The 56,272-nt window shown below is 67.9% G+C and carries 57 protein-coding genes (2 of these 57 only partly in view); 34 read left to right on the plus strand and 23 right to left on the minus strand.

Translation table 11 applies throughout. The features are described from left to right. From NO876_RS10625 to NO876_RS10635, 3 genes are all read left to right on the plus strand, one after another. Positions 1-186: the 3' portion of a DUF7331 family protein gene (locus NO876_RS10625; RefSeq protein WP_256421739.1), read on the plus strand. Its footprint begins 3 nt before the window's first position; the window shows 186 of its 189 coding nt (coding positions 4-189); the start codon falls outside the window, past its left edge; its stop codon occupies positions 184-186. Positions 187-323: 137 nt separating this feature from the next. Then, positions 324-719 carry a DUF7322 domain-containing protein gene (locus tag NO876_RS10630; RefSeq protein ID WP_256421646.1) on the plus strand — a complete coding sequence of 132 codons (396 nt, stop codon included), beginning with the start codon at positions 324-326 and terminating at the stop codon, positions 717-719. A gap of 119 nt (positions 720-838) precedes the next feature. After that, positions 839-1,291: a DUF7346 family protein gene (locus NO876_RS10635; protein WP_256421647.1), complete on the plus strand. Its 453-nt coding sequence runs from the start codon at positions 839-841 to the stop codon at positions 1,289-1,291. Positions 1,292-1,315: 24 nt separating this feature from the next. Here the strand turns inward: NO876_RS10635 and pan1 are convergent, their stop codons facing one another. Then, positions 1,316-2,533: a proteasome-activating nucleotidase Pan1 gene (gene pan1, locus NO876_RS10640; protein WP_256421648.1), complete on the minus strand. Its 1,218-nt coding sequence runs from the start codon at positions 2,531-2,533 to the stop codon at positions 1,316-1,318. A 176-nt stretch (positions 2,534-2,709) separates the two neighbouring features. Here pan1 and NO876_RS10645 point away from each other — a divergent pair, with 176 nt between their 5' ends. The 5 genes from NO876_RS10645 (at position 2,710) to nth (ending at position 8,538) form a co-directional block, all read left to right on the plus strand. Continuing rightward, positions 2,710-2,973: a MarR family transcriptional regulator gene (locus tag NO876_RS10645; protein WP_256421649.1), complete on the plus strand. Its 264-nt coding sequence runs from the start codon at positions 2,710-2,712 to the stop codon at positions 2,971-2,973. A gap of 61 nt (positions 2,974-3,034) precedes the next feature. Continuing rightward, positions 3,035-3,433 carry a DUF7966 family protein gene (locus tag NO876_RS10650; protein ID WP_256421650.1) on the plus strand — a complete coding sequence of 133 codons (399 nt, stop codon included), beginning with the start codon at positions 3,035-3,037 and terminating at the stop codon, positions 3,431-3,433. A 102-nt stretch (positions 3,434-3,535) separates the two neighbouring features. After that, positions 3,536-5,050 carry a DNA double-strand break repair protein Mre11 gene (gene mre11, locus NO876_RS10655; RefSeq protein WP_256421651.1) on the plus strand — a complete coding sequence of 505 codons (1,515 nt, stop codon included), beginning with the start codon at positions 3,536-3,538 and terminating at the stop codon, positions 5,048-5,050. Beyond that, on the plus strand, positions 5,051-7,783 hold the full coding sequence (gene rad50, locus NO876_RS10660) for a DNA double-strand break repair ATPase Rad50 (RefSeq protein ID WP_256421652.1): 2,733 nt from the start codon (positions 5,051-5,053) through the stop codon (positions 7,781-7,783). 68 nt (positions 7,784-7,851) lie between these two features. Beyond that, positions 7,852-8,538: an endonuclease III gene (gene nth / locus NO876_RS10665; RefSeq protein ID WP_256421653.1), complete on the plus strand. Its 687-nt coding sequence runs from the start codon at positions 7,852-7,854 to the stop codon at positions 8,536-8,538. 47 nt (positions 8,539-8,585) lie between these two features. Here the strand turns inward: nth and NO876_RS10670 are convergent, their stop codons facing one another. Continuing rightward, positions 8,586-9,068, minus strand: a complete 483-nt coding sequence (locus NO876_RS10670; protein WP_256421654.1) for a DUF7321 family protein — start codon at positions 9,066-9,068, stop codon at positions 8,586-8,588. A 125-nt stretch (positions 9,069-9,193) separates the two neighbouring features. Here NO876_RS10670 and NO876_RS10675 point away from each other — a divergent pair, with 125 nt between their 5' ends. The 8 genes from NO876_RS10675 to NO876_RS10710 all read left to right on the plus strand — a co-directional run bounded on the left by NO876_RS10675 (position 9,194) and on the right by NO876_RS10710 (position 14,195). Beyond that, positions 9,194-10,072 carry a DUF7319 domain-containing protein gene (locus tag NO876_RS10675; RefSeq protein WP_256421655.1) on the plus strand — a complete coding sequence of 293 codons (879 nt, stop codon included), beginning with the start codon at positions 9,194-9,196 and terminating at the stop codon, positions 10,070-10,072. A 58-nt stretch (positions 10,073-10,130) separates the two neighbouring features. Beyond that, positions 10,131-10,790, plus strand: a complete 660-nt coding sequence (locus tag NO876_RS10680) for a plastocyanin/azurin family copper-binding protein (RefSeq protein WP_256421656.1) — start codon at positions 10,131-10,133, stop codon at positions 10,788-10,790. A gap of 2 nt (positions 10,791-10,792) precedes the next feature. Further along, on the plus strand, positions 10,793-11,179 hold the full coding sequence (locus NO876_RS10685; protein WP_256421657.1) for a DUF7318 family protein: 387 nt from the start codon (positions 10,793-10,795) through the stop codon (positions 11,177-11,179). Between the two features lie 2 nt (positions 11,180-11,181). Then, positions 11,182-11,976 carry a cytochrome b gene (locus NO876_RS10690; RefSeq protein WP_256421658.1) on the plus strand — a complete coding sequence of 265 codons (795 nt, stop codon included), beginning with the start codon at positions 11,182-11,184 and terminating at the stop codon, positions 11,974-11,976. Between the two features lie 4 nt (positions 11,977-11,980). Next, positions 11,981-12,748 (plus strand): cytochrome b family protein, encoded by a 768-nt coding sequence (locus NO876_RS10695; protein ID WP_256421659.1) that lies wholly within the window; start codon positions 11,981-11,983, stop codon positions 12,746-12,748. 177 nt (positions 12,749-12,925) lie between these two features. After that, positions 12,926-13,363 (plus strand): DUF7315 family membrane protein, encoded by a 438-nt coding sequence (locus NO876_RS10700; protein WP_390276501.1) that lies wholly within the window; start codon positions 12,926-12,928, stop codon positions 13,361-13,363. Next, positions 13,356-13,631: a DUF7314 family protein gene (locus tag NO876_RS10705; RefSeq protein WP_256421660.1), complete on the plus strand. Its 276-nt coding sequence runs from the start codon at positions 13,356-13,358 to the stop codon at positions 13,629-13,631. Before NO876_RS10700 ends, NO876_RS10705 begins: the two co-directional genes overlap by 8 nt. 117 nt (positions 13,632-13,748) lie before the next feature. Continuing rightward, on the plus strand, positions 13,749-14,195 hold the full coding sequence (locus NO876_RS10710; protein ID WP_256421661.1) for a DUF7313 family protein: 447 nt from the start codon (positions 13,749-13,751) through the stop codon (positions 14,193-14,195). Between the two features lie 62 nt (positions 14,196-14,257). Here the strand turns inward: NO876_RS10710 and NO876_RS18035 are convergent, their stop codons facing one another. The 6 genes from NO876_RS18035 to NO876_RS10740 all read right to left on the minus strand — a co-directional run bounded on the left by NO876_RS18035 (position 14,258) and on the right by NO876_RS10740 (position 21,431). Beyond that, complete coding sequence (locus NO876_RS18035) at positions 14,258-15,016, minus strand: NAD(+)/NADH kinase (RefSeq protein ID WP_256421662.1); 759 nt, start codon at positions 15,014-15,016, stop codon at positions 14,258-14,260. Between the two features lie 128 nt (positions 15,017-15,144). Beyond that, positions 15,145-16,059 (minus strand): alpha/beta fold hydrolase, encoded by a 915-nt coding sequence (locus NO876_RS10720; protein WP_256421663.1) that lies wholly within the window; start codon positions 16,057-16,059, stop codon positions 15,145-15,147. A 47-nt stretch (positions 16,060-16,106) separates the two neighbouring features. Further along, positions 16,107-17,459: a methylmalonyl Co-A mutase-associated GTPase MeaB gene (gene meaB / locus NO876_RS10725; protein ID WP_256421664.1), complete on the minus strand. Its 1,353-nt coding sequence runs from the start codon at positions 17,457-17,459 to the stop codon at positions 16,107-16,109. Further along, positions 17,459-17,890, minus strand: coding sequence for a cobalamin B12-binding domain-containing protein (locus NO876_RS10730; protein WP_256421665.1), 432 nt, complete (start codon positions 17,888-17,890; stop codon positions 17,459-17,461). The genes meaB and NO876_RS10730 overlap by 1 nt, the downstream gene beginning before the upstream one ends. Positions 17,891-17,941: 51 nt before the next feature. Next, entirely contained in the window at positions 17,942-19,426 is a 1,485-nt protein-coding gene (locus NO876_RS10735; protein WP_256421666.1) for a GAF domain-containing protein, read from the minus strand. Between the two features lie 190 nt (positions 19,427-19,616). Continuing rightward, positions 19,617-21,431: a S9 family peptidase gene (locus NO876_RS10740; protein ID WP_256421667.1), complete on the minus strand. Its 1,815-nt coding sequence runs from the start codon at positions 21,429-21,431 to the stop codon at positions 19,617-19,619. A gap of 127 nt (positions 21,432-21,558) precedes the next feature. On the opposite strand from NO876_RS10740, the gene NO876_RS10745 reads away from it, so the two are divergent. Genes NO876_RS10745 through NO876_RS10755 form a run of 3 tightly spaced genes read left to right on the plus strand, consistent with a single transcriptional unit; the run spans position 21,559 to position 24,602 of the window. Next, a complete protein-coding gene (locus NO876_RS10745) occupies positions 21,559-22,599 on the plus strand; it encodes a thiamine pyrophosphate-dependent dehydrogenase E1 component subunit alpha (protein ID WP_256421668.1) in 1,041 nt (346 codons plus the stop codon). Continuing rightward, positions 22,596-23,603 (plus strand): alpha-ketoacid dehydrogenase subunit beta, encoded by a 1,008-nt coding sequence (locus NO876_RS10750; protein ID WP_256421669.1) that lies wholly within the window; start codon positions 22,596-22,598, stop codon positions 23,601-23,603. The genes NO876_RS10745 and NO876_RS10750 overlap by 4 nt, the downstream gene beginning before the upstream one ends. Before the next feature lie 3 nt (positions 23,604-23,606). Next, on the plus strand, positions 23,607-24,602 hold the full coding sequence (locus NO876_RS10755; protein ID WP_256421670.1) for an NAD(+)/NADH kinase: 996 nt from the start codon (positions 23,607-23,609) through the stop codon (positions 24,600-24,602). A 61-nt stretch (positions 24,603-24,663) separates the two neighbouring features. Here the strand turns inward: NO876_RS10755 and NO876_RS10765 are convergent, their stop codons facing one another. Together NO876_RS10765 and NO876_RS10770 are read right to left on the minus strand one after the other, a co-directional pair. Continuing rightward, entirely contained in the window at positions 24,664-26,577 is a 1,914-nt protein-coding gene (locus NO876_RS10765; protein WP_345780746.1) for a 2-oxo acid dehydrogenase subunit E2, read from the minus strand. A gap of 118 nt (positions 26,578-26,695) precedes the next feature. Continuing rightward, positions 26,696-26,953, minus strand: coding sequence for an MTH865 family protein (locus NO876_RS10770; protein ID WP_256421671.1), 258 nt, complete (start codon positions 26,951-26,953; stop codon positions 26,696-26,698). Positions 26,954-27,073: 120 nt separating this feature from the next. Here NO876_RS10770 and NO876_RS10775 point away from each other — a divergent pair, with 120 nt between their 5' ends. Together NO876_RS10775 and NO876_RS10780 are read left to right on the plus strand one after the other, a co-directional pair. After that, positions 27,074-27,544, plus strand: a complete 471-nt coding sequence (locus NO876_RS10775) for a pyridoxamine 5'-phosphate oxidase family protein (RefSeq protein WP_256421672.1) — start codon at positions 27,074-27,076, stop codon at positions 27,542-27,544. Between the two features lie 86 nt (positions 27,545-27,630). Next, positions 27,631-28,182 carry a plastocyanin/azurin family copper-binding protein gene (locus NO876_RS10780; protein ID WP_256421673.1) on the plus strand — a complete coding sequence of 184 codons (552 nt, stop codon included), beginning with the start codon at positions 27,631-27,633 and terminating at the stop codon, positions 28,180-28,182. On the opposite strand, the gene NO876_RS10785 is transcribed toward NO876_RS10780, so the two are convergent. The 9 genes from NO876_RS10785 to NO876_RS10825 form a co-directional block, all read right to left on the minus strand. Next, the gene (locus NO876_RS10785) at positions 28,158-28,763 is read right to left on the minus strand and encodes a DUF7965 family protein (protein WP_256421674.1); all 606 of its coding nucleotides are present in this window, start codon (positions 28,761-28,763) and stop codon (positions 28,158-28,160) included. The genes NO876_RS10780 and NO876_RS10785 overlap by 25 nt on opposite strands. Then, a complete protein-coding gene (locus NO876_RS10790) occupies positions 28,756-29,184 on the minus strand; it encodes a CopD family protein (protein WP_256421675.1) in 429 nt (142 codons plus the stop codon). Before NO876_RS10790 ends, NO876_RS10785 begins: the two co-directional genes overlap by 8 nt. 55 nt (positions 29,185-29,239) lie before the next feature. Further along, positions 29,240-30,298, minus strand: coding sequence for a glycosyltransferase (locus NO876_RS10795; protein ID WP_256421676.1), 1,059 nt, complete (start codon positions 30,296-30,298; stop codon positions 29,240-29,242). 182 nt (positions 30,299-30,480) lie between these two features. Further along, complete coding sequence (locus NO876_RS10800; RefSeq protein WP_256421677.1) at positions 30,481-31,101, minus strand: DUF420 domain-containing protein; 621 nt, start codon at positions 31,099-31,101, stop codon at positions 30,481-30,483. 116 nt (positions 31,102-31,217) lie between these two features. Further along, on the minus strand, positions 31,218-32,264 hold the full coding sequence (locus NO876_RS10805) for an NAD(P)-dependent glycerol-1-phosphate dehydrogenase (RefSeq protein ID WP_256421678.1): 1,047 nt from the start codon (positions 32,262-32,264) through the stop codon (positions 31,218-31,220). Positions 32,265-32,359: 95 nt separating this feature from the next. Beyond that, on the minus strand, positions 32,360-33,058 hold the full coding sequence (locus tag NO876_RS10810; protein ID WP_256421679.1) for a LysE family translocator: 699 nt from the start codon (positions 33,056-33,058) through the stop codon (positions 32,360-32,362). Between the two features lie 78 nt (positions 33,059-33,136). Then, positions 33,137-33,847 carry a TMEM165/GDT1 family protein gene (locus NO876_RS10815; protein WP_256421680.1) on the minus strand — a complete coding sequence of 237 codons (711 nt, stop codon included), beginning with the start codon at positions 33,845-33,847 and terminating at the stop codon, positions 33,137-33,139. Beyond that, entirely contained in the window at positions 33,844-34,548 is a 705-nt protein-coding gene (locus NO876_RS10820; RefSeq protein WP_256421681.1) for a metal-dependent transcriptional regulator, read from the minus strand. The genes NO876_RS10815 and NO876_RS10820 overlap by 4 nt, the downstream gene beginning before the upstream one ends. A 104-nt stretch (positions 34,549-34,652) precedes the next feature. Further along, positions 34,653-35,825 carry a pyridoxal-phosphate dependent enzyme gene (locus tag NO876_RS10825; RefSeq protein WP_256421682.1) on the minus strand — a complete coding sequence of 391 codons (1,173 nt, stop codon included), beginning with the start codon at positions 35,823-35,825 and terminating at the stop codon, positions 34,653-34,655. Between the two features lie 110 nt (positions 35,826-35,935). On the opposite strand from NO876_RS10825, the gene NO876_RS10830 reads away from it, so the two are divergent. Next, positions 35,936-37,210: an NAD(P)/FAD-dependent oxidoreductase gene (locus tag NO876_RS10830; protein ID WP_256421683.1), complete on the plus strand. Its 1,275-nt coding sequence runs from the start codon at positions 35,936-35,938 to the stop codon at positions 37,208-37,210. Between the two features lie 51 nt (positions 37,211-37,261). Here the strand turns inward: NO876_RS10830 and NO876_RS10835 are convergent, their stop codons facing one another. Then, complete coding sequence (locus NO876_RS10835; RefSeq protein ID WP_256421684.1) at positions 37,262-37,957, minus strand: metallophosphoesterase; 696 nt, start codon at positions 37,955-37,957, stop codon at positions 37,262-37,264. Positions 37,958-38,244: 287 nt separating this feature from the next. After that, positions 38,245-38,850, minus strand: coding sequence for a J domain-containing protein (locus NO876_RS10840; RefSeq protein ID WP_256421685.1), 606 nt, complete (start codon positions 38,848-38,850; stop codon positions 38,245-38,247). Positions 38,851-38,989: 139 nt separating this feature from the next. Here NO876_RS10840 and ppsA point away from each other — a divergent pair, with 139 nt between their 5' ends. The 11 genes from ppsA (at position 38,990) to NO876_RS10895 (ending at position 54,354) form a co-directional block, all read left to right on the plus strand. Beyond that, the gene (gene ppsA, locus NO876_RS10845; protein WP_256421686.1) at positions 38,990-41,275 is read left to right on the plus strand and encodes a phosphoenolpyruvate synthase; all 2,286 of its coding nucleotides are present in this window, start codon (positions 38,990-38,992) and stop codon (positions 41,273-41,275) included. A 215-nt stretch (positions 41,276-41,490) separates the two neighbouring features. Beyond that, entirely contained in the window at positions 41,491-42,594 is a 1,104-nt protein-coding gene (gene mfnA / locus NO876_RS10850) for a tyrosine decarboxylase MfnA (protein ID WP_256421687.1), read from the plus strand. Positions 42,595-42,662: 68 nt separating this feature from the next. After that, positions 42,663-44,807 carry a methionine--tRNA ligase gene (gene metG / locus NO876_RS10855; RefSeq protein ID WP_256421688.1) on the plus strand — a complete coding sequence of 715 codons (2,145 nt, stop codon included), beginning with the start codon at positions 42,663-42,665 and terminating at the stop codon, positions 44,805-44,807. A 108-nt stretch (positions 44,808-44,915) separates the two neighbouring features. After that, positions 44,916-46,682, plus strand: coding sequence for a pyruvate kinase (gene pyk, locus NO876_RS10860; protein WP_256421689.1), 1,767 nt, complete (start codon positions 44,916-44,918; stop codon positions 46,680-46,682). A 50-nt stretch (positions 46,683-46,732) separates the two neighbouring features. After that, the gene (locus NO876_RS10865; protein WP_256421690.1) at positions 46,733-47,065 is read left to right on the plus strand and encodes a DUF7312 domain-containing protein; all 333 of its coding nucleotides are present in this window, start codon (positions 46,733-46,735) and stop codon (positions 47,063-47,065) included. A 300-nt stretch (positions 47,066-47,365) separates the two neighbouring features. Then, entirely contained in the window at positions 47,366-48,547 is a 1,182-nt protein-coding gene (locus NO876_RS10870; RefSeq protein WP_256421691.1) for a restriction endonuclease, read from the plus strand. Between the two features lie 85 nt (positions 48,548-48,632). Then, positions 48,633-50,357, plus strand: a complete 1,725-nt coding sequence (locus NO876_RS10875) for a histidine kinase N-terminal 7TM domain-containing protein (protein ID WP_256421692.1) — start codon at positions 48,633-48,635, stop codon at positions 50,355-50,357. Between the two features lie 34 nt (positions 50,358-50,391). Beyond that, positions 50,392-51,057: an NfeD family protein gene (locus NO876_RS10880; protein WP_256421693.1), complete on the plus strand. Its 666-nt coding sequence runs from the start codon at positions 50,392-50,394 to the stop codon at positions 51,055-51,057. Between the two features lie 76 nt (positions 51,058-51,133). Then, positions 51,134-52,306 (plus strand): outer membrane protein assembly factor BamB family protein, encoded by a 1,173-nt coding sequence (locus NO876_RS10885; RefSeq protein WP_256421694.1) that lies wholly within the window; start codon positions 51,134-51,136, stop codon positions 52,304-52,306. A 73-nt stretch (positions 52,307-52,379) separates the two neighbouring features. Then, a complete protein-coding gene (locus tag NO876_RS10890; RefSeq protein WP_256421695.1) occupies positions 52,380-53,612 on the plus strand; it encodes an SPFH domain-containing protein in 1,233 nt (410 codons plus the stop codon). Between the two features lie 121 nt (positions 53,613-53,733). Then, a complete protein-coding gene (locus NO876_RS10895) occupies positions 53,734-54,354 on the plus strand; it encodes a winged helix-turn-helix transcriptional regulator (protein ID WP_256421696.1) in 621 nt (206 codons plus the stop codon). A gap of 39 nt (positions 54,355-54,393) precedes the next feature. Here the strand turns inward: NO876_RS10895 and NO876_RS10900 are convergent, their stop codons facing one another. Both NO876_RS10900 and NO876_RS10905 read right to left on the minus strand, forming a co-directional pair. Then, positions 54,394-54,903: a hypothetical protein gene (locus NO876_RS10900; RefSeq protein WP_256421697.1), complete on the minus strand. Its 510-nt coding sequence runs from the start codon at positions 54,901-54,903 to the stop codon at positions 54,394-54,396. A 194-nt stretch (positions 54,904-55,097) separates the two neighbouring features. Next, entirely contained in the window at positions 55,098-55,343 is a 246-nt protein-coding gene (locus NO876_RS10905) for a DUF7123 family protein (RefSeq protein ID WP_256421698.1), read from the minus strand. A 198-nt stretch (positions 55,344-55,541) separates the two neighbouring features. On the opposite strand from NO876_RS10905, the gene NO876_RS10910 reads away from it, so the two are divergent. Next, positions 55,542-56,272 carry the start of a flippase-like domain-containing protein gene (locus tag NO876_RS10910; protein ID WP_256421699.1) on the plus strand. It continues 1,177 nt past the right edge of the window, so 731 of the gene's 1,908 nt are visible here — the first part of the coding sequence; the start codon lies at positions 55,542-55,544; the stop codon falls past the right edge of the window.

A 56,272-nucleotide genomic window follows, 5' to 3' on the forward strand; every position in this document is an offset into this window, starting at 1 on the left:
GTCGACCCTGCAGACTCCGAGCGGACGGATCGGTCGCCAGCCGCGCCGGCGCGGATGGGCGAAGCGAGCGGACTCGCGGAGGTCGAGTCCTACGACGTCGACGGCGGGATCGTGTTCTACGATCCGCAGAACCCGCTCGCGTGGGTCGAAGCCTCGCAGACGGTGACGCTCACAGAGCACTGCTGATACCGTCGAACGAACGCTCGACGGCCCGAGGTCGCGTTTTCGACGGTCCGAGGCCTCGTTTTCGACGGTCGCGAACGGACAGCGCCTGCGTCCCGCGGAACGAACCGTTTTTGCGGTCACCTCCCCTCGCTACGAGCGTGCCGAGCGACTTCGACGAGTGGCCCGACGAACCCGACGAACCCGACGAACCCGATGAGCCGGATCCCGAGGCGCGCTGGGGTTCGCCCGAGGAGGACCTCGTCTCGGTGCCCTCCGTCGAGATACCCGGCGAAGGTGAAGAGGAGGGTGCAGGCGTCGAGATCGACGGCGACCTCGCGAAGTTGTTCTGGGTCACGGTCGTGTACGCGAACGTCGCGCTCGCGGGGATCAGCATCGGCCTCCTGCTCGTCGCGTTCCGCGGGCAGTGGGGCTGGGGCGGCGGCGCGGTCGCGGTCGGTCTGTTCGCGCTCTACCGGACGTACGACCTCTATCGCACCTATCAGGAGGAGTTCGGCGGCGAGGGCGACGAGGGCGACGAGCCGGCCGACGAATGACTGTCGGCCTGTTCCGTCGAACAGGACCCGGCGAGCCGTCGCGACGACAGCGGGCCACGCCGGCGAGGTCCAGACCCACCAACGCAACCGATAAGCGCCCGTCGACCCACCTCCCGGCTATGCAGACCGTCCGCGACGCCGACGGCGAACGCTACTTGCTCGTGAAGCGCTCGACGGATTCGAGCCTGGTTCGCGATCCGGAGACCGGCGCGGAGCGCTACCTCCCGAACGGGGAGTTGCGGTTCGGGGCAGAGGAGGAATCGCCGCTGTCGGTCGCCGCCTCCGGCGTCCCCGAAGCGGTCCGCCGCGTCGTCTCCGCCGCACACGACGAGCGCTCGCTGGGGCTGCTCGTCGAACTCGCGGACAGAGGACCGATTTCGGTCGTTGAACTGCTCGATGCGTATGATCTGTGTGAATCCGATCTACACGGTCTGCTCGCGGAGTTTCGCGCGGCCGGACTCATCGACGAGGCGACGGTCCACGGCGAGCGCGGGTACGACGCGACCGAAGTGACGGAACGCGCGGTCGCGGCGCTGCGTGTTGGTGACGAAAGCGAAACCGGTTCGAGATAGTACGAAAAACGCGCAGAGAGCCGATCAGGCGAAGGCGCGGCTCGCAGTCCCCTCGTCGACGGTCTCTGCCTGGATCTTCTCCCAGGCCTCGACGAAGTCCGCCATCGAAATCTCGGTGCGGTCGTCGCGGATCGCGAACATCCCGGCCTCCGTACAGATCGCCTTGATGTCGGCGCCGGAGGCGTCGTCGGTCAGTTCGGCCAGTTGCTCGAAGTCGACGTCGTCGGCGACGTTCATGTCGCGGGTGTGGATCCGGAAGATGATCGCACGACCCTCGTGGCCGGGTTTGGGGACCTCGATGAGGCGGTCGAAGCGACCGGGGCGGAGGATCGCCTCGTCGAGCATGTCGAAGCGGTTCGTCGCGGCGATGATGCGGACGTCGCCGCGCTCGTCGAAGCCGTCCATCTCCGAGAGCAGTTGCATCATCGTCCGCTGGACCTCGGCGTCCCCGGAGGTCTTCGAGTCCGTCCGCTTGGAGGCGATGGCATCGATCTCGTCGATGAACAGGACCGCCGGCTCGTTCTCACGAGCGACCTCGAAGAGGTCGCGAACGAGCTTCGCGCCCTCCCCGATGAACTTGTGGACGAGTTCGGAACCGGCCATCTTGATGAAGGTGGCGTCGGTCTCGTTGGCGACGGCCTTCGCGAGCATCGTCTTGCCCGTCCCCGGCGGGCCGTAGAGCAGCACGCCCGACGGCGGCTGGATCCCGACCTGCTCGAACATCTCGGGTGACTCCAGCGGCATCTCGACGGTCTCGCGCACCTCCTGCATCTGTTCTTCGAGACCGCCGATGTCCTGGTAGGTGATGTCCGGGCTGTGGTCGACCTGCATCACCCGGGCGCGGACGTCGGTCTCGTTGTCGAGTCGCTTGACCACCGACAGCGAGTTGTTGACGGCGACGCGCGCGTCGGGTTCGAGTTCCTCGCGCATCTCGTCTGTCACCTCGGTGAGCGCCTCTTGGTTGTTCCCGTGCTGTTTGATCACGACGCCGTCGTCGGTGAGTTCCTGTACCGTCGCGACGAACAGCGGCGACTGCTTGAGCTTCTTGTTCTCGTGGGTCAGTCGCTCGAGCTTCTGCTGGTACTTGTTGTTCTCGGCGTTCGCGTCCAGAAGTTTGTCCCGCATCTCCTCGTTTTGGGACTCGAGAACATCCAGTCGCTCTCTGAGCGCTTGGATCTTCTCCTGCTGCGACGCCGCCTCCTTGTCGTACGGGAGCTCGACGTCGTCCACAGTGTCAGTCATCACCCTCCGTAGGTCGTGGCTTCATAAGAGACTTCGGGTGGGGGTCACGCTACCGATGGACGAATCCCCTGTTCGGATCGGACGGACCGGGCGCCTGCACCGGATTTTTGATTCTTTGTAGTAATATATCTATACAGCAAATATTATTACCCTACATCTCCCAGTGGGAGATACACATGAGCACTACCCAGGCATTCGCGCCCGAAGAGGAGTCGACCGACCGCTGGGACCCGGTCCGCGAGATGCCCCCGAGTGCGAAACTCGTCGCGAAGGTCCTCGACTACAACGAGACGCTGACACAGAGCCAACTCGCCGAGGAGACGCTCCTCCCGCCCCGGACCGTCCGGTACGCGATCTCCCGACTCGAAGACGCCGGCGTCGTCGACTCGCGGTTCTCGTTCACCGACGCCAGAAAGCGCCTGTACACCCTCGATCTGTAGCGGAACTCTCCGGCGGCTTCACGTCCGGAGCTTCAAGTACGATGGCGGGACCACTGTCGCCGTGACCGAGTGTCAGTCTCCCGCCCCCGAACCGTCCCCGGAATCAGTCCGTCGTTCGCTCCGATCGCTCGCCGAGGGCTCCGCGCCGCGTCGCTCATCGACCGCTCCCGCGAGCGCCGGCTCTGACCCCGGGCCTCTCGAAGAAGTCGTCGAAGACGCCGAGCGCGCCGTCTCGTGTGCGGTAGCCGCGGCGGCGTTTCTGCTCGACGTCGGCCTCAACGCGCTCGACGACGCGGTCACGGCGGCGGAGCGCTGCGGCCACGATCAGGTGGCACAGCGGGGACGTCGGTCGCGTGCGATCCTCCGCGACCTCGATGCCGCGTTATCTGGACGCGACCTCGACGCCGCATCAGCCGGACACGATTCTGAGGGTGCCGTGATCGGCACAGCCAAACGGTGAGCGGGCGATGCCGCCACGCCGCGCCCCTCGACCGCCGCGAGGCGACCACTTCCGCTCCGCTCGCGGAACGGTTTTAGGACGTTACGCTCAAGAACGGAGCAGATGACACGGGTGATCCACACCGGCGACACCCACCTCGGGTACCAGCAGTATCACTCGCCGGAGCGCCGCGAGGACTTCCTCGACGCGTTCGAGCAGGTGATCGACGACGCGGTCGAGGACGACGTCGACGCCGTCGTCCACGCGGGCGACCTGTTCCACGACCGGCGGCCGGAGCTCCGGGACCTCCTCGGGACGATCCGCGTCCTCCGCCGGCTCAGCGAGGCGAATATCCCGTTTCTGGCCGTCGTCGGCAACCACGAGTCGACCCGCGGCGGTCAGTGGCTCGACCTCTTCGAGAACCTCGGGTTGGGCGAACGCCTCGGCGCGGAGCCCCGAATCGTCGGCGACACGGCGTTCTACGGGCTCGACCACGTGCCGAAGTCCCGACGGGACGACCTCGACTACGACTTCGAGCCGCACGACGCCGCTCACGCCGCGCTCGTGAGCCACGGCCTGTTCACGCCGTTCGCCCACGCCGACTGGGAGACCGAGACCGTCTTGGAGTGCTCGACGGTCGACTTCGACGCGGTGCTCCTCGGCGACAACCATGCCCCGGGTATCGAGACCGTCGACGGGGCGTGGGTGACCTACTGCGGGTCGACAGAGCGCGCCAGCGCCGCCGAGGAGGACGCGCGCGGGTACAACCTCGTGACGTTCGGCGGTTCCGAGGGCGACGATGAGGACGACGACGACGCCGTCAGCGCCGACGGCGAACCCCACACCGTCGACATCCGACGACGGACCCTCGACACGCGACCGTTTGTCTTCGTCTCCGTCGAGTTAGCGGAGGGCGAGGGCGCAGCGCGGGTCCACGAACAACTCCGCCAGCGCGAGGTCGAAGACGCCGTCGTCGTCGTCGAGGTGACCGGCGAGGGCGATCCGGTGACGCCCGCGTCGATCGAGGAGTCGCTCACGGAGCGCGGCGCGCTCGTCGCGCGCGTCACCGACCGCCGCGAGCAGGAGACCGACGCGGAGTTCGACGTCTCCTTCGCCGACCCCGACGACGCCGTCGAGGAGCGCGTCCGCGAGCTCGGGCTCTCCTCGGCCGCCCTCGACGTCGACGAGACGATCCGCGCGAGCAAGACCGCCGACTCGAACGTCCGCGAGGTCGTCGAGGATCGGGTGTCGGACCTCCTCGACGCCGACCGCGACGCGTTCTCGCCCGCGTCGGATGCACCACCCGATGGCGGGGGTTCAGAGGTCGGAGACGACGCGGACCCGACGGCCGAGGGAGACGACGCGGACGCAGCGGACCCGACGACCGAGAGAGACGACGCGGACGCAGCGGACCCGACGACCGAGAGAGACGAGGCGGACGCCAGTTCCGACGCAGCGCATAAAACCGAGACCGACGAAGCCGCCGAGGCTGCGGCCGACGTGGACACCGACACAGAAGTCGAGACCGAGGAAGACGCGGAATCAGAGCGCGACGTCGATTCCGGAGAGACCGGGACGGAACCCGCCGCGTCGGGGTCGAAACCGAGCGACGGACAGGTCACGATGGAGGACTTCTAGATGCGGTTCGAGCGAATCCGACTGCGGAACTTCAAGCCGTACGCGGACGCGGACCTCGACCTCCGCGACGGCGTCACCGTCATCCACGGGCTGAACGGCAGCGGCAAGTCCTCGCTGCTCGAAGCCTGTTTCTTCGCCCTCTACGGCGCTCGCGCCCTCGACGAGACGCTCGACGACGTCGTGACGACCGGCGAGGACGAGGCCGAGGTGTCGCTGCAGTTCGTCCACGCGGGCGAGACGTATCACATCCGGCGGGAGCTCCGGCGCTCCGGAGACCGGATGAGCACGACGACCTGCACGCTCGAAGGCCCCGACGTCGCTGTCGACGGCGCGACCGACGTCCGTGAGTTCGTCACCGACCTCCTCCGAATGGACGCCGAGGCGTTCGTCAACTGCGCGTACGTCCGGCAGGGCGAGGTGAACAAGCTCATCAACGCGACGCCGGCGCAGCGACAGGACACCATCGACGACCTCCTCCAGTTGGGGAAGTTAGAGGAGTACCGCGAGCGGGCCAGCCAGGCGCGGCTCGGCGTCGAGGACGTCCGATCGGAGAAACGCGGCGCGCTGTCGAAGCTCGAATCTCAGATCGAGGCCAAGGAGGACGCGAACCTCCACGCGCGGTTGAACGACCTGGAGACGGAGCTCTCGGAGGTGGATTCGGAAATCGAGCGCTTCGAGGAGAACGAGGCGCGCGCCGAGGAGACGCTCGCCGACGCCGAGGAGGTCATCGCGACCTACGAGGAGACGAAGGCGAAACTCGACGGTCTCGACGACGACGTCGAGGAGCTGCGCGAGACGATCCGGGCCGACGAGTCGAAACGGGACGACCTCCGAGACGAGGTCGTCGACCTCCGTGACCGGGTCGACGCGCTCGAATCCGACCTCGCCGCGGCGGTCGCGGAGACCGACCTCGGCGACGTCGCGGGCGACGCCTCCGAGTCCGGGGCAACTATCGACACCGACGCCGTCGATGCCGATGCGATCGAGAACCGCCGCGAGTCGCTCGACGAGGAGGAGGACGCGGTCCGCGAGGAGTTACAGGAGGCGCGGCAGCGCGAGACAATGCTGTCGAATCAGGCCGAGAAGCTGGCCGAGCGCGCCGAGGAGTTCGAGGAGCGCGCGGCGGAGACACGGGAGCGCGCCGACGAGGCCGAATCGACAGCTGCGGACGCCGAGACCCGTGTCGAGGAGCGCACCGAGGAACTGGAAACGCTCGACGACGAGATCGAATCGCTCCGCGAGCGGTTCGACGACGCGCCCGTCGACGTCGGCGAGGCGGCCGGCCACCGCGAGTCGAGACAGGAGTCGCTGCGGGAGACGCGCGAACGGGTTGCGACCACGCAGGCGGAACTGGAATCGGTTCGAGACCGCCTCGAAGAGGCGAAATCGCTCCGCGAGGAGGGCAAGTGCCCGGAGTGCGGCCAGCCGGTCGAGGGATCGCCGCACGTCGACGCCATCGGCGAGCACGAGGCGGAACTCGAGACGCTCGAAGCCGACCTCGACGACCTCCGAGAGGCGGCCAACGAACTCGAAGCGGACCTGGAGACGGCCGAGTCGCTGGCCGAGGCGGAGACGCGACTGGGGAACCTCCGGGAGAGGCGCTCGCTGATCGAAAGTAGCATCGAGGACGCGCGCGAGACCGCCGGCGAACGCCGCGGGGAGGCCGAATCGCTCCGCGAGCAGGCGAACGAGCTCGACGAACAGGCCGCGGAAAAGCGCGGGGCCGCCGAGGCGCAATCGGAGGCGGCCGCAGACGCTGCAGAGCAGATCGCCTCGCTCGAAGCCGATCTCGACGCGATCGATTCGGTTCGCGAGCGCCTCGATCGAGTCGACAGGCTGCGCTCGGAGATCGACGAGACCGAGTCCGAGATCGATCGGCTCCGGGAGCGTCGACGCTCGATCGCCGAGCGAAACGAGGAGCGTCGGGAGTTCCTGCAGGAGAAGCGCGAGCGGCGCGAGGAACTCGCCGAGGCGGTCGACGAGGAGCGCATCGAGACGGCGAAGGAGAACAAGACGAAAGCCGAGGAGTACCTGGAGAACGTCGCCGCGAAACTCGCCGAACTCCGCGAGAGACGCGACGCCCTCCAGAACGACATCGGCGGCGTCAGAGGCGAACTCTCGGAACTGGAGTCGCTCCGTGCGGACAGAGCGCAACTCGCCGAGCGGGTCGACGCCCTCGACTCCTTGCACGAGGAGATATCGACGCTCGAATCGACGTACAGCTCCCTCCGCGCGGAACTCCGCCGTCGGAACGTCGAGACGCTCGAACGGATGCTCAACGAGACGTTCGACCTCGTCTACGGCAACGACGCCTACTCGCGCATCCGTCTCGACGACGAGTACGAACTGACGGTCTTCCAGAAGGACGGCACCGCGCTCGACCCCGAACAGCTCTCCGGCGGCGAGCGCGCGCTGTTCAACCTCTCGCTGCGGTGTGCGATCTACCGGCTTCTCGCGGAGGGGATCGAGGGGTCCGCGCCGATGCCGCCGCTCATCCTCGACGAGCCGACGGTCTTCCTGGATTCGGGACACGTCTCGCGGCTCGTCGACCTCGTCGAGGAGATGCGTCGCCTCGGCGTCGCGCAGATCCTCATCGTGAGCCACGACGACGATCTCGTCGCCGCCGCGGACGACCTGGTGACCGTCGAGAAGGACCCGACGAGCAACCGCTCGTCGGTCGACCGCGTCGCCGACGCGTCGCTCTCGGCCATCGAGTCGAGCGCCGACGACTGACCGCGTCCAGAGCCGTCGGTGAGATCCGCGGTCGACAGCGTCAACACCGACGGACACGACCTCCGCGTATGGGCACGCCGCGTTCCGATCGCGAAGCACAGGCTGCGGAGGTTCTCGACAGGCTGTACGAGGAGTACCCCGACTCGACGATCTCGCTTAACTTCTCGAACCGGCTGGAACTGCTCGTCGCGGTCGTCCTCTCCGCGCAGTGCACCGACGAGCGGGTCAACGAGGTGACCGAGGAACTGTTCGAGAAGTACCGGAGCGCGGAGGACTTCGCCGCGGCCGACGAGGCGGAACTCGCCGACGACATCTACGGGATCACGTTCCACAACAACAAGGCCGGATATCTGAAGTCGATCGGCGAGACGCTCCTCGAAGAGCACGAGGGCGAGGTGCCGGACACGATGGCCGAACTCACGGACCTGTCCGGCGTCGGTCGAAAGACCGCGAACGTCGTCCTCCAGCACGGCCACGACGTCGTCGAGGGCGTCGTCGTCGACACGCACGTCCAGCGGATCTCGCGACGACTCGGCATCGCCGAGGAGGAATCGCCGACGAAGATCGAACGCGAACTGATGGACCTCGTTCCCGAATCGGACTGGCAGCAGTTCACGCACCTGTTCATCAGCCACGGCCGAGCGGTGTGCACCGCGCGCAACCCCGACTGTGAAGCGTGTGTGCTCGAAGACATCTGTCCGTCCTCGAAACTCGACGGCGACGTCGACCTCGCGTCGGGCGAGACTTGGAACTAGCGGACAGCACTGACTGACGGCTGACGTTAGCCGACGGCCGAATCTCTCTATCCGAGCACGTACCGACCGAGATACTGATACAGGCCGAGGAGCCACGCGAGGAACCAGAAGATCACGTAGCCGAAAACCCCGACTCGGAGTCGCCCCCGCCAGGCGCTCATATCCGGATGGAGATCGTCGAGGTCGACGTCCTGCTCCGGGTTCTCGTAGAGGTCGGCGTCGCGTTTCACCTGGAGGATGCGGACGATGCCGGTCAGCGCGAGTACCAGGAGTGCGTACGCCTGCAATCCCAGGATCGCGTGGAGGACGGTCACGCCGCCGAGTTGATCGAGCAGCCGCGGGAGCATCCACGCGAGGACCGGGATCGTGTTGAGCACGAGTCCGGGGACGATGAACTTCAGGTGGTACACGAGGACGTCCCAACTGACCGTCTCGGCGTCGATCATAATCCACGCGCCGTAGAGGTAGAACGGCAGACTCGCCGTGACCATCAGCGCGGCGGCTGTCGCGATGGCCGAATCGGATACCATCGCCAGGGATTCGGACTCCCGGCGGGTAAAGTGTCCGACTTCCCCGCGGCGTCGCGTCGCGAATGCGGCGGCGACGCGATACCGAACCGTTACCCTAAGGAGTGTGCCACTCCAACACCCGGAAAATGACGGAGTCCTCGGAGGAGCCGAACGCGGTGGATCGCCGCGCGGACCCGGCCGACACCGACGACGCGGCCGACGCCGCCGAGTCGGCGAGCGATACGCCCCCATCCGCGTCGAGGACCGCGACTGACGCCCCCGACTCCGAGTCCGAGTCCGACGACCTCGAAGCGCTCCGCCGAGAGGTCGAAGAGACCTACGACTTCGACGACTTCGGTCCCGCGGACATGGCGGAGATGAGCCTCGAAGAGTGGGAAGCCGCCTTCGATCCCGGGACGTGGATCGTCGGCGAGGAACTCCTCGATCGGGTGGAACACGAACTAACGGCGCGGGTCGCGATCCGCGAGATCTTCGCCGTCGTCGAACGGGTGAGCGACGGGCAAGACTACGTCGTCGCCTACTCGGACGAGGGGTACGCGGTCGTGTACGCCGACGGGAGCGTCGAGGGCGAGGGCACCGTGCTGCGCGACGTCAAGCCGACCGTCGCGCTCTGCTCGATGGAGAGTTACGATCTGATGGAGTTCCCGGCGGACGCGTCGCTGCCGGAGCCCGAGGACATCGTCGAGGGCAGCGGCGAGTTCGGGAACCTGATGCTGCAGGTCGTCGCAGGGGCGCAGATCGTCGTCGGTCTCGGCCTGTTGATAGCCTGGATCGCGCTCCCGTCGCTCTCGACGGTCGTCGCCCCGATCGCGGCACTCGGCTTCCTCGTGATCGGCTTCTTCCTCTTCTTGGTCGTGGCGAACGCCCGACTCTCCGATCGGTTCCGGACCGAGGAATTCCGCAACCGGCTCCGGGCGCTCGACGCCGTCGACGCGCCCCGACCGGACGTCTCGGATCGGGAATCGACTGCGGGCGGTACCGCGGACGAGGAAGCCGACACGTAGCGTCCGCTGGAGGGGGAGTCGGTGGGTTTAAGCGCGTTCCATCCTGACGTCAGCCTGTATGAAGAGGCGGGACTTTCTGCGAGCAGCAAGCGTCCCTGCTGCTGCCACGACGGCCTCTGCCACCGCCGGACTCGGCGCCGCTCAGGAGACGGAGACGTCTGGCGGGACAGCCACCGGCACGGCAACTGGGACCGCGACCGGCACTGGGACTGGAACCGGGACGGAAGCCGACTCGGGCGGCGGAGGCGGCGAGACCGTCACGGTGACTGTCGGGCCGGGCGGCTCGCTCGTGTACGAACCGGGGACTGAGGAACCGCTACAGATCGCTCCGGGAACGACCGTCGAGTTCGTCTGGGACTCGGACAACCACAACATCGTCGTCGACAGCCAACCGGAGGACGCCGGCTGGGAGGGTCACGAACCGATCGAGAACACCGGGTTCACGTACTCGCACACCTTCGAGACGCTGGGGACCTACGAGTACTACTGTGACCCACACGTGAGCGCCGGGATGGAAGCGACGATCGAAGTCGTCGAGAACCCCGAACCAGCGGGCGGCGGGGGCGGCGGCGAGAAGGAACTGCACGACCTCGGCGTCCCGATCCACGCTCACTGGGTCGGTGCGGCGACGATCCTCGGGATCCTCGTGACGGTCATATTCACGTTTTACGTCCTGAAATACGGTGAATCACCGCACACCGGAACCGGGAGGAACTGACAATGTCATCGAGTGGCAGTACCTACGGCGACATCCACCGCTACGAACCGGCCCGCGAGAGCACCGCCGCGGCGATCGCGATCGTCCTGCTCACGATCATCGAGGTCGTCTTCGTGTTCCTGTTCACGTTCGGCCTCATTTCGGGGTGGGGACTGAGTGACACGGGGAACATGTACCTCGGCGCCGTGCTGGCCGTGATCTTCATCGACCTGGCGTTCATCCTCGCGCTGTACCGCAAGGAGTTCCTGCCGGACGTCGTCATCGTCAAGAAGCGACGTCGCAAGTGGGAGGACCTCTACATCCGCGAGGACGAGGTCGACGGCACGCCGTTCGCTGACGGCGCGTGGGACCACGTCAAGCGCGCGATCTACCCGTACTACAAGCGATAACAATGAGTCTCGAAAAGAAAGACGACTACGATCACAAGGGCTGGATGAAAGAGAAGGAGCTGACTCCCGTGGAGTCAGCCTTCCTCACGACGCTCATCTGGCTCGACAAGCGGCTCCGCATCGTCGACTACCTGGAGCTGATGGAGACCCTCTACTACCGGGTCAATCTCCAGATGCCGAAAAGTCACACCGAACAGTACAACCTCGACAACAAGTTCTGGTACTGGTACCCACTGTACACGCTGGGGCTGTTCTCGACGTTAGCGTACGTCGTCGCCGCGATAAGCGGCGCGTTGCTCGGGTTCTACTACTCCCCGGCGACGACGGGCGACCCGTCGACGGCGTACAACTCCATCGCGTTCATCATGCGCGACCTCCAGTTCGGGTTCATGCTCCGGTCGATCCACCGCTGGGCGGCGCAGGTGATGGTCGCGGCGGTGTTCCTGCACATGCTCCGGGTGTACTTCACCGGGGCGTACAAGGAGCCCCGCGAGTTGAACTGGCTCATCGGCATCGTCCTGATCAGCCTGACGATGGTGTTCGGATACACCGGCTACCTGCTGCCGTGGGACCAGCTCGCCTTCTGGGCGGGCCAGATCGGCGTCGAGATGTCGCTGTCGATCCCGCTCATCGGCGAGTGGATCGCCCAGCTCCTGTTCGGCGGCTTCTCGCTGAGCCAGGCGACGCTGCAACGGATGTACATCCTCCACGTGTTCCTGCTCCCGTTCGTGGTGACGGCGCTGATCGCCATCCACATCGGCATCGTCTGGGTGCAGGGCATCGCGGAACCCCACTAAACCAATGACCGACGAAGACACCACCACCGACGACGACGTCCGCGCCGACGGCAGCGGCATCGTCGCGCCGGACGACGAAACGCCGACGTGGCGCGAGCGCAAGGAGCGTACGCAGGGGCTCTCACAGCTCACGTACGAGTACTTCGAGCGCGCCCGTCGAGAAGACCAGGACCTCAGACAGGAGTCCGACTACGTCGAGCGCGACGTCCTCGCGTTCCCGACGTGGCCCCACGAGATCATTCGCAACCTCGCCATCGCGAGTTTCTTCGTGGGGATGCTGCTGTTCCTGTCGGCGACGCTCCCGCCCCACATCGGCGACCCCGCGAACCCCTCGAGCACGCCGGCGATCATCCTGCCGGACTGGTATCTCTACTGGTCGTTCGGCCTGCTCAAACTCGGCCCCCTCAACCCCGAGCTGTCGATTCTCGGCGGACAGAAGCTGATGGCCGACCGGACCTACGGCGTGCTTGCGAACCTCGTCGTCGTCGGCTTCGTCGCCATCGTGCCGTTCCTCAACAAGGGGAGCGCGCGCCGGCCCGTCGAGCAGCCGTTCTGGGCGGCCGTCGGCGTCGGTGGCGTCATCTTCGCGTTCACGATCAGCATCTACTCCGCGAAGAACCTCCTGCCGATGAACGTCCACCTCGCGTTCGACCTGACGTTCCTGCTGCCGATCGTCGGCGGGTTCATCACCTGGGCGGTCCTGAAGACGATGCGGGAGGGGTACATGTACGACCTCAACCGCAGGTACTACCGCTTGCGCCCGCCGAAGTAGACGGTAGTCGCCTGCGAACGTCCCGCGTTCCCGTTCCGCTTCTCGCGTTTCGACTCGATCACTCTTTCATTGCCGGTGTTCCGCGCCTAGGATTCCGGTGACCCGCCGTGCTCACACCGAACGGGCCCCCGCGTCAACACGGAAAAGTCCATGGTGCGTCGGATCGTACCCCCGACGATGACCGATACCGAGCCGACGACGGCAGGGACGTCGAACGAGCCGGACCCGGCCGCACCGGACGACTCCGCCGGGGAGGCGTCGGGCGAGACCGGCGACCGAGAGCGTCGCGGCCGCGACGTCGTCGTGCCGATGCGACTCTACAAGACCGTGACGGTGTTCTCGACGCTCATCGCCGTCGTGAGTGTCGTGTTCGGGTTCATGCTCCTCGACGCCGCGACGCTGAGCGTGAGCTTCCTCGGGAACTTCGTCCGCGGTGCGCTCGCCGCGGTCGGACTCGGCGTCGCCGACGGCATCTTGAGTACCGTCTTCGCCGTCGTCGGGCTCTCGATGATCGCTTTCGGTGCCGGCGTGTACGTGATCGGGACGCGCTTTCGCGCCCGCGGAATGGGAAAGTCTCAAGAGGACTCCGGCGAAGAATCAAGTAACGATGGCTGACGAGTTCGTCAAAGGACTGGGCATCTTCACGGGTGCGGGGCTCGCGTGGATGGTGCTCGCGGGGTGGTACCGAACGCCGAGCTTCGAGAGCGAGCAACAGCTCGTCTCTCCGGTGTCGCTGGGCGAGTCCGCGACGATGTTCGACACGCTCGGTGTCTTGCTGATGGACATGTTCTTCTGGTTCACGATCATCGGCGCGCTGACGTTCTGGGTCGGGATCCCCGTGATCCGGCAGGCCCGCGAGGCGATCGAAGAGCGCGCGCAGTAGCGATTTCACAGGCGCCCCCGGATTTTTCACCCCATCAGTGCCCGGTTCGGTCCGGAGCGTCCGCCGTCTCGCGGCGGATTGGAAAAACTCTAATGAGTCCTGTCCCCATCGTCGTGTATGCAACCGCTACAGTTCCTCGTTCCGCTCGACGCGCTGGAGGCACTCGCACCCGTGCTTCCGTTCGTCGTCCTCGGCTTCGTTGTCCTCAACATTCTGACGCGCCTGTTGCAGCATCGTAAACACGCGGCACAGGCGGACGACAGCGACGACGACGCGGTCCAGCGGTGGTTGCCGCATACCCTGACCACGCTGGGAATGGTGTTCGCGTCGTTCCTCTTTATGATCGTCGCGCCGCACGGCGGAATGGTGATGTCGGTGCTCGCGCTCTCGGTGTTCGTCTCGGACTTCTTCGAGTTCGAGTCCCGGCGCGTGGAGGCAAGCTCGAAGAGCAAGGACCTCGAACGACCGACCGCAGCCATCGGAGCTTCCGTGTTCGCACTGCTGTATGCGGGCTATCAGAGCTTCTTCTTCCTGATCGAGCCGCTCTGGAACTCCATCATCTGACCGAGCGGAGAACCCAATGTTTTGATCGGAGTCGAGGCACCGAAGACGGACGGGTGAGGGGGTCACCGACCGCCGATCGACTGCGGACGGACGAGCGAGAGTTCCCGGTCGATACCCACTTCGACCGGCGTGTGCGGCGGTACTGACTCGATGGCGACGCTGTCGTCGAGGCGGAGTACGACCTCCGCCTCGTCGCGCTCGACGGTGAGTCTGACCGGGGACCGAACCACCCAGTTGTCGGTGTGCATCGCGTAGGGAGACACCGGAACCGTCACGAGGCCCGTCTCGGGTGCGAGAAGCGGACCGCCCACGGCGCGAGCGTACCCCGCACTCCCGAGGGGTGTCGCGACGACGACGCCGTCAGACCGGACGCTCTCGGTCCATCCGTCGGGCGATTCGATACCGTACTCGGAGATGCGCGCGGGCGCGGACGTCATAAGCGTCACGTCGGCGAGAGCGGACCCTGCAGGCTCTCCGGCCACTCTGACGTCGACGATCGGGTGTGGCACGGTCTCGTATCGCCCCCGCACAGCGGCGTCGACGGCCGTCGCCACGTCCTCGGACGCCAGGTCGTACCGTCCGGTTTCCGTCTCGACGGGAACGATCGGCCGATCGATCGGGGCCGAGGCGAGTGTGAGCAGTGCGGATTCTCCCACGGCGAACACGACGTCGGGGTCGACGTCGACGCCGCGGGCGGTCGCGTCGACTCGGGTGACCGACACGCCGTCGCGTTCGGCGACCGCATCGACGACGGCGTCGCTCGTCGAGCCACGGCCGCGTACGAGGATGGAACGGCCGTTCGTCGGCGAACCCTCACTCACGGGTGTGCCACCCTCCGGCCCCGTCTCCGCTGATTCGGCTCGGCTTCGAGCATAGTCGGTCGGTGCGTGGGAGAGGAAAAAGACCCAGCGGTTCAGCGCGAGCGTCTCCTCGGTCGTGTCACTGACCCTCAGATCGCGTCCCGGATCACGTCGAGGGCCTGCTCGGGGAACTCCACGTGGGGGAGCAGCTTCGCGTCGTCGATCACGACGAGTCGGCAGTCGGACGCCGCCGCGAGGTCGCGCCCCCGTTTCAGCGGCGTGATGTCGGCCTCGCGACCCCACAGCAGCGTCACCGGCACATCCATCTGCGAAAGCGTCTCTTCGAGGTCGATGTCCGCGTTGAGAAAGCCGCTGACGAACGACGCGGGCGCGTAGCGGGCGTTCGGCTGGTGGGCGGTTCGCCACTCGTAGTCCATCCACGACTCGCTCACCCGGTCCATATCGTAGTAGCCGTGGTCGGCGTTGAAATACCGGATCGACGGCTTCGACGCGAGCAGGTTGAAGAGCGCCTCGCCGACGAGGGGCGACCGGAGGAGCTCGCGAGCGAGGAGGTTGCGGTCGGGACCGCCGCGCTCGGTCGGGCAGATGAGGACCACGGACGCGAGATCCAGGTCGTCCGCGACCGCCGTGAGGTACGCGCCGGTCAGCGAGGACGCAACCACGGACGGGCGGTCGAACTCGGAGGCGAAGTCGCGGACGAACTCCTCGTACAGCGTCGCGGAGTACCGAAGCGGCGGCCGCTCGGAGGTCCCGAACCCCGGGAGATCGGGGGCGACCACGTGGTAGTCGTCGGCGAGGTCCTCGAAGACCGCGCGGAACTCGCCGCTGGAGCCGGCGGCGTTGATCCCGTGCAGGAGGAGGAGATCCGGGTCGTCGGGGTCGCCGGCCTCCGTGTAGCGGACGTCGATTCCGTTCCACTCGAACGTCCGATGGGTCCCCGAAAGCGGCGGCTCCAGTTCGGGCGTTCGTCGTCGTAGTGCGGCGTTCGCGAGGGCGACGGCTCCGGTTCCGATCGCGAGTCCGGCGAGAGCGCGGCGGCGCATAATCGAATTAGGGTCGGGGGACGCTTCAGCCTGCTGGCACCGCCGGCTCACTTGCGGGTGGGCTCGTCGACGTGGGCACGTTCCGCATCGTCGGCGTCGGCACGTTCTGCACTGTCGGCGTCGGCACGTTCCGCGTTCTCACCGCTTTCGACGTTGCCCTCGACGCACTCCCGCACCGGCCCGACGATCGACGTGGCGACCGTGTACGGATCGGTCTCGCCGTCGAGGACGCGCCGTGCCAGCGACTCGATGCCGCCGCGTCGACGGACCTCCGCTTCCAACAGCTCGTTCCCGTCGCTGCGGACGAGCCGCCGGATCTCCTCGCCGATTCGGTCGAGCGCCCGCGTCTCGCCGTCACCGGACGTCCGGAGGTACGCGGCGTGTGCGTCCAACGCCTCGACGAGCTCGCCGATCCCCGACCCGGTGGTCGCGACGGTCTCGACGACCGGCGGCCGCCAGGGTTCGGGGGACGTCCCAGCGGCTGCTTCGCCGCCGCTACCGTTGGTCTCTCGCTCGCCGCTATCGTTGGGCTCTCGCTCGCCGCTATCGTCGGCTTCTCTATCGCCGCGATCCACCGTCTCCGTGCGGTGTGCGGACGACTCGTCACTCTGGGTTCCGGTGCCGTGGTGACCGCTGATCGACCCCGAACCCGGCCGGTCCCCCGCGATGCGTCGACCCCCGTCCCGACGCTGGATCATCTCCTCCAGTTCCGCGACGGTCCGCTCGACGCCGTCCATATCCGCCTTGTTGACGACGAAGACGTCGCCGATCTCTAATATCCCCGCCTTCAGCATCTGGACATCGTCGCCGCTGCCCGGTTGGACGAGCACCGCGACCGTGTCTGCGGTGCGGACGACGTCGACCTCGCTCTGGCCGGCCCCGACGGTCTCGACGACGATCACGTCCTTGCCGAAGGCGTCGAGCGCCGTGATGGCGTCCGTCGTCGCCGTCGACAGCCCGCCGAGCCGACCCCGCGTGCTCATCGAACGGACGAACACGTCCATGTCGCCGACGGTCGAGGCCATCCGGATCCGGTCGCCGAGGACCGACCCGCCGGAGTACGGCGAGGAGGGATCGACGGCGATGATCCCCACCGTGTCGCCGCGCTCGCGGTAGGCGCTCGCCAGTTTGTCCACGAGCGTGGACTTCCCCGCACCGGGGCTGCCCGTCACCCCGACGACCGCCGCGGAGCCCGCGTGGCCGTAGAGCCGCGAAACCAGGTCGCGGTGTCCCGGCTCCCGGTTCTCGATCCGCGTGATGACTCTGGCCAGCGCGCGGTGTTCCCCGGCGAGCAGCGACTCGACGAGGTCCTCGTTACGCGCGACCGTCGACGGATCGAGGGGCGGTTCCGCCGGCGGATCGAGCGGGCGCTCCGCCGGGTTGGCGTCGGATCGGTCCATCACCCGCGGCGCGGGGCGTTCTCCCGCACGAACTCGACTGTCTCCTCCATCGGCGTCCCGGGGCCGAAGACGGCCGCGACGCCCATCGAGTGGAGGTCATCGCGGTCCGCCTCGGGGACGATTCCGCCGACGATCAACAGCGTGTCGTCGAAGGCCCCGTACTCCTTCAGCCCCTCGACGACCTTCGGGACGAGCGTGTTGTGCGCACCCGAGAGAATCGACAGGCCGAGCACGTCGACGTCCTCCTGGACGGCCGCCTGTACCACCTCCTCCGGCGCGCGGTGCAGCCCGGAGTAGACCACCTCGAAGCCGGCGTCCCGGAACGCGCGGGCGATGACGTGTGCACCTCGGTCGTGGCCGTCGAGTCCCACCTTCGCGATGAGACACCGGACCGGACGGTGTCTGTGTGCTCCCTCGGCGTCGGCGCTCATAGCTGACGCTTGGGTACCCGTCCGTTTGGTTCTACCGCCGGCGGTCGGCGATCAGCCACGAGCGCTACCGTGATCGAGGGCGTCGAGAAGCTCCACCGTCTGATCGATGTAGATCCCGTAGGCGCACTCGGCGGTCCCCGGGGGCGACACCGGAACGACGCTGAGTGCGAACTCCCGTGCCGTGTCGTCGCCGCCCGTCCGGTCGACGGTTTCGGTCGTGACCGTCCCCGTATCGAGCGCGGATGCGTACTGTCGGCGTTCAGTATCGCTCCGCACCACGTCCGCGAGGGGCTCTCCCGGTTCGATTTCGCCGAACAGCTCGGCGTAGGCTCGGTTGACCTCCCGGACGGTCGTGGCGCGATCCCGCCGCTCGACGTGAATCGCCGGGACTGGCAGTTCCCCGAAGAACGCGTGGAGCCGATCCCGTTCCGTGCGGAGGGTCACCTCCCGTTCGATCCGTTCGAGCGCCTCGCGCGTGTATCCCGCGAGGATCTCGACGAACTCCCTGTCCCGTTCGTCGAACGCGTCGCGGTCGGCCGAGGCGACCTGGATCACCCCGTGTCCGCCGATCGGGACGCTCAATCCCGCGCGGAGGTCGTCGTCTTCGGGAATCGCGTCCGCGTCCGACTGTATGTTCTCGACGATCTCGGACTCGCCGCTCGCGAGCGTTCGACCCGCGATTCCGTCGGTAACGTCGGAAGTCTTTAGCTGCGATTGGGGCAGCGTCGCCGCCCGCGGAACGAGCCGTTCGCCCTCGACGAGGAGGACGACGCAGTAATCGAACGCCAGCGCGTCGGTCGTCGCCTCGAGGGTGCGTTCGACGACGGCGTCGACCGTCTCGCAGGCGGTGATATCCTCGGCGTAGTGGCTCAACGCGGTCAACCGCGCGTTCGACTCGCGGAGATCGTTTCGCGTGTGATCCCACTGCAGTTCGGCTCGAATCCGGTCGATCAGCTCTTCGATGGAGTCCTCACCGCCGACGGCGTTGTCGATGCGTCCGATCACCGGCGGTTCGCAGACGATGGTCGTGACCGCTCCCTCTTCGATGAGGGCTTCGATCAGTCGTCTGTCGTCGCCGAGGACGACGACGCAATCGAGGGTCGGCCCGAGTTCCGAGACGTACTCCGTCGCCGTCTCGCCGCAGCGGATCACCACCTCGGCGTCGAGTTCCTCGTCCAGTACGGCGAGGACTTCCTCGGGATCGCAGGATCGACCCGTTTCGTCCTCCTCGGCCGCGGTCGAGTCAGCGCGATCCGACGGTCCCGTCCGGTCGGTCCCGCCCGAGTGCTCCGCCCCCGAGGTCTCATCGACGTCGTCACCCGTCCCCTCGGGCTCGGATCCCGAACTCTCACCGCGAAGGAACGAACCACTGCGGTCCGTCATCTCGTCTCCGGAACGCTCGTCACGATCCCGGATCTCTCCCACGTCTGATTCGGCCGTTACGTCGTCCTCGCTACGGGAGTCTGCTGTCTCAAGACCGTCGGTCATCGCCGGAACGACGACCAGCACGCGTCCCCCGGCAGGATCTCCCGTCATACTTCTGTCCCCTCGAACGTCAGTACACTAATACGTTTGGTTCCTTGAGTATTCCCCTCAATCGGTCGTAGATACCGTGTGGTACCACCGAACGAGTTCGTCTCGCGGACGGAGTTCGCTGCCGTGCTCGAATGATAGTAACGTCGGAGGGCGGCGTGGGACTCCCCTCCGATGGCGATCGTCGGTGCCGTCACGCCGGTTCGTCGACGTGCTCGGCGAGGAACTCGACGATCGACTCGTACGCGCGGATCCGATTCTGGAGTTTCGTGAACCCGTGCCCCTCGTCCTCGAAGACGAGTTCGCGGACCGGGACGTGCTCGCTCGCCGCCTCGACGAGCTGGTGGGCCTCCGAGACGGGGACGCGGGGGTCGTTCTCCCCGTGGAGGACGAAAAGCGGTGCGCGGATGTCCCCGATGGTGTTGAGCGGCGAGATCGACTCCAGGAACTCGCGGTCGTCCTCCAGTGAGCCGTACTCGGCCTCGCGGAGTTCACGTCGCCACTCGCCGGTGTTCTCGAGGAAGGTCACGAAGTTCGCGATACCGACGATGTCGATCCCGGCGGCCCACAGGTCGGGGTACTCGGTCATCGCGGCGAGCACCATGAATCCGCCGTAGGAGCCGCCCATCGCGACGATTCGATCGGGATCGACCGCCGGATGGTCGTGGAGCCACTCGACGGCGGCCTCGACGTCCGCGACCGAGTCCATCCGCTTTTCGACGTCGTCGAGGTGGCCGTAGGCCTTCCCGTAGCCCGCGGAGCCGCGGACGTTCGGCTCGAAGACGGCGTAGCCGTTCGCGAGGAAGTACTGCGTGACCGCGCTGAACGAGGGTCGACGCTGCGACTCCGGCCCGCCGTGGATGTCGACGATCACCGGCGTCTCGCCGTGTCCCGTGTCGGTCTCCGGCAGCGAGAAGAGCGCCGGGATCTCGCGGCCGTCGAACGTCGGGTAGTGGACGAGTTCGGGCTCGACGAAGGAGTCCCGCGGGATCCCGGCGGTCGCCGCGCGCGTCCACCGCTCCGTCGCTCCGGTGTCGGCGTCGACGACGTAGACGTTCGCGGGGTCGCCCCGCCGCGTCACCGTGACGGCGAACCGCTCCCCGTCGGAGTCGAAGGCGACGCCGCCCGAAACGCCCTCGGGGAGGTCGGGCGTCGTCGCCCCCTCGATCGTGCCGCTGTCGACCAGGTCGCCGACTGTCAGTTCGGTGTAGCCGTCGACGTTCGTCGAGTAGGCGATCCGCCCGGACTCGTCGTCGACGGCGACGCCGTCGATCTCCCAGTCGGGATCTTCGACGGCGAGCGAGAACTCGCCGGTCTCGACGGCGACGCACCACAGGTCGAGCGTGTCGCTCTCGCGGTCGGAGACGAGGTAGACGTGCTCGCCCTCGGGCCCCCACTCGGCGCTCTGGAAGCGGACCGTGCTCTCGTGCGGGGTCAGCTCCGTCGTCTCACCGGTCTCGACGTCGAGGACGGCGACGTCCTGGTCGAAGTTCGAGTACGCCTCGGTCACGAGCAACCGCGAGTCGTCGGGCGACCAGCCGCCCAGCGTCAGCCAGCCGTCGCCCTCGGCGACGAGTTCGGCGTCCTCTCCGGTCGCGTCGCGGGCCTGTACGTAGACGTCGAAGACCGACTCGTCGCGGCGGTTGGCCGCGAAGGCGAACCGCTCGCCGTCGTGGCTCCACCCGCCCCACCGGTGCTTCGCGTCGAGCGAGCCCGTGAGGTTCGTGATCTCGCCGGTGGGGACGTCGTACCGGAACAGTTGCTGGCGCTCGTTGCCGCCCTCGTCCATCCCGAAGGCGAACTCCTCGCGCTCGGGCGACCACGACACGAACGTCACGCGCTCGTCGAAGAACGTGCGCTGTTCGGGCCACCCGCCGGGTTCGGCGACGGTCCAGACCTGCGGGACCCCCGTCGTGTCCATCAGGAACGCGACGCGGTCGTCGTCGGGAGAGAAGGAGGGACCGTAGGCGCTCCGGACGTTGAGGTAGCGCTCGATGTCGTGGGGCATACCCTCTTCTTCGCCGGATGCGGATGAAAGCGTTCGGGTAGTCTCGGTGGGATACAGCCTCGCTGCCCCCGTCGTATAAGGAAACGAGAGAAACATTCATTGTGTGAGATTGAGACTACCGTACTGTATGTCATCAATTTCGATTGAGGATACCGACGGGAGGAGAGAGATCCTCCGCCGGATGCTGACGATCAGGGAGTTCGACAGCACCGCGGGCGACCTCTTCGCCGACGGGGAGATCCCGGGGTTCGTTCACCTCTACATCGGCGAGGAGGCGGTCGCCGTCGGCGCCTGTGCCGCCTTAGACGAGGAGGACTACATCACGAGTACCCACCGCGGCCACGGTCACTGTATCGCGAAGGGGCTCGATCCGAATCGGATGATGGCCGAGCTGTTCGGTCGGCGCGACGGCTACTGCAACGGCAAGGGCGGATCGATGCACATCGCCGACGTCGAGGCGAACATGCTCGGCGCGAACGGCATCGTCGGGGCCGGGCCGCCGCTGGCGACCGGGGCCGCGCTGACGAGTCAGTTCAAGGGCGAGGATCGGATCGCGCTCGCGTTCTTGGGCGACGGGGCCGTCGCGCAGGGACAGGTCCACGAGGCGATCAACCTCGCGGCGACCTGGGACCTCCCGGCCGTCTTCCTCGTCGAGAACAACCACTTCGGCGAGGGGACGCCCGCCGACGAACAGCACAACATCGAGAACCTGAGCGAGACCGCCGAGTCGTACAACATCCCGGGATTCACCGTCGACGGGATGGACGTCACGGCCGTGAACGAGGCCGTCGCGGAGGCCCGCGAGCGAGCACGGAACGGCGAGGGTCCCACGCTCATCGAGGCCGACACGTACCGCTACCGCGGTCACTTCGAGGGCGATCCCGAACCCTACCGCGACGAGGAGGACGTCAAGCACTGGCAGGAGCGCGACCCGATCGACACGTTCGCCGAGCGACTCATCGACCGCGGCGACCTGACCGAGGCGGAACTCGAGGAGATGCGCTCGGAGATCGCCGCGGAGATCGAGGCGGCGGTGGAGTACGCTCGCGACGCGGACCTCCCCGACCCCTCGGAGGCCTACGACGACATGTTCGGCGAACCGGTACCAGAGATCGAGGAGTTCGCGAGCCGGCTCCGGGCCGACGGAGCGGGAGGTGATTCACGATGAGCACGCAACCCGAAACCGCATCCAGCGACCGAACCGAGACGCTGACCGTCCGCGAGGCGATCCGCGCGGCGCTTCGCGAGGAGATGGAACAGGACGAGGACGTGTTCGTGATGGGCGAGGACGTCGGGAAGTTCGGCGGCGTCCTCGACGTGACCGACGGCCTCTTCGAGCAGTTCGGCGGCGAGCGCGTCCGCGACACGCCCATCAGCGAGGCCGGGTTCGTCGGGGCGGGCGTCGGCGCGGCCGCCACCGGCTCCCGACCGGTCGTCGAGGTGATGTTCTCCGACTTCCTCGGCGTCTCCGGCGAACAGATAATGAACCAGATGGCGAAGATGCGCTACATGTTCGGCGGGAAGATCGAGATGCCCGTCACTATCCGGACGACAGAGGGCGGCGGGATGGGCGCGGCGAGCCAGCACTCGGGGACGCCGCACACCTGGTTCGCGCACTTCCCCGGGCTGAAGGCCGTGACGCCCGGCACCCCGGCGGCCGCGAAGGGGCTGCTCAAGTCCGCGATCCGCTCGAACGACCCGGTGTTCTTCTTCGAGAACAAGATGATGTACGAGCAGTCCGGGGAGGTACCGACCGACCCCGGCTACACGCTCCCGATCGGCGAGGCGAGCGTCGAGCGCGAGGGCGAAGACGTCACCGTCGTCGCGACCCAGCGCCTCGTCGGCGAGTCGCTCGACGTCGCAGAGGACCTCGCCGGCGAGACGAGCGTCGAGGTCATCGACGTCCGCTCGCTGTACCCGCTCGACACCGACACGCTCGCCGACAGCATCCGGAAGACCGGCCGGATGGTCGTCGCCGACGAGAGCCCGATCTCCTACGGCGTCCACGCGGAGATCGTCACCCGAATGGTCGAAAACGAGTTCTTCAGCCTCGACGCGCCGCTGCAGCGCGTCGGCGTGCCGGACACGCACATCCCGTTCAGCTCGCCGCTGGAGGACGAGGTCGTCCCGGACGGCGACGACGTCCGCGACGCGATCAGCCAGGTGGTCTGAGGGGTGGCCGCACCGACAATCGGGCTCCTCGTCAACCCCGCGGCCGGTCGCGACGTCCGCCGCCTGACCGGCGGCGCGACCGTCAGCGACACGTACGGGAAGCGCCGCGCCGCCGAGTGCGTCCTCGCGGGCGTCGGCCTCGCCGACGATCCCGTGGACGTCGTCGTCGCGCCCGACGGCGGCGAGATCGGTCAGCGGACCGTCGCGGAGGCCGACCGGTCGAACGTGCGACTCCTCGACGTCGCCGTCGGGGGAACGAGCGCGGACACACACCGCGCTGCCGCGGCGTTCCGCGAGCGCGTCGACGCGGTCGTCGTCTTCGGGGGCGACGGCACGACCCGGGACCTCGCGATCGAGATCGGCGACGTCCCACTGCTCGCCGTCTCCACGGGGACGAACAACGTCGTCCCGACGCCCGTCGACGGGACCGTCGCGGGCGCGGCGGCCGCCTTCCTCGCGACCGGCGCGGTCGATGCCGACGATGCCACGTACCGGCACACGATGATCGAAGCCCGCGTCGACGACGGGCGCTCGATACGGGGGCTCGCGACCGTCGGCGTCGTCGATCAGTCGTTCGTCGGCACGCGAGCGGTGCTCGACCCCGACGACTTCCTCGGCGGCGGCGTCTCTCGCGCGGCCCGCGGCGAGGTCGGCCTCTCGGGCGTCGCCGGCGCGCTCACCCGCGTCGATCCGGACGACGGTCGCGGCGTCGCCCTCGAACTCGACGCGGACGCCGAGCGGTCCGTCACCGCGATCACCGTCCCCGGCGTCGTCGAGCGAGTCGGCGTCGCCGGATGGTCACACCTCGACCCCGGGGACGAACGCGTCTTCGCGGTCGAGGAGGCCGTCGTCAGCGTCGACGGCGAGCGAGAGCTCGAAGTGCAGAACGCGGAGATCGGGGTTCGGCCCGTTCCGGACGGCCCGCGCCTGGTCGACTTCGACGCGGTCTTCGAGGCCGCGCCGCTCGCGGCGGACGCGCACGCGGTCGAACGCCGGTAGACGGGTCTGGGGCCCCGCCGCTCGCACGCCGCCCTGGACTTCCCGTCGGTCCCGCGTCGCTCTAGGCTTCCAGTCGCTCCCACGACACCTCGACCGGGAGGTCCTCGCGCAGGAGTTCGGCGACGTGACAGCTCCGTTCGCCGTACTCGACGACTCGTTCGAGCGTCGACTCGTCGGCGTCCGGCGCGTCCAGTCGCACCGTGATGTCGATGGATTCCACCGACCCCGACTCCGGTTGCGCGTCGGTCTCGACGTCGATGTCGCCGACGGCCACGTCGCGCATCTCCGCCTGATAACGAATCGACAGCGACAGGCACGCCGCGAGCGAGCCGAGGAAGAGATCGACCGGCGAGGGCTCGGGTCCGTCCCCGTAGCGCTGTTCGGTGCCCTGGGCGCTGACGGTCCCCGCCATCCCCTCTGTCGAGCGCGCGGTGGCCTCGCGGGGGGTCGACTCCGCTGCCGTCTCGGAACCCGAGTCAGTGCTCCCCTCGCGGGCGGCCACGACTTCCTCGGGGAGGAGCGCCCACGGACTCTCGATGTTCTCCGCGAGCGTTCCCAGGAAGCGCGCGGCGTCCGCGCCGTCGACGACCCGGTGGTCGAAAGAGAGGTCCAGCGGGAGCACGCGGCGCGTCTCCGGCGTCCCGTCGTCGCCCATCACGACCCGATCCAGCAGCGTGTTCACGCCCAGAATCGCGATCTGGGGTGGGTTGATGATCGGGTCGAAGGACTCCACGCCGAGGACGCCGAGGTTGGTGACGGTGAACGTCCCGCCCTGGAGATCGGCCATCGTGTAGTCGCCGTCGAGGGTCCGCTGGACGATCTCGCGTCGTTCGGCCGCGAGCGCCGACAGCGACTTCGACCCGACGTCGGGGACGACGGGCGTGACGAGTCCCTGCTCGACGTCGACGGCCAGACAGAGGTTGTGCTCCTCGTAGAGCCGGTGAGTGTCGTCCTCGAACGTCGCGTTGAACGCGGGGTGCTCGTCGAGGGCGTCCGAGAGAGCCAGAAGCAGCACGTCGGTCATCGAGACGTCGGCGTCGAGTGTCTCCTCCGCGGCGTCGACGGCGGCGAGCAGTGCCTCGGCGTCGACCTCGCGGTGTTCGGTGACGTGGACGGCCTCGCGGTAACTCTCGCTGAGGCGCTTCGCGATCGTCCGGCGCATCCCGTCGAACGCGCGCTCCTCGCGGAGCGTCCGCGTCGCTCCCGATCCCTCGTCGGGTTGCCCCGCCCCCACCTCCGCGTCGGGCTCCATCGCTTCCGCTCCCCCGGCGGCGGACTCCGCGTGGGCTTCCACGTCGTCTTCGGTAATCGCGCCCTGTGGGCCTGACCCATTCACCGCCGCGAGATCGACGCCGAGTTCCTCCGCGCGCTTCCGGGCTCGCGGCGTCGCCCGCACGTCGCCGTCGCCCGCGCCGGCACCTTCCGCATCACCGCCCGTCGCGTCCGCGCTCGCCTCCACGTCCGCCTCGGTGACCGCGCCCTGCGGCCCGGTACCGTCGATACCGGCCAGATCGACGCCCAGCTCGTCGGCTCGCTTCTTCGCGCGGGGGCTGGCTTTCGGGGCGGCGTCGGCCGTCTCCGACGAACCGGCCGCCTCGCCGGGCGTCCCCGACGTCTCGGACCCAGTCGTCGCCGACGGCTCTCCGGCGGGTTCGCTCGTGGTGTCCGATCCGCCCGTCTCGGAGACGTCTCCCAAATCGGCTTCGGCCTCCGCCAACAGACCGTCGATCTCCTCGTCCGCTCCGGCGATGATCCCGATCGGGGTCCCGGGGGCGACGGTCTCGCCCGCTTCGAGGAAGACCCGACGGAGCACGCCGCTCTCGCGGGCGTCGACCTCGGCTGTCGTCTTCTCGGACTCGATCTCCGCGACCACCGCGCCCTCATCCGTCGCCGCTCCCTCCTCGAGGAACCACTCCAAAAGCGTCCCGTTCTCCATCTCCAGGCCGAGTTTCGGCATCCGGACGACGTATCCCATACGCGAACAATCACCAGCGATCTACATAATCGTTGAGGATGGATACGGCCCGCGTGTCCGCGACGGCGGACTACTGACCGCGGATTGGGGAGAAGAACCGCCCTCGTGATTCTATGCGTCAGATCATTCCTTCGGCCTTGAGCCCCTCGATGACGTCGTCGACGAGGGTCTCGACGTCGTCGTAGGGGAAGTCCTGGTGAGAGCCGAGTTTCGCGGCCATCTCCATCGCGGTGAGCGTCACGTCGCCCGCCTCGAACTTCGTGCCCGGTCCGTCCGGGAGCGTCGGCACCAGATCCATCTGGCTATCGATCGGGAAGTCTGCGCCACTGAACGCCTCGGTGAACTGCTCTCGGAGTTCTGACTCTACGTCTGCCATAGCCGTCACGTGCGAGACGACGCGCAAAAGCGTTCCGGAACCACTACAAATCGGTTGGGAGTTGTCGCACTCGGCGGCGAGACCGTACATTCTTGGTACTCGCCCGGAGAACCTCCGGTAATGACGAGTGGTGCCTACGGGATCGAGATGAGTGACGGGGACGTCGCCGAGTTCCTGACCCGACAGGGGCACGGCGTCCTCTCGTTCGGCGGCGACGTGCCGTACGGCCTGCCGATCTCGTTCGGGTACGACGTCTTGCACAACCGATGCGTCTTCCAGTTGGTGTTCCACGAGGGAAGCGAAAAGCGGGCCCGCCTCGACGACTCGTCGCACGTGTCGCTCGTCAGCTACGAGTGGAACGGCCCCGACGACTGGCGGAGCGTCGTCATCACGGGCACGCTCGCGCCCATCGAAGACACTGATTCCGCGGCGCTGGACGCTTCCGAGGTGTTCGCGGAGTACGCGTCGGTCGCGGGGCTCAGCGTGTTCGATCGCCCGTCGGCGGAACTCGATCCGGAGTGGTACGAACTGCAGATCGACGAACTGAACGGTCGACACTCGCCGACGAGCGGTTCGGGCTCGACGAAGTGAGTCGACGGCGACGAGGCTGACCCGGTGCCGCCTTCTCGACGAGACAAACCAAAGTATTCACTACAGGCGACTCCCAACGCCCGAGTATGACTGACGGCAACGCGGAGATGTCCCGTCGCGCCTTCCTCACGACGGCTGCCGGAACCGCCGCGGTCGCGGGTGCTGCCGGGACCGCTGCGGGACAGGAGGGCGGAGGCACGGAGGAAGTCGTTGTCGGACCGGGCGGCGACCTGGTCTTCGAACCCGGGACGAGCGAACCGTTACAGATCACTCCCGGAACGACCGTGGAGTTCGCTTGGGACTCCGACAACCACAACATCGTCGTCGACAGCCAGCCCGATGACGCCGACTGGGGCGGTCACGAACCGATCGAGAACACGGGCTTCACGTACGAGTACACCTTCGAGGTGCTCGGCACCTACGAGTACTACTGCGAACCCCACCTCACGGCCGGGATGGAGGCCACGATCGAGGTCGTCGAGGAGATCTCGACGCCCGAGCCCTCGAACGTCCCGTCGGTCCCCGACTCCGCGAAGACGCTGGGCGTCGCGACGACGTTCGCGATGGTCGCCACGCTCGGTCTGGCCTTCTTCTTCCTGAAGTACGGCGGCGACTACGAACTCGAAGACGAGGAGTAGTCCGGTCCCGTTTCCGGGACTATCCGCTCGCTCGCCCGCGCGACCGCGACGCTACAGACGGCTGAGGCCACGCCTGCGACCGCACCGACGACGGCCCCGATAACTGAGCCGATGACAGCGACGAAGGCGACGGTCGTCAGGAGTTCCGGGGCGCGGACGACAGCGACCGCGCTGCCGACCAGGACGCCGCCGCCGACCAGTCCGACACCGACGCCGGCACCGCCGATGGTTCCCCGAATCAAGAGCGACCCGATACTGCGGTCCCCATCCGCGATTCCGCCGCCGGACAGGACCCACCGAACCGCGACGATGACGAGCGCCCACAGGTAGCCGAACGCGGCCAGCCCCGGAACCGTTCCGAGTCCCGTCAGCGCGCCGGCCAGCGCCCCGGAGAGATGGCCGGCCAGGAGGACGACGAGCGAGAACGCCGCGAGATCGAACGTGGCGACCGTCCAGACCTCGAACGGATCGGCGGGCTCGACCTCGGCTCGATCGGTAGACCCATCCTCGGCTCGATCGGTGGATCCGTCCACGGCTCGAGCCGCGGATTCGGTCTCGTCCCGACCGACGCGGTCACCCATGGGCGAGCACCTCCGCGAGCGCGACGATCGCCCCGAGCGCCCATCCGGTCGCAGCGTACAGGACGCGGAGGCGGCCGCGCGCGATTGACCGGACCGCGCCGGAATCGCCGAGCCGACCGACGGCGAGCGAGCGAACCGCCGAGAGGACCACGACCCCGGCCACGACGAGCAGTTTGAACGTCAGGATCGACCCCCAGCGGGTCGTGGGCCCCGGCGGCCCGAGCGTCCCGAGGTTACCGACGCCGGTGGCGATCGAGACGCCGAGCGCGCCCCAGAAGAGCCACTCGTACCGACGCAGCACCGGACGCGGGTCGCGGTTTCCGATCCGGAGCGCCTGCCAGGCGGCGACAGCGCCACCGAGGAGGACGGCCATTCCGAGGACGTGAGCGAGTCGAACGAGGAGGTGGAGGGCACCCGCCATACCACCTCCTACGCCGGACGGGGTCGTAATTCTGCGGGACTGACGCCCGAAAGCATCAGAAGAAGCCGTAGGCGTCGATCTCGGACTCGTAGACGTTCTCGTACGCCGTGAGGATCGGTTCGTGATCGTACCCGACGAACGCCTCGTTGACCGTCGACGGATCGTGGGCCGCGGCGGCGACGACCTCGTCGGCCAGCTCCTGCGGGCTCGTCACGCGCGCGCCGCGGTCGAGGTTCTCCACGAGTTCGTGTCCGCTCGATCGGGCCTGGTACTCGACGATGCCGACGCAGCCGCACGCGAGCGCCCAGAGCAGCCCGCGCGCGAACGGTTCGACGGTCGCCGTCTGGGCGAAGACGTGCGCGCCCTTCAGTATCGGGACGAACTCCTCGGGGTCGAGGTCGCCGAGGAACGAGACGCGGTCGTCGATTCGGAGCTCCGCGGCGGTCTCTTCGGCGGCGTCGCGCTCGGGTCCGTCGCCGATCACGGCGGCCCGCCAGTCGCGGCCGCGGAGCTCCGCGAGCGCGAGGAGGAACGACTCCACGTTGGCGTGCTCGTCTAGGTCCCGCGCGTAGACCAGGTCCGCCCGGTTGTCGACGCCGGCCTCGCGCACCAGATCGAAGTCGATCGATTCGGGGACGAGCGTGACGTCGTCGGCGGCCGCGCCGTACTCGCGGACGTCCGTCTTGACCAATCGCGAAGGGGCCAGGACGCGGTCGGCCCCCTTCGTGGCCCGACGGAGCATCCGCGTGGAGTCGTCGGCCCGCCGCGCCCACCAGTCGACGACGACCGGGATTCGAAGGACGCGGGCGGCCGTCTTCGCGGCGACGACCTGTGCAGGTGGGCTGTTGGTGGCGTGAACCACGTCGGGCGACGCGCGCCGGAGCGCGAAGGGCAGTTTCGAGGCGAAGGATCGAACCGCCGGTTCCTCCGTGACGGCGACGTACTCGACGCCGTTGTGTTCGAACTCGTCGAGCGGTCCGCCCCACCACTGCGCGCAGAGGAACACGACCTCGTGACCGCGCGCGGCGAGACGCTCGGCGACCCGTCGCGCCCGTCTCGTGGCACCGTCCGAACTGAGCTGATCGGGGTACAGCGAGACGAACGCGACGCGCATACCCGTGGGTTTCGTCGCGGCGATAAAAATCCTCGACATTCGGCGGTCGAGCCAGCCGACCGGCGAACGGGGTGCGGTCGGCGGCGACGTCGGAAGACTGTGGGCGAGTCAGAGCCGACGAAAGCGTCGGAACGCGGCGGAGACGATGTCGTCGACACCAGGAGCCAACGGCTGAACCGAGGTCAGAACAGTAGCAACGTCGCGGCGGCGGACTCGACGTACTCCCAACTGAAGGCGTGGTTCAGGAGGAGATAGGTGACGACACCGAGCGCGAGCGAGAGCAGCCACGACCCGGCGGCGATCCGACCGACGCGACGGTGCGGCGTCTCGCTCCTGAGTTCCGCGGGCGAGTGCGTGATCCCGAGGACGAGCGCGTACACCACCACCGGCACCGACACGATCGAGAGGACGATGTGGACCGCGAGCATCGCCAGGTACGGATAGTAGACGAGCGTCGGCCCCACGAACTCCTTCGTGCCGCCGCCGCCGATCTTCGTGAGGTAGAGGACGAGAAACACGAGGATGAGGAGGAAGGAAGTCACCATCGCGGCCGCGTGCTTTTCGACCTCGTCGCGGCGGATCCACCGCCAGCCGGCGGCGATCACGAGGACGTTCACGGCGTTGACGACGGCGATGGCGTCGGCGAGGCGGTTCACCGCCCGCAGCGACAGGTCGGGGAACACGCTCCCGGGCACGACGCCCAGAAAGGTCCCGACGACGGCGGCGTAGCCGACGACCGACAGGAGGGCGGTGACCGCGAGCGGGTGGCGCTTGGCCGCGTTGTCTGCGCTCGAAGTTGCCATACCCGACGTTGGAAACCGGTCCTAATCGGTCTTCGGATCCCGCCTCGTCCGGTGAAGTCACCGGACGGCCGTCCCCCTCGGCGAGGCTCGATGACGACGCCTCACGACAGTCCGTATCAGATCACGCCGGTGAACGTCGCCGCTTCGAGCGCGGCGTCCTCGCTGACGCCGTCGCCGAGGATCGTGTACCGGTCGCGGATCGAGTGGGCGGTCGTCAGCGCCTCCAGAAACGTCTCGTCGTCGATACCGAGTTCCGACGCGGTCGTCGGCGCGCCCATCGCTTCGAGGGCGTCGCGGATGTCCGCCCACTCGCCGCGCTCGCCCGAGTGGAGGTACTCGGTCACGACGCTCGCGACGCCGACCTGGTGCCCGTGGAGCGCGGTCCCCGGAACGAGCCGGTCGAGCTGGTGAGAGATGAGGTGCTCCGCGCCCGACGCCGGTCGGGAGGAGCCGGCGATCGACATCGCGACGCCCGAGGAGACGAGCGCCTTCGCGACCAGCCACGCCGACTCCTCGAAGCCGGGCTTGATCGCCTCGGCGGACTCGACGAGCATCTCCGCGGTCATCTGCGAGAGCGCGCCGGCGTACTCGCTGTACTCGACGTTCTTCAGCCGGTGGGCGAGCTGCCAGTCCTTGACGGCGGTGTAGTTCGAGATGATGTCCGCACAGCCGGCGGTCGTGAGTTCCCACGGGGCCTCCGCGAGGACTTCCGTGTCGGCGACGACCGCCAGCGGCGGGTCCGCGGCGACCGAGTGGCGGGTGTCGCCCTCGGGGATCGACGAACGCCCCGAGACGATGCCGTCGTGGCTCGCGGCGGTCGGGACGGAGATGAACCCACAGCCCAGTCGATCCGAGGCCATCTTCGCCGTGTCTATCGGTTTGCCGCCCCCGAGCGCGATCAGATAGCCCGCCTCGGCGTCCGCTGCGGCGGCGACGACGCGCTCGACGGCGTCGAAACTCGCCGTCTCGACCACGGTCGTTCCGGCCACGTCGAACTGGGCGCGCACCTGATCGCCCACCAGCCCGTTCGGCGTCGGACTCGTCACCACGAGCGGGCGGCCCGAGAGGTAGAGCTCGTCGACTGCTGCAGCGAGGTCATCGAGAACGCCGTGGCCGACGAGGACGTTCCGCGGAAGTTTGATCCACGTCGTCTTGTCGAACATACCATCAGTTTCGCCGGGCGGCTGATAAGGACTGTCGTAAACGGACTTCCCGTTTTCGTGGCGGTGAGAGCAGACGGTGCTGCGCTCGGAGCGCCCTACGGAAGCAGCGTTCCGGCGCTTTGCGCTACGAAGAGAACTCCGAAGCCCGCGAGAACGACGGCGCTGACGCCCGCGACGATCGGCGCGAAGGCGTCGACGCGCCGTTCGGCACCGACGAGCGCGGCCGGGAAGCCGGTGATCCAGAGCGTGATCCCGCCGAAGAAGCCCGCGATGAGCGCCGGCGACCCGGTGTCGACGACCACGATCCCCGCCAGCGACTCGCCGACGTACGGCGTCTGCGCCAGGACGTCGAGCGTCCCCGGCCGGAGCAGTCCGACGCCGATCGTGAGCCAGAAGAGGATCTGATAGGGGTTCGTGAGCGCCAGCACGAACGCCTTTCTGAACCCCGTCCCGACGCGGGGGTCCTCGGCGTCCGTGGCCCCGCCCCCGGCCGTGAACGACGACCGGACGTCGGTGGCGGCGCCGTAGGCGAAATACAGCATCAACACGCCACCCAGGCCGATCATCACCGCGCGGACGAGCGGGAACCGCTCGACGAACGTGACGACGCCGAGCAGCGCGAGCACGAAGAAGATCCCGTCGGCGGTCATCGCCCCGAGGCCGGCCTTGAACCCCGCGATCCACCCCCGGAGCACGCTCTCCTCGGCGATGATCGCGTTCATCGGCCCCGGCGGAGCCGCGAGTGCGACCCCGAAGACGATGCCGGCACCGAGCGTCGCGACGAGACTCGTCATCGAGCGGACAGAGGGCGAGCGGTGAGAAAAATGATCCGAAGCCGAGCGGACGACTGGACCAACGCGTCGCCGCGGTGCTCAGACAAGTCCGGCCGCGGCGGCGCTGACCGCCTCGATGAACGCCTCCCAGAGCGAGAACCCGGTGAAGATAGAAAGCACCGTATCCGCCCCGAAAAACGCGAAGAGCGCCGCCGCGGCGAAGTGCGCCTTCCGCATATCCACCCGGTGGGCGAACGTGTGGAAGAAGTACGCGTTCGCGAGGCTGATCGGGATGATCGCGAGCATCTCGCCGAACCAGATCGCCGACGTCGCGCCGTACTGGACGGCCAGGCCGATCGTGATCAACTGCGTCTTGTCGCCGAACTCGCCGGTGACCATCATCACGAAGATGGGGAGAAAGCCGCCGAACGACCCCGAGTAGCGCTCCAGCGGCTCCGGGAGGTCCAGCGCGGCGAGGTCCGCGAAGCCGCCGTCGGTCTCGGTCGACGCGGCCGCGGTCGTCTCCGTCCCCGCCGAGGGGGCCGAGCGGTACAGGAGCACGGCGAACGCCAGAAAGAGCGCCGCCGTCACCGCGTCGAGAACGACGGGCGGCAGCGCCGCCTGCAGCGCCCGGCCGAAGAGGATCTCGACGGCCGTCCACCCGGCGAAGGCGGACCCCGCCGCCGCGACGACCACCTTCGGGTCGTACCGCGTCGAGAGCCCGGCGATGATGAACTGGACCTTCTCTCCGGGGAGGACGGCCAACTGGGCGACGAAGGCGACGATCAGGATTTCGAGGTACGTGCTCACGCGTCGGTCACCTCGGCCCGATCGTCCGGACCGGTTCGCTCGTCGACCGGCCGGACGCGGATCGCGTCGGCGACGGTGTCCGGAAGGCTCTGTTCGGCCCCCTCACCGGTCCGGACGGTGACCATCCCGAAGGGAGCGACGTCGACGACTTCGAGGGTCGTGCCCGGCGTGATGCCGGCGTCGGCCAGGTACTCCAGCTCCTCGCGGTCGCGGTCGCTGACGCGGGAGACGACGACGCGGTCCCCGACATCGTGGGTCGACAGCGGCGTCGTCTCGTCCTCATCGAGCGGTGCGAGGTCGGCGGAGGGAATCGGGTCGCCGTGCGGGTCGACCGCGGGGTCACCGAGCGCGGCCGCGACGCGCCGCTCGAACTCCTCGCTGATGTGGTGTTCCAGCGCGTCGGCCTCGTCGTGCACCTCGCTCCAGGAGTAGTCCAACTGCTCGGCGAGATACGCCTCCAGCAGCCGGTGGTGGCGGAGCACTTCCAGCGCGACGGTTTCGCCCTCCGGAGTGAGTTCCACCCCCTTGTACTTCTCGCGCGTCACGAGCCCGCGCTCCTCGAGCGTCCCGAGCATACTCGTCACCGTCGCCGGCGTCTTGTCGAGGGCCTCGGCGACCGCGGATGTGGAGACCGGCGGCCCCGACCGCGCCTGAATCTCGTAGATGACCTTTAGGTAGTCCTCCATCACGTCGCTCAACATACGACGGTTTAGACTAGTCTAAAACAATAATCTGACGGTGGAAAAACCCGTCGAGAGGGCTGCGAAACTCGATGACCGGTCCGATTTGATCCTCGCTGGTCGCGCTATACTCCCTTGCCCATCAAGTGACTCCGGAGCACATCGGCCGTCTTCGTGCCCGATTCCGTGTTGAGTACGACGGCGCGGTCCTCGGAACTCAGGACCCCGTCCTCTGCGAGCCGATCGACGGCCGCGAGCGCGACGCCGCCGGCCGCACCGACCTCCAGTCCCACGCGCTGGGCGGCGAGGACGGCACTTTCCAGGCTCTCTTCGTCGTCGACGGCGACGACGCCGCCGTTCGTCTCCTCGATCGCTTCGAGCGCGGCGGCTCCGCCCTTCGGGTCGGTGATCTCTAACTCCCCGACGATCGTGTCCGGCGACCCCCAGGGCTCTACCGAGTCGTTGTCCTGTTGGTACGCAGTCACGAGGGGCGCACACCCCGACGGCTGCGCGGCGAAGATTCGCGGGAGCGAATCGAGGAGCTCGATCGAACGGAGTTCGCGGAACCCCTTCGCGACGCCGGCGACGACCTCGCCGGTGCCCGCCGGAACGATCACGGCGTCCGGCCGGACCCACCCTGTGGCTTCGGCGATCTCGAAGGCGACCGTCTTGATCCCGTCGTGGCGGTACGGGTTGTCGAACTCTTGAAGCGTGTGCCACTCCGACTGCAACTGCTCGTGCAGCGCCGCCTCGGCGTCCGGGTAGCGCCCGCCCACGACGCGCATCTCCCCGCCGTGGACGTTGATCATCGCCTTGTTCGAGAACGGCGACCGCGAGGGGACGAAGGCGTACGAGCGCAGATCGGCTATCCCCGCGTACGAGGCGGCGGACTGTCCGGCGTTGCCGGCCGCCGCGAGCGCGACGAGTCCCGCGTCGGCCTCGCGGGCGGCGGTCACCGCCGGGGCGAGCCCTCGGTCCAGCACCGTTCCCGTCGGGTTCCGGCTCTCGTCCTTGATCGAGAGCGCATCGAGTCCCGCTTCTCCGGCGAGCGACGGGGCCGAAACGAGCGGCGTCCCGCCCTCTTCGGCCGTGGTCGGTTCCTCGAACGGGAGTAGGTCCGCGTAGCGCCACATCGACGCCGGCGCGTCGGCGAGCGCGCCGTCCGTCCAGTCGACGGCGTCGTACTCGTAGGCGGCTTCGAGTCTCGCGCCGGCGTCACTCGGTCCGGTCGCCGTCGCGTCGTAGCGCTCGTCGGTCTCGGTGCAGACGAGTCCGCGGAACGCCGCTGTCGTTTGCATACCCGGAGTTACGATCCGACGGACAAATCCCTATTCACTCGCCGTCGAGGGACGTCGGTACGTTCGGGAACACTCGCAGTCTCTTTGTGTCCACCGAGCGAAAGCCGACTATGGACGGAGAATCCGTCGCGGTCGTCGGCGCGGGACTGGCCGGACTCGTCGCCGCCCGGCGACTCGCGGCTTCGGGCGCGGACGTGACCGTGGTAGAGCGACGTTCGACCGTGGGCGGCCGAGTCCGGACCGAGACGCGAGACGGGTTCACGCTCGATCGCGGCTTTCAGGTCCTTTTCACCGCGTACCCGGCCGTTCGCCGGGAACTCGACCTGGACGCGCTCGACCTCCGGTACTTCCGCCCCGGAGCGGTCATCGCCCGCCCCGGATCGCGGTCGGTGCTCTCGGACCCGCTTCGTGACCTCCGCGCCGTCCCGGCGTCCGTTCGGAACGCCGAGGTGACGTTGAGCGACAAACTCCGGACGCTGCTGCTCCGCCAGCACGTCGGCACGCGGACGGAGTCGGAGATCTTTCGTACGACGGACCGATCGATCCGGTCGTACCTCCGCGAGTGGGGCTTCTCCGAGGACTACGTCGAGCACTTCGTCGCCCCCTTCTACGGCGGGATCACGCTCGACCGGTCGCTGTCGACCTCCAAACGCGTCTTCGAGTACACGTTCAAGGCGCTCTCCGACGGGCAGATCGCGGTACCCGCGGCCGGAATGCGCGCGATCCCCGACCAGCTGGCCGAGCGCGCGGAGCGTGCGGGCGCGTCGATCCGCTGCTCCGAACGGGTCCGGTCGGTCCACGATGACGGCGACGACGTCACCGTCGAAACGGACGCGGAGACCCTGGACGCCGACGCGGTCGTCGTCGCGTGCGATCCGAAGGAAGCGCATCGGCTCACGGACGTCGAATCGGTCCCGCTGGAGGCCCGCGGGTGCGTGACGCAGTACTACCGACTACCGGCCGAAGACGCGCCGAAGACGGGCCGGAAGATCCTACTCAACGCCGCGGACCCGTCGCCGAACACGGTCGTGCCGATGTCGGAGGTCGCCCCCGAGTACGCCCCGGACGGGACGGCGCTGTTCAACGCGACGTTCCTGGGCGAGACCGCTCTCGACCGCGACGCGTCCGCACTCGCGGAGGAGACGCGACTCACCCTGGAGTCGTGGTATCCCGAACGCGACTTCTCGGCGCTCGAATCGGTCCGGACCCACCGGATCGAGTTCGCGCAGTTCGATCAGCCGCCGGGGGTCCACGAGTCGTTGCCGGACGTCCGCGCACCGGGTGGGTCGACGTACCTCGCGGGCGACTACACCGCGTGGTCGTCGATCCAGGGCGCGATGCGGAGCGGGCGCGAGGCCGCGCGGGCCGTCGAGCGCGACCGCTGATCCCGGCATTGCCACTGATCCCGGTACCGTCCCTGCCTTTCGCCCGCCCGATCAGAGCATCCGTCGAAACGACCCCAGCGGCGGGAACGCGAGCGCCTCCGCTCCGTCCTCGTCGTAGACGACCGGTCGAGCGCGGTCGAGGTCGTCGACGAGCGGCGACAGCAGATCGTCTGGGCGCGCGTCGCTGATCTCGACGCCGGCGGCGAGCCGCGAGAACGCGGGGAGCATCAGGACGTCGGCATCGCCGTAGGCGTCGGGGATGTCGAGGAAACAGGGCCGTCGCTGCCCCTCGATCTCGATCGCCGGGTGATCGTGGCCGATCACGTACCGCTCGGCGTCGATCGACGGCTCTTCGTGGCCGTGACAGACCACGGTTCGCGGGTCGTCGCTGGCGACGTACGCGTCTCGGACGTCGTCGCGGACCGAATCCAGCGCCGCGTCGTGATTCCCGCGGACGAAGACGGGACTGCTGCCGGCGTCGCGGCAGGCCGAGACGAGCCGTTCGACGGTCTCCCGGCTGCGCTCTGAGACCGTCCCAAATTGGTGGAGGACGTCGCCGGCGAAGACGGCCGTCTCCGGATCGACCGTAGTGAGGAGTCCCCGAAGCCGTTCGAGGAGGTCGCGTCGCTCACCGATCGGGTACTCGACGTCGGACGCCTCGCTCCGTCCGATATGGAGGTCCGCGACGACGAGCGCGTCCGCTGCCGGGATGAAGACGGCCCGCGGGAGATAGACGACGTCGTCCACGACAGGGGGTACGACCGGCAGGCGCAAATCGGTGACGGCGGTGGCAGTCGGTCGCGAGGTGGCTGGCGGCAATCGGGAGATAGCGAGCGGCGGCGGCGACGCCTCCACTAGTGAACTCCGAATTGGCGAACAGGTGGCACGGCGATCGAGACGGCTGAACCGCCTCTCGGGTCCACGGCGCGGTCGTGCCACACACCTGCGAGACGCGCCGTGACAAGTTTCAACTCACGGGCGGTGTGATCTCGTGATCAGATAAAAACGCTCGGGGCGGCTCGCGTCCGACTCGCCTACTCCGCGGCGTGCTCTCGGGCGGTCGCGTACGCCTCCTGCAGGCGCTTGAACTCCGCCTGCGAGCCGCCGTGATCGGGGTGGACCGACTTCACGCGGTCGCGGTAGGCGTCTCTGACGTCCTCGGGACTCGCCGTCCGGGCGAGGCCCAGATGATCGAACGCCTCCCCCACGGGGTCGTCGCTCGCTCGTCTCCGCGATCCGAAGTCGAACTTCGGAACGTCGAAGGGGAGCCGCCGTCCGAGCGCGTGCACCGGCATCTCGTGTTCGCACAGGACGGTGTACGTCCCCGCCCGTTCGAGGCGGAAGTACGCCTGCGCGTCGAAGGTGAGCGCGACGTCCCGTTGCGGGAGGTAGAACTCGACCGTCTCCCCGTCGATCGCGTGATCCTCCGTGAACGGCTCCGAGATAGTGCGAAGGTACTTGCGGATCTCGGTGCGGCGTCGCGCCGAACCGTCGACGCGGTGACCCCTCGGTGTGGGCTCGTCGGGGAACATACGACCGCCGATCAGGAACACCCCGGCGACGAAGACGGAGGCGAGGCCACCGCCCAAGAGACCCAACACGAGCCACGGTGGCAGCGACGCGATCCACTCCGGAAGCACGGTCGAACGAAGGGCATCGGCACTAAAGAAGTTCTCGCCGCGGACTGTCCTGATTATATACTCGGTTTCGAGTACGTTTTATTCACCGTTGCATTCTTCGGAAAGTACTTTAGGGATATCTGCGGAATTACACACGCTAATGGCTGTAGCTTGGCTGGACGACGTGCGGTCCGCCGACGTCGATCACGTCGGCGGGAAGGCGGCTTCACTGGGCGAACTAACCGCGGCAGGACTGCCTGTGCCGTCGGGATTCGTCGTGACCGCCGCGACCTACCGCGAGTTCATCGAGAACGCGGGCATCGACGAGGAACTGTTCGCGGCCGTCGACGTTGACCACGAGGACACGGAGGCGCTCCGCGAGGCTCACGAGCGCGCGCACGAACTCATTATGGAGACGCCGGTCCCCGACGACGTCAGAGACGGAATCGTCTCGGCGTACCGGGACCTCGGCGACGGCGAGCGCTTCGTCGCCGTCCGCTCGTCGGCGACCGCCGAAGACCTCCCGGACGCCTCCTTCGCGGGCCAGCAGGAGACGTTCCTGAACGTCCGGGAGGACGCGCTGGTCGATCGGGTCAAGGAGTGCTGGGCCTCGCTGTTCTCCCAGCGCGCGATCTACTACCGGAACCGGCAGGGGTTCCCTCACGAGGAAGTCGACATCGCGGTCGTCGTCCAGGAGATGGTCGACGCCGAGAAGTCGGGCGTCCTGTTCACCTCGCATCCGTCGACGGGCGAACCGCAGATCATCATCGAGGCCGCCTGGGGGCTGGGCGAGGCGGTCGTCTCCGGATCGGTCTCACCGGACAACTACGTCATCGACCGAGAGACCGCCGAGGTCGAGACGGTCACCGTCGCCGACAAGAAGGTGATGATGCTCAAAGACGAGGAGACCGGCGAGACCGTCGAGCGCGAGGTCCCCGACGACAAGCGGAGCAAGCGGGTACTCTCCGAGGAGGAGATCGAGGAACTGGTCGAGATGGGCGAGCGCGTCGAGGATCACTACGGAACCCCCCAGGACGTCGAGTGGGCGATCCACGGCGGCGAGGTGTACATGCTCCAGTCGCGGCCGATCACGACGATCGCCGACGACGAGGAGGGCGCGGCCGCGGAGGCCGCTGACAACGGCGCTAACGACGAATCCGCGGCCGAGGGCGACGGTGACGTCCTCTTCCGCGGTCTCGGATCCAGCCCCGGGATCGCCTCCGGCGAGGCCCGGATCGTCACGAAACTCGACCACCTCGATCAGGTCGGCGACGGCGACATCATCGTGACCGAGATGACGATGCCCGACATGGTCCCGGCGATGAAGCGCGCCTCCGGAATCGTCACCGACGAGGGCGGAATGACCTCCCACGCCGCGATCGTCTCCCGCGAACTCGGCGTCCCGGCGGTCGTCGGCACCGGATCGGCCACCCGGCAGCTCGAAGACGGCCAGCCGATCACCATCGACGGCGACAAGGGGACCGTCCGCGCGGGCGTAGAACCGGAAGAAGAGCAGCACGAACCGATCGAGGAGGCCCGTCCGAAGACGCCCGTCAAGCCGATGACGGCGACGGAGGTGAAGGTCAACGTCTCGATCCCGGAAGCGGCCGAGCGCGCGGCGGCGACGGGTGCCGACGGAGTCGGTCTCCTCCGGATCGAACACATGGTCCTCTCGCTCGGAAAGACGCCCACGAAGTACATCGCGGACAACGGCGAGCGCGCCTACGTCGACGAGCTCGTCGACGGCATTCGCACGGCGGCCGAGGAGTTCTACCCCCGGCCGGTCCGCGTCCGGACGCTCGACGCCCCCACCGACGAGTTCCGGCAACTCGAGGGCGGCGGCGACGAACCCCGCGAGCACAACCCGATGCTCGGCTACCGCGGCATCCGCCGCTCGCTCGACAACCCGGGGCTGTTCGAGCACGAACTGGAGGCGTTCCGGCGCATCTACGAGATGGGCTACGACAACGTCGAGATAATGTTCCCGCTCGTCAACGACGCCGGGGACGTCGTGCGCGCCCGAAATCTGATGGAACAGGCAGGCGTCGATCCAGAAAAGCGGGAGTGGGGCGTGATGATCGAGACGCCCGCTGCCGCGCTCGGCGTCGAGTCGATGGCCGAGGCCGGCATCGACTTCGTCTCCTTCGGGACGAACGACCTCACGCAGTACACGCTCGCGGTCGATCGGAACAACGGGCGCGTCGCCGACCGCTTCGACGAACTCCACCCGTCGGTGCTGAAGCTGATGGGCGACACCATCGAGACCTGCCGAGAACTCGGGGTCAAGACCAGCATCTGCGGGCAGGCCGCCTCGAAGCCGCGGATGGTACAGTTCCTCGTCGAGAAGGGTATCTCGTCGGTGTCGGCGAACATCGACGCCGTCCGCGACGTCCAGCACGAGGCCAAGCGCATCGAGCAGCGGCTCCTCCTGGACTCGGTCCGCTGACCGGACCGGTTGGGTCCGCTGACCGGCCAGACCGGTTGGGCCCGCTGACTGACTCGGTCGGCTGATCCCCGGACCGTCGACGGGCCGTCCATTCCAGCCACGGACGGGCTGTCGATTCCAGCCACGGACGGGCTGTCGATTCCCCGATCGTTGCGGCCGAGAGACGCCTCCGACAGAACAGAATGCCTAAGCGCTACCGGGAAGTACCGAACGCTATGCAGCGGGCGGCCCCGCAGACGTTCGACCGCGTCCTCTCTTCGATGTGCACGGAGCCGCATCCCGCGGCGCGCGAGGCCGCCGAGCGGTTTCTCGCGACGAATCCGGGCGATCCGGCGACGTACGCCGAGGTCGGGGAACTCGAAACCCGGACGGTGACGATGCTCGGAGAGTTGGCCGGCCTCGGATCGGATCGCCCGAACGAGGCCGAGGTGCGGGCCACCGCCCGCGACGGACCGCCGCACGGCTACGTCACGAGCGGCGGGACCGAAGCGAACATCCAGGCGGTCCGGTCCGCGCGGAACCGCGGTGACGCCGCCGAACCCAACGTCGTCGCGCCCGAGAGCGTTCACTTTTCCTTCACGAAGGCCGCCGAGGTCCTCGGCGTCGAGCTGCGGACGGTCCCGACCGACGCCGACCACCGCGCGGACGTCGACGCCGTCGCGGCCGCCGTCGACGAGGGGACGGTCCTGGTCGTCGGCGTCGCGGGCAGCACCGAATACGGCCGGGTCGATCCGATTCCCGAACTCGCCGAAATCGCCCACGAAACCGGCGCGTACTGCCACGTCGACGCCGCGTGGGGCGGCTTCCTCCTCCCCTTCACCGACCACGAGTGGCACTTCGGGCACGCCCCGATCGACTCGATGACGATCGACCCCCACAAGTGCGGGCGGGCGGTCATCCCCGCCGGCGGCCTGCTCTTCCGCGAGCGCGCGGGGATGGACGCGCTGGCGGTCGATACTCCCTACCTGGAGTCCGCGTCGCAGGCCTCGCTGACGGGAACCCGAAGCGGCGCGGGCGTCGCCGGCGCCGCCGCCGCGATGGAGGCGCTGTGGCCCGACGGCTACCGACGCGAGTACGAGCGCGCCGACGGACTCGCGGGCTGGTTCGCGGGCGAACTCCGGGAGCGCGGCTTCGACGTCGCCGACGTCGAACTCCCGATCGTCGTGGTCGACCTCTCCGCGAGGGCCTTCGATGCCCTGAGAGACCGCGGGTGGCGGCTCTCACGCACCGAATCCGGCCTCGTTCGGATCGTCGTGATGCCGCACGTGACCCGGGAGATGCTCCGCGAATTCCTGGCGGACCTCGACGGGACGAGATAGCGGCTCCCCGCCCCGACCGGCCGCTCCGAATCAGCGGGATTTTGGTGCCGCCGCAGAGAGTGGTCCCTATGAGCCACGAGGACTTTCCCACCGAGAAGCCGGCGGTGGTGACCTGCGGGCTGCCGTACGCCAACGGCGACCTGCACATCGGCCACCTCCGGACGTACGTCGGCGGCGACATCTACAGCCGCGCGCTGAAGCGACTCGGCCAGCAGACCGCGTTCGTCTCGGGGTCGGACATGCACGGGACGCCGGTCGCGGTCAACGCGGCCGAGGAGGGCGTCACGCCCGAGGAGTTCGCGCTCCGTCACCACGAGACCTACGAGGCGACGTTCCCGAAGTTCGACGTCGAGTTCGACAACTACGGGCACACCCACGACGCGACGAACGTCGAGACGACACAGGAAATCGTCAGCACGCTCGAGGCGGAGGGCTACGTCTACGAGAAGGAGATCCCCATCGCCTACGACCCCGACGCCGACCAGTGGCTCCCCGACAGGTTCGTCGAGGGCGCCTGCCCCTACTGCGGCGAGCACGCCCGCGGCGACGAGTGCGACGAGGGCTGCGGCCGCCACCTCGAACCCGGCGAGATCGAAGATCCCGTCTCGACGATCACGGGTAACCCAGCCGAATATCGAAACAGAGAGCACAAGTTCTTCGCCGTCTCCGACCTCCAGGAGTACCTCGGCGAGTTCATCGACCGCCTCGAGGGCACCTCGAACGCCCAGAACCAGCCCCGCGAGTGGATCGAGGGCGAACTCCAGGACTGGTGTATCACCCGCGATATGGACTGGGGCGTCGACTACCCCAGCGACGACGATCTGGTCCTCTACGTCTGGGTCGACGCGCCGATCGAGTACATCTCCTCGACGAAGCAGTACACCGAACGCGTCGGCTCCGACGTCTTCGACTGGGAGGAAGCCTGGCGGGGGACCGATACGAACGACGCCGGTCAGGCGGTCGACGGCGGCGAGATCGTCCACATCATCGGCCGCGACATCATCCAGCACCACACCGTGTTCTGGCCGGCGATGCTCCGCGGCGCGGGCTACGTCGAGCCCCGCGCGGTGATGGCCTCTGGGTTCATCACGCTCGAGGGCAAGGGCTTCTCGACCTCCCGGGACCGGGCCGTCTGGGCCGACGAGTACCTCGAGGAGGGCTTCCGCCCCGATCTGCTCCGCTACTACCTCGCGACCAACGGCGGGTTCCAGCAGGACGTCGACTTCTCGTGGGGGCGCTTCCGCGAGCGGGTGAACAACGAACTCGTCGGGACGGTCGGCAACTTCGTCTACCGCTCGCTGCTCTTCGCCGCCCGCGAGTTCGGCGGATCGCCCGACGTGGACCTCTCCGACGACGTCCGCGAACGGATCGAGACCGCTATCGAGGAGTTCCGGACGGGCGTCAACGACTACTCCGTCCGAGACATCGGCGAGGCCGGCGTCCGACTCGCCCAGTTCGGCAACGAGTACATCCAGCGCAACGAGCCCTGGAAGCTCGACGACGACGATCCCGAGAAGGCGCAGGTCATCCGCGACTGCGTCCAGATCGCGAAGGCCGTCGCCGTGCTCTTCGAGCCGGTCACGCCCGAGGCGGCCGAGAACCTCTGGGACGACCTCGGCGAGGCCGGCGACGTCCACTCCCTGGGCGTCGATGCCGCGCTCGACGATCCCGTAGGGGAGTTCGGCGAACCGACCGAGCTGTTCGAGAAGATCCCCGAGGAGCGCGTCGAGGAGCTGAACGAGAAGCTCGAAGCGCGGGTCGCCGCGGCGAGCGGGAGCGACGAAGGCGACGCCGACGCTGACGAAGGCGACGCCGACGCTGACGAAGTCGACGCGGGCGACGCCGACGAACTCGCAGGCGACGAGCCAGCCGCCGACTTGGAACCGATCGCCGACGAGCGCATCAGCTTCGACGACTTCCAGGAACTCGACATCCGCGTGGGCGAGATCGTCGCCGCCGAGGGGGTCGAGGGCGCGGACAAACTCGCGAAGCTGACCGTCGACATCGGCGTCGAGGAGCGACAGATCGTCGCGGGCATCAAACAGCTCCACGACGTCGATTCGCTGCCCGGCACGAAGATCGTCGTCGTCGCCAACTTGGAGAAGGCCGAACTGTTCGGCGTCGAGTCCAACGGGATGCTGCTCGCGGCGGGCGAGCAGGCCGACCTGCTCACGACGCACGGCGACGCCGAACCGGGTACGAAGATCCGATAACCGTAGGACCTGTCCGTCGATCGGTCCTCGCCGGATCAGAGACCTGCATCTCGGCCCCCGCCGCACCTATCGTCGGCCTTTTTAACTCGGTCCCGAGTAGGCATTGCTATGAGAAGAGCGAAGATCGTCTGCACGCTCGGCCCGGCGTCCGACGACGAGTCCACGATTCGGGCCCTCGTCGACGCCGGGATGAGCGTCGCCCGGCTCAACGCGAGCCACGGGACGCCGGACCACCGCCGGGAGGTGATCGACCGCATCCGCGCGGTCGACGACGTGACCGAGGAACCGCTGGCCGCGATGGTCGATCTCCAGGGGCCGGAGGTCAGGACCGCGCCGCTGGAGGAGCCGATCTTCCTCGAGACCGGAAGCGAAGTCCGGTTCGCGGAGGGCGAGGAGGCGACCCCCGAGACGGTCGGACTCTCGTACTCGATCACCGCCGCCCGGGCGGGGGATACGATCCTCCTCGACGACGGGCGGATCGAGGCCACGGTGCTCCGCGTCGACGACGACGGACTCGTCGCCCGGATCGACTCCGGCGGGAAACTGGGCGGGCGGAAGGGCGTCAACCTCCCGGGGGTCGACCTCGACATCGACCTCATCACCGAGCGCGACCGGACGGAACTCGAAGTCGCGGCCGAGACCGAGGCCGACTTCGTCGCCGCCTCCTTCGTCCGCGACGCCGAGGACGTCTACACGATCAGCGACGCGCTCGACGAACTCGGGGTGGACATCCCGGTCGTCGCGAAGATCGAGCGCGCCGGCGCGGTGGAGAACCTCGACGAGATCATCGACGCCGCCTACGGCGTGATGGTCGCTCGCGGGGACCTGGGCGTGGAAATGCCCCTGGAGGACGTCCCGATCATCCAGAAACGGATCATCCGCAAGTGCCACGCCACGGGCACGCCGGTCATCACGGCGACGGAGATGCTCGATTCGATGATTCACGCGCGGCGACCGACCCGCGCGGAGGCCTCCGACGTCGCCAACGCGGTGCTGGACGGTACCGACGCGGTGATGCTCTCCGGAGAGACCGCCATCGGCGACGATCCGGTCCGCGTCGTCGACACGATGGACCGCATCGTCCGGCAGGTCGAATCCAGCGACGAGTACGCCGAGGGGCGAGAGCAGCGCATCCCGACCGCCGACGGCGACTCCCGGACCGAGGCGCTCGCCCGCTCGGCGCGGTACCTCGCGCGCGACGTCGGCGCGAGCGCGATCGTCGCCGCCTCCGAGTCCGGCTACACCGCGCGGAAGACGGCGAAGTTCCGCCCCGGCGTTCCCGTCGTCGCGACGACCCCGAACGACCGCGTCCGCCGGCAACTCGCGCTCTCGTGGGGCGTCGTCCCGAAGTACTCGTCGTACCGCGACGGCATCGACGAGATGATGGAGGACGCCGTCGACGCCGCGCTCGACGCCGACGTCGCGCGTTCGGGCGACACGCTGGTCGTCCTCTCGGGAATGATGACCGAACTGGAGGACACGAACACGACGAATATGCTCAAACTCCACGTCGCCGCCGAGACCGTCGCCACCGGGCGGAAGGTCGTCGGCGGCCGCGTCGCCGGTCCGCTGGCCGTCGTCGACGACGGCGACCTCTCGGCGGTCCCCGACGGGGCGATCCTCTCGCTGCCCGCGCACTTCGAGGGCGAGTTCGAGGGCGATACCTCGAAGATCGCCGGCATCATCGACGCCCGTCCCGGGATGACGGGCTATCCGGCGCTCGTGGCGCGCGAACTCGGCATCCCGATGATCTCCGGCGCGCCCCTTCCGCGGTCGCTGGCGGACGGGACGACCCTGACCCTCCACGCCGAGCGGGGCGTCGTCTTCGAGGGCAACCTCATCCGATACGGTGATCGACGCGGAGCGAGCCCGTAGGTCGGGTTCCAGGCGGCAGGTCTTTTCGGGCGCGGGACGTACGACCGACGATGACTGATTCGCACGACGACCGACGGCGAACGGCGTCTGAGACTGACGCCGCCCGAAACGGCAGCGCGCCGCGGGCCGAGGTCGAGAGGGACCACGACGTCTCCCGGGCCGAGACCGGTGAGACCTCCCAACAGGAGAGCGCCCCCGGTGACAATCGCGACAGCGACGCCGACGGAGCCGACGCCGCGGTCGCGGTCGAGGACCTGGATCCGCGATTCCGCGAACCGATCGAGCCCGAGAGCCCGGCGGCGGAGAACGCGCTGTTCGTGTTCCTCGGCGTCCTCGGGACCGTCGGGTTGCTCGCGAGCGCCGTACTGCCCGGACTACTCTGACCGTCGGCGCGTCCGATCCTGCGTGTCTCCCCGACTCTCGGCCCGCCCGACTCCCAGTCTCCTACCGACCGTTCGGTTATCAGTTCTGATGGTTTGACCGCAGTGTTTTATGCCGATCGGGGGGTAGCTGAGAGGGAAAACCGTCTCGCCGATGTCTCACCCCGCCACTGTCACCGCTCGCGAAACAGCCGCCTTCCATCCCGCCGGGGACGCGACGCTAGCCTCCGGCATCGGCGCCGAATACGTCGCAGACGAGACGATCGCTTCCCGGATCCCGGAGTGCGAACGGAGTGATCACCCGTGATTCCGGAACTGGAGCCCGACGAGTTCGTCTCGTTCCTCGCCGACCTGTGGGAGGCCCGCGGTTGGGAGACGTCGGTCCGCGAACGGGCCGACGAGACACATTTCGTGATCGGCAAGCGCGGCGACGGCAAGCGCGGGATCATCTACGTCTTCCCGACGGCGACGGCGACGGTGACCGAACGGCACCTGAAGCAGTTCGTCGGCTTCTGTCGGAAGCGCGGCGTCGACGTCGCCGTCGTCGCGACGCAGGGCGCGTTCGCGGAGGGGGCCAGACGGATCGCCGGCCAGCGGAGCGTCCACTTGCTGAACCGCTCGGCGCTCGCGAACACGGTCGAGGAGGGCGGTTTCGAGGACGTTCTGGGGGCCTATACCGAGACGAGCGGCATCGACGCGGTCGTCGAACGACTGGAAGAACTCGGCGTTCCCGTGCCGGCCGCGCTCGTCGAGCGCGTCGCGGCCGTCGGGGCGGCGCTGGGTTCGATCCGCGAGCGGTTCGACCGCGGTGACGGCGGTGACGACGGAGTGTCCGACGCGGCCGGCGGGACCGATACCACGGATAGCTCCTCCGACGACGGGCCCACCGACTCGGGTTCGAGCCGTCTCGGCGCGCTCCGATCGCGTCTCGGCGGCCTTTCCGCCCGGTCGGTCCCCGCCGTGGTGATCCCGCTGGTCCTCGTCGTCGCGTTCGTCCTCGGTGCGACGATGGGACCGGCCGTCGGTCTCGGCAGTCCGCTCGCACTGGGTGGTAACGGCGGCACGGACGTTTCCGCAGTCTCGACGGCCGGCGCGAACGCGACGGTCGACGTCCGCTGGAACGCGAAGACGACCGGATCGTTGACGGTCAACGGGACGACGTACGACGCGCCGGACGAACAGCAGTTCCTCCTGGTGCGGATGAACGTCACTAACAGGGAGGCAGAGCCGACGCAGTTCGGCCAGTCCGCTCTGGCCGTCGACGTCGCCGGCGACCGGTACGCCCACCAGCCGCTGGACGGCGTGACCGGATTCCCGAGCGCCGGTCTGTTCGCCCCGGAGGAGACCCGCGAGGTCTGGACGGTGTTCGCCATCCCCGAGAACGGGACGAGCGCGACGCTCCTGACGACCGACGAGACGGGCGTGCGGTTCGTCCACGACACCTCGTTGACGCCGGAAGCGACCGTCGAGTCCGAGAACGAGTGACCGCCGATCCGCGGCCTGCCTGCGCCGAACGGGGATCAACAGGAACGTAATTTTTTACCACCGACGGTCCTCGGGAGTGATACACGTGCTCTCCGCCTTCCCGTGGTTGGCGGCCGCGTCGTTGGCCTCGGGAATCGTTTCGCTGGGGTTTATGCGGTACCTCTGGCCGTACCGGAACCGACTCGGCGGCCGGTTCTTCCTCGCCACGATCGGGTGTGAGGCGCTCTGGTCGCTCTCGTACGGACTCGCCCTGTTCGTGTTCGACCCGGCACTGCGTGAGGCCTTCGAGGTGCCGATCTGGATCGCCATCAACTTCATCGGGGTGTTCTTCCTCGCGTTCGCGCTGGAGTACACCGGCCGGGGACACATTCTCCGGTCGAAGGTGATGGGCGGCGTCGTCGCCCTGCAGGCGCTCCACACCCTCGTCGTCGTCACCAACCCGCTGCACCGCATCGCGTGGAGCGACTACACCGTCGAACCGACCCACGGACTCGCGACCGTCGTCTACGCGCACCAGCCGTGGCTGTTCGTCAACGCCGCCGGCTTCGTCCTGATGATCGCGGTCGCCTCGTTCCTGCTGGCGGACACGGTGTTCAGCTACGGGCCGCTGTACCGGACCCAGGCGGCGGCCATCGCCGTCTCGCCGATCTTCCCGGGACTGCCGTTCCTGCTCTGGCTGGCCGAGGTCGGCCCGATGCCGCCGCTGAATCTCACGCCGCTGCTCTTTCCGGTCCACCTGGCGTTCGATATGTACGCGTTCTTCTCCCGGGATCTGTTCGAGATGGTGCCCGCGGCCCGGCGCGTCGCCGACCGCGCCGCCATCGACAACCTCGGCTCCGCGGTCGTCATCGTCGACAGCGGCCGACGGATCATCGAGTGCAACGACGAGGCGAGCCGGCTGCTCGGCACCTCTCGGGACGACGCGCTCGGTCGGCGGTTCGAGACCTGTTTCGACGACGTCGACCTCGACGGCGATAACGAGCCGATCACCCGACGGCGAGGGGGCAGAAAGCGGACGTACGCCGTCGCGACGTCGCCGCTCACGGGCTCCGCCGGTGCCGCCGTCGGCGACACCATCGTCTTTCAGGACATCACCGAGGAGCGGCGGCGCGAACAGCGCCTCGCCGTCCTCAACAGGGTGCTTCGGCACAACCTCCGGAACGACCTGAACGTCGTCACCGGATACCTGGAGATGGCCGAAGAGCGCGTCGACGACGAGGACGTCCGGGAGATGCTCGACGTCGCCGCCGAGAACACCGCGGGGGTCGTCGAACTGGGAGAGAAGGCCCGCCACATCGAGCGGGCCCTGGACGCGGATGTGGACGACCCCGACACCGTCGAACTGCGACCGCTCCTCGACGAGATCGCCGAGGACCTCTCGGGTGCGGAACCGGACGCCGAGGTCGTCGTCGACGTCGGCGGCGACGCGACGCTCCGGGCGACGCCGTCGCTCCTGGAGACCGTCTTCGAGAACCTGCTGGAGAACGCGCTCGAACACGACCCCTCTGACGCCCCGCGGGTGACCGTCCGGGTCGCGGACGTCGAGACGGAACCGGGATTCCTCGCGGTCGAAGTCGCGGACGACGGCCCGGGGATCCCCGAGCACGAACTCGCCGTCCTCGACGAGACCGAGGAGACGGCCCTCGAACACGGGAGCGGACTGGGGCTGTGGATCGTCAAGTGGGGCGTCGACTCCCTCGGCGGTACCGTCGATTTCGAGGTCACGGAGTCGGGGACGCGCGTGGTTCTGAAACTTCCGGCAGCGTCCGAGGCGGCCGCCTCTCACGGCGAAGCGGGCCACGAAGCGTAACAACCCTTAATCGTCCGCCAGACCTACGGCGCGTATGCTCGAAAGTGCGCTCTCGACCGCCCTGCAGCTCTCGATCCCGCCGGAGACGCTGCCGTTGCTGCTCGTCGTCGCCGGGATCGGACTCAGCGTCCTCGAAGCGTTCGCACCGGGCGCGCACTTCGTCGTGCTCGGCGTGGCGCTGTTGGCCGCCGGGCTCGTCGGGCTCGTTTTGGGGCCGCTGGCGTCCCCGATCGTCCTCGGCGTCCTCGTCCTCGTCTTCGGGGCGCTATCGCTCTACGGCTACCGCGAACTCGACATCTACGGCGGGAAGGGATCCGGTCAGACGAGCGACTCGGCGAGCCTCCGCGGGCGGACCGGCCGGGTCACGGAGCGCGTCACGCCCACCGACGGCGAAGTGAAACTCGACGACGGCGGCTTCAATCCGTTCTACTCCGCTCGGTCGGTCGACGGCGAACTCGCGGAGGGGACCGAGGTCGTCGTGATCGACCCCGGCGGCGGCAACGTCGTCACCGTCGAGTCGCTGTCGACGAACTACGACGAGATCGACCGCGAACTCGACCGCGGCCGGGACGAGGAGATCGAACGGAGGGACGACGCGGGGACGGAACGGGGGGACGACGAGGAAATCGAACGGGACGACGAACGCGAGACCGGGGATGGCGGCGAGCGGGACATCGAATCCGAGACGGAGCGCACCTGACAAACCGCCGGACGCCGGCGTCGAACGCGAGCGTTCTTGCACAACATCTATCATACCGCCACCGGCTTCTGCACATATGTCCGAACACGTCAGCCGCCGAAGATTCCTCCAGGGTGCCTCGCTGGGCGCTATCGGCGGCGTCAGTGGCTGTTTACGGCTGACTGAGTCCACGGCTGATACTCCGGCCTCCCGATCGGCGGACGCCCCCGACACCGGGGCCGCTCCCGACGCGGGGACGGCCGCGCAGCGCGAGACGTCGTCCTCGTCGTCGTTCATCGCTCGGGAGAGCTGGACGCTGGACAAATTCGGCAGCGACATCGTGACGTACGACGGGACCTTCTACCTCTCGACGTGGGTCTCGAAACAGATTCTCGCCGTGCAGCCCGACGGAACGATCGAGTGGGAGACCGACCAGCTCGGGAAGTTCAAGCGCGACTCGTTGTCGGTGACCGAGTCGACGATTTTCGGATGCGGGTACGGCGGGCAGCTCACCGCGGTCGAGCGGTCGAGCGGGACGCCGCTGTGGAACTTCACGGGCGGGAAATACGATTCCTGGAGTACGAAGCCGCTCGTCACGGACCAGTACGTCATCTGCGCCAACTGGGGTGATACGGCCGAGACCGACGACGACTACGTCGTGTACGTCCTCGACCGCGGGTCCGGCGAGGTGGTCGACACCATCGAGTACACGGGGCTCAGATCCCGTATCGAATCGGTCGGACGAATCGGGGGGAACTTCTACGTCGGTACGTCCAACTTCCTCGACCTCTACGCGCTCGATACGCGGTCGGAAGTCGCCTCGCACGACGAACACCTGTACGGGACTGGCTACGTTCGCGACGGCGACCTCTTCGTCGCCACCGACGACAACGTCTACCGCTACCGCCTCACCGGGTCGACGCACGAGCTGCTCTGGGGGACCACCCTCCGCGGTTCGGTCGGCGACCTGCTCTTCACCCCCGACGGGATACTCGCCAACGGGGAAGCGGGGATCTTCAACGTGAGCTACGACGGCGAGCAGCAGTGGTGGGGGAAGATGGACGCGTACACCGACCGACCTGCGGTCGTCGAAAACCACGTCTTCGCCCTCGACAACTATCACCAGCTGCGCGTGTTCGATCTCGGCTCCGGCGACCGCCTCTCTGAGGCCACGCTCCCGTCGGAAGGACTGCCACTCGCACCGCTCGCGAGCGTCGACCGAACGCTTCTGGTCGGGCTCGAACCGCTGATCGCGTACGACGTCCCGTAGCTGTCGTCTGGTCGCAACCGCGGCGTTAGTTCCTCGGGCCAACGCTTATGAACGCGACACACCAAACCTCGGTATGGCATTTGGTCCCGTTTCGCTGCAGACAGGCATCGGTATCCCGACGGTCGGGATCCTCGTGCTCCTCCTCGCGATCGTCACCGTCTACCAGATGGTCGAGATCGTCGACGCCTACGAGAAGAAGGCGCTGACGGTCTTCGGGGAGTACCGGAAGCTCCTGGAGCCGGGTATCAACTTCATCCCACCGTTCGTCTCGCGGACGTACCCGTTCGATATGCGGACGCAGACGCTCGACGTCCCGCGGCAGGAGGCGATCACGCGCGACAACTCGCCGGTGACCGCCGACGCCGTGGTCTACATCAAGGTGATGGACGCGAAGAAGGCGTTCCTCGAAGTCGACGACTACAAGCGCGCCGTCTCGAACCTCGCGCAGACGACGTTGCGGGCCGTCATCGGCGACATGGAACTCGACGACACGCTCAACAAACGGCAGGAGATCAACGGCCGGATCCGTCGCGAACTCGACGAACCCACAGACGAGTGGGGCGTCCGCGTCGAGAGCGTCGAGGTCCGGGAAGTGAACCCGTCCCAGGACGTCCAGCAGGCGATGGAGCAGCAGACGTCCGCCGAGCGCCGCCGGCGCGCGATGATCCTCGAAGCGCAGGGCGAACGGCGCTCCGCGGTCGAGCAGGCCGAGGGTGAGAAGCAGTCGAACATCATCCGCGCGCAGGGCGAAAAGCAGAGTCAGATCCTCGAAGCGCAGGGTGACGCCATCTCGACGGTTCTCCGCGCGAAGTCCGCCGAATCGATGGGCGAACGCGCGATCATCGAGAAGGGGATGGAGAGCCTCGAGACGATCGGACAGGGCGAGTCGACGACGTTCGTGCTCCCGCAGGAGCTCACCAGCCTCCTCGGCCGCTACGGCCGCCAGCTGACCGACTCCGACGTGCAGGAGTCCGCCGGCCTCGACAGTCTCGAATTCGACTCGGAGACCCGAGAACTCCTCGGCCTCGACGACATCGAGGAGATCCTCGGCCAGATCGACCAGGCGACGGAGATGGACGTCGAGGAACTCGAACAGGAGGCCGAGGCGATCAAGCAGGGCGGCGGCACGGACATCAAGAGCCCCGACGAGGTGATCAGTGAGGCGGACGGTGCCTCGTTCACGGAGCCTGACGAGGTCGTCGGCGACGCCGAGGCGGAAACGACGACTGACGCCGGCTCCGACTCGGACGACGGCGGAGACGGCCAGGAGGATTCCGACCCCGCCGTCGAGACCGAGCGCGAGTAAGTGTAAATCGTCTCACAGTCCTCTGCGATACCGTTCTGAAGCGCGTTGGTCGATTTTCTCGATCCATTGACCCGAACGAAGCGCTTTTGACCGCGTCGCACCGTACTACGCACGAACTCGAATGGCGGACCGCGAAATCGACGAGGAGAAACGGACGACGCTGCGGCGCTTCGCTGCCCTGGGGGCCGCCTCGCCGCTCGCGGGACTCGGGGCCAGTGGGAGCGCCGAGGCCGCCGAGACGACGAGCGACGCCCGGGACGCCATCGTCGGCTACGTCGCGTCGACGCCGGGCGCACACTTCTCGAAGATTCGCGACGACCTCAGCCTCGGGACCGGGGAGACCCAGCACCACCTCCGCCGCCTCGTCGACGACGATACCCTCGTCTTCCAGCGGGACGGCGACTACAAACGGTTCTTCCCGGCCGGGCGGTTCTCGGCGTTCGAACGAACCGCGCTGGGCTACCTTCGACGACGGACGCCGCGAGGGATGCTCGTCGAACTCCTCCGAACCCCGGGACGGACCGGCTCGGAACTCGCCGACCATCTCGACGTCTCGCGGGCGACCGTGAGCGGGTACGTGAGCGAACTCGACGAGGCCGGCCTGCTCTCGCGGGACGGCGCGTACGCGGTCGAGCGGCCCGAAACAGTCATCACGCTCGTGATCCGGTACGCCGATTCGTTCGGCCCCGAAGCGGTCGAACTGGCCGCCGAGGCCGATTCGCTACTCCAGTACGATCCATAAGGCGGTAGCAGCACTCCGGTCCGTCTCAGATACAGGACTTCAGCCCTGTGCGGTCCCGGTTCCCTGAGCCGACTGTGCTCGTTCTTCGACATCCGCCTTCGGGACGAGCGCACTAACGGCGTCGGCGTTCAGAATTCCCAAAATCCCACCGGCATCGCCGGTCACGATCACCGCGCCGAACGATCGGTACTCGGTTTCGACGGTGACGCCCTCGGCCTCCGCGGCGGTGTCGCCGAGCGCGGTCATCGCCTCGTCGAGGTACTCCTGCTGGAGCGTCGCCAGTTCCTCTTGGGCCTCCTCCTGGGAGATGTTGCCGCTCTGGAGCTCCGATCGGAGTCGGGTCTGTTCCTCCTGGATCGCTTCCTGATCGACCGCCGCGATCGCGGCGACGCCGTCAGCGCCCGCCTCGGAGTCCGAGCCCACCTGCTCGTCAGCGCCGCCGTCGCCGCTGAGGTCGAGTTGGTCCGTGCATCCGGCGAGCAGTGTCGCTCCGCCGACGCTTATGCCTTCGAGAAGTCGCCGTCGCTTCGTCAGAGTCGGATCGTCCATCGGTGTCTGGAGTTGCTTCCCCGGACGGATAACGACTGTCGTTCGCCGCCCCTCGTCGCAGGGTCGGGATGCTCACGACCGCTACGCCCGACCGGTACCCATTCAATCGCCGACCGGACGGCCGTTACCCGCCGTTCGCTACGTACTCTCTGGACCCCGACCTTCGGCCCCGAGACGCGCTCCGCCCCTCGCGACTATCGCGTCACTTTCCAGGTCGTCCCCGACGAGTAGCCCCACTTCTCGACGGTGAGATCGACGTCGCCGTCCAGCAGTGCACGCATATTCGCGCCGACTTCCTTCGCAGACAACCCGAGTTCCTCGGCGATGAGTCGCGATTTGAAGTACGTCCGCTCGTCGGCGTTCGCCCGGAGGTACTGGAGGATCCGGCGCTGTTTGTCGCTGAGATTCGGTGCAGCCGTCGAGGTGGCGGTCGCGCTCATACACCTGTCCACGGGAGGGCGCCCTATGTTCGGTTTGGTACGGCAGGTTAACACCGCGCGGTGATTCGATTTTCGGCACACAGAACCGGTATTCGACCTCGTGGGTTCGGCTGGAGGTACGGTCGTCTAACCGAAGCGGCCGGCTTCACGCGTATCGAGACAGAAAGTTCATACTTGCCGGAGGGCCAGAGTTGAGTAATGGCTGATCCCCGAAGCGGCGGTGGTGGTGATCCTTCGGAACCTGCCGGCGCCGAGAGCGGTGGGAGTCGTGCGGAGGGCGTCGACGGGGAGACCACAGATCGGGACGTGGCGGTGAGCGTCGTCCTCCCGGCCTACAACGAGGCCGACACGATCGAGGCGACGGTCGCGACGACGCTCGGAACCCTCGCCGCGTTCCTCGATCCGGGGACCTTCGAGGTGGTCGTCGCCGAGGACGGCTGCGACGATCGGACGCCGGAGATCGCGGACCGACTGGCGGCCGAGGACACCCGCGTCCGACACTTCCACAGCGACGAGCGGCTCGGCCGGGGCGGAGCACTGGAGCGGGCGTTCGAGGCCGCCCGCGGCGACACCCTCGTCTACTTCGACACCGACCTGGCGACGGATATGCGACACCTCGAAGAACTGGTCGAACGCGTCCGCTCTGGAGGGGTCGACGTCGCCACCGGATCACGTTGGATGCCCGGGAACGTCGCCGACAGACCCACGAAACGCGGCATCCCGAGCCGCGCTTACAACGGGCTCGTACGCACGTTCCTCCGCTCGGACCTCCGCGATCACCAGTGCGGGTTCAAGGCGTTCAGCCGAGAGGCGTTCGAGGCGCTCCGAGACGACGTCGGCGACAACCACTGGTTCTGGGACACCGAGATGCTCGTCCGCGCACAGCGCGCCGGTTACGAGGTGGCGGAGTTCCCCGTCGACTGGGAGCC

It is taken from the genome of Halobellus rarus (assembly GCF_024494595.1).
Classification (GTDB): domain Archaea; phylum Halobacteriota; class Halobacteria; order Halobacteriales; family Haloferacaceae; genus Haloquadratum; species Haloquadratum rarum.

What these genes read in the sequence shown, in the direction of transcription:
- NO876_RS10635 (WP_256421647.1), top strand. Translation starts at nt 839, where the DNA reads ATGCAGACCGTCCGCGACGCCGACGGCGAACGCTACTTGCTCGTGAAG.
- pan1 (WP_256421648.1), bottom strand. Translation starts at nt 2,533, where the DNA reads ATGACTGACACTGTGGACGACGTCGAGCTCCCGTACGACAAGGAGGCG.
- NO876_RS10645 (WP_256421649.1), top strand. Translation starts at nt 2,710, where the DNA reads ATGAGCACTACCCAGGCATTCGCGCCCGAAGAGGAGTCGACCGACCGC.
- mre11 (WP_256421651.1), top strand. Translation starts at nt 3,536, where the DNA reads ATGACACGGGTGATCCACACCGGCGACACCCACCTCGGGTACCAGCAG.
- rad50 (WP_256421652.1), top strand. Translation starts at nt 5,051, where the DNA reads ATGCGGTTCGAGCGAATCCGACTGCGGAACTTCAAGCCGTACGCGGAC.
- nth (WP_256421653.1), top strand. Translation starts at nt 7,852, where the DNA reads ATGGGCACGCCGCGTTCCGATCGCGAAGCACAGGCTGCGGAGGTTCTC.
- NO876_RS10670 (WP_256421654.1), bottom strand. Translation starts at nt 9,068, where the DNA reads ATGGTATCCGATTCGGCCATCGCGACAGCCGCCGCGCTGATGGTCACG.
- NO876_RS10675 (WP_256421655.1), top strand. Translation starts at nt 9,194, where the DNA reads ATGACGGAGTCCTCGGAGGAGCCGAACGCGGTGGATCGCCGCGCGGAC.
- NO876_RS10680 (WP_256421656.1), top strand. Translation starts at nt 10,131, where the DNA reads ATGAAGAGGCGGGACTTTCTGCGAGCAGCAAGCGTCCCTGCTGCTGCC.
- NO876_RS10685 (WP_256421657.1), top strand. Translation starts at nt 10,793, where the DNA reads ATGTCATCGAGTGGCAGTACCTACGGCGACATCCACCGCTACGAACCG.
- NO876_RS10690 (WP_256421658.1), top strand. Translation starts at nt 11,182, where the DNA reads ATGAGTCTCGAAAAGAAAGACGACTACGATCACAAGGGCTGGATGAAA.
- NO876_RS10695 (WP_256421659.1), top strand. Translation starts at nt 11,981, where the DNA reads ATGACCGACGAAGACACCACCACCGACGACGACGTCCGCGCCGACGGC.
- NO876_RS10700 (WP_390276501.1), top strand. Translation starts at nt 12,926, where the DNA reads ATGACCGATACCGAGCCGACGACGGCAGGGACGTCGAACGAGCCGGAC.
- NO876_RS10705 (WP_256421660.1), top strand. Translation starts at nt 13,356, where the DNA reads ATGGCTGACGAGTTCGTCAAAGGACTGGGCATCTTCACGGGTGCGGGG.
- NO876_RS10710 (WP_256421661.1), top strand. Translation starts at nt 13,749, where the DNA reads ATGCAACCGCTACAGTTCCTCGTTCCGCTCGACGCGCTGGAGGCACTC.
- NO876_RS10720 (WP_256421663.1), bottom strand. Translation starts at nt 16,059, where the DNA reads ATGCGCCGCCGCGCTCTCGCCGGACTCGCGATCGGAACCGGAGCCGTC.
- meaB (WP_256421664.1), bottom strand. Translation starts at nt 17,459, where the DNA reads ATGGACCGATCCGACGCCAACCCGGCGGAGCGCCCGCTCGATCCGCCG.
- NO876_RS10730 (WP_256421665.1), bottom strand. Translation starts at nt 17,890, where the DNA reads ATGAGCGCCGACGCCGAGGGAGCACACAGACACCGTCCGGTCCGGTGT.
- NO876_RS10735 (WP_256421666.1), bottom strand. Translation starts at nt 19,426, where the DNA reads ATGACGGGAGATCCTGCCGGGGGACGCGTGCTGGTCGTCGTTCCGGCG.
- NO876_RS10740 (WP_256421667.1), bottom strand. Translation starts at nt 21,431, where the DNA reads ATGCCCCACGACATCGAGCGCTACCTCAACGTCCGGAGCGCCTACGGT.
- NO876_RS10745 (WP_256421668.1), top strand. Translation starts at nt 21,559, where the DNA reads ATGTCATCAATTTCGATTGAGGATACCGACGGGAGGAGAGAGATCCTC.
- NO876_RS10750 (WP_256421669.1), top strand. Translation starts at nt 22,596, where the DNA reads ATGAGCACGCAACCCGAAACCGCATCCAGCGACCGAACCGAGACGCTG.
- NO876_RS10765 (WP_345780746.1), bottom strand. Translation starts at nt 26,577, where the DNA reads ATGGGATACGTCGTCCGGATGCCGAAACTCGGCCTGGAGATGGAGAAC.
- NO876_RS10770 (WP_256421671.1), bottom strand. Translation starts at nt 26,953, where the DNA reads ATGGCAGACGTAGAGTCAGAACTCCGAGAGCAGTTCACCGAGGCGTTC.
- NO876_RS10775 (WP_256421672.1), top strand. Translation starts at nt 27,074, where the DNA reads ATGACGAGTGGTGCCTACGGGATCGAGATGAGTGACGGGGACGTCGCC.
- NO876_RS10780 (WP_256421673.1), top strand. Translation starts at nt 27,631, where the DNA reads ATGACTGACGGCAACGCGGAGATGTCCCGTCGCGCCTTCCTCACGACG.
- NO876_RS10785 (WP_256421674.1), bottom strand. Translation starts at nt 28,763, where the DNA reads ATGGGTGACCGCGTCGGTCGGGACGAGACCGAATCCGCGGCTCGAGCC.
- NO876_RS10790 (WP_256421675.1), bottom strand. Translation starts at nt 29,184, where the DNA reads ATGGCGGGTGCCCTCCACCTCCTCGTTCGACTCGCTCACGTCCTCGGA.
- NO876_RS10795 (WP_256421676.1), bottom strand. Translation starts at nt 30,298, where the DNA reads ATGCGCGTCGCGTTCGTCTCGCTGTACCCCGATCAGCTCAGTTCGGAC.
- NO876_RS10800 (WP_256421677.1), bottom strand. Translation starts at nt 31,101, where the DNA reads ATGGCAACTTCGAGCGCAGACAACGCGGCCAAGCGCCACCCGCTCGCG.
- NO876_RS10805 (WP_256421678.1), bottom strand. Translation starts at nt 32,264, where the DNA reads ATGTTCGACAAGACGACGTGGATCAAACTTCCGCGGAACGTCCTCGTC.
- NO876_RS10810 (WP_256421679.1), bottom strand. Translation starts at nt 33,058, where the DNA reads ATGACGAGTCTCGTCGCGACGCTCGGTGCCGGCATCGTCTTCGGGGTC.
- NO876_RS10820 (WP_256421681.1), bottom strand. Translation starts at nt 34,548, where the DNA reads ATGTTGAGCGACGTGATGGAGGACTACCTAAAGGTCATCTACGAGATT.
- NO876_RS10825 (WP_256421682.1), bottom strand. Translation starts at nt 35,825, where the DNA reads ATGCAAACGACAGCGGCGTTCCGCGGACTCGTCTGCACCGAGACCGAC.
- NO876_RS10830 (WP_256421683.1), top strand. Translation starts at nt 35,936, where the DNA reads ATGGACGGAGAATCCGTCGCGGTCGTCGGCGCGGGACTGGCCGGACTC.
- ppsA (WP_256421686.1), top strand. Translation starts at nt 38,990, where the DNA reads ATGGCTGTAGCTTGGCTGGACGACGTGCGGTCCGCCGACGTCGATCAC.
- mfnA (WP_256421687.1), top strand. Translation starts at nt 41,491, where the DNA reads ATGCAGCGGGCGGCCCCGCAGACGTTCGACCGCGTCCTCTCTTCGATG.
- metG (WP_256421688.1), top strand. Translation starts at nt 42,663, where the DNA reads ATGAGCCACGAGGACTTTCCCACCGAGAAGCCGGCGGTGGTGACCTGC.
- pyk (WP_256421689.1), top strand. Translation starts at nt 44,916, where the DNA reads ATGAGAAGAGCGAAGATCGTCTGCACGCTCGGCCCGGCGTCCGACGAC.
- NO876_RS10865 (WP_256421690.1), top strand. Translation starts at nt 46,733, where the DNA reads ATGACTGATTCGCACGACGACCGACGGCGAACGGCGTCTGAGACTGAC.
- NO876_RS10880 (WP_256421693.1), top strand. Translation starts at nt 50,392, where the DNA reads ATGCTCGAAAGTGCGCTCTCGACCGCCCTGCAGCTCTCGATCCCGCCG.
- NO876_RS10885 (WP_256421694.1), top strand. Translation starts at nt 51,134, where the DNA reads ATGTCCGAACACGTCAGCCGCCGAAGATTCCTCCAGGGTGCCTCGCTG.
- NO876_RS10890 (WP_256421695.1), top strand. Translation starts at nt 52,380, where the DNA reads ATGGCATTTGGTCCCGTTTCGCTGCAGACAGGCATCGGTATCCCGACG.
- NO876_RS10895 (WP_256421696.1), top strand. Translation starts at nt 53,734, where the DNA reads ATGGCGGACCGCGAAATCGACGAGGAGAAACGGACGACGCTGCGGCGC.
- NO876_RS10900 (WP_256421697.1), bottom strand. Translation starts at nt 54,903, where the DNA reads ATGGACGATCCGACTCTGACGAAGCGACGGCGACTTCTCGAAGGCATA.
- NO876_RS10905 (WP_256421698.1), bottom strand. Translation starts at nt 55,343, where the DNA reads ATGAGCGCGACCGCCACCTCGACGGCTGCACCGAATCTCAGCGACAAA.